At 54.6% G+C, this 57,671-nt stretch carries 48 protein-coding genes and 1 pseudogene (1 of these 49 running past the window's edge); 18 read left to right on the forward strand and 31 right to left on the reverse strand.

Annotated elements, in window-relative coordinates; translation table 11 throughout:
* Positions 1-291 precede the first annotated feature (291 nt).
* Positions 292-1,242, forward strand: coding sequence for an integron integrase (locus ACXJJY_RS00320; RefSeq protein WP_456384479.1), 951 nt, complete (start codon positions 292-294; stop codon positions 1,240-1,242).
* 261 nt (positions 1,243-1,503) lie between these two features.
* Positions 1,504-2,787, forward strand: coding sequence for a UDP-N-acetylglucosamine 1-carboxyvinyltransferase (gene murA, locus ACXJJY_RS00325; protein ID WP_456384481.1), 1,284 nt, complete (start codon positions 1,504-1,506; stop codon positions 2,785-2,787).
* Here murA and ACXJJY_RS00330 read toward each other — a convergent pair.
* Both ACXJJY_RS00330 and ACXJJY_RS00335 read right to left on the reverse strand, forming a co-directional pair.
* Positions 2,768-4,480 (reverse strand): two-component system sensor histidine kinase NtrB, encoded by a 1,713-nt coding sequence (locus tag ACXJJY_RS00330; RefSeq protein WP_456384483.1) that lies wholly within the window; start codon positions 4,478-4,480, stop codon positions 2,768-2,770. The two genes, murA and ACXJJY_RS00330, sit on opposite strands and share 20 nt — an antisense overlap.
* A gap of 17 nt (positions 4,481-4,497) precedes the next feature.
* A complete protein-coding gene (locus tag ACXJJY_RS00335; protein ID WP_456384485.1) occupies positions 4,498-5,865 on the reverse strand; it encodes a sigma-54-dependent transcriptional regulator in 1,368 nt (455 codons plus the stop codon).
* A gap of 208 nt (positions 5,866-6,073) precedes the next feature.
* Here ACXJJY_RS00335 and tatC point away from each other — a divergent pair.
* From tatC to ACXJJY_RS00350, 3 genes and pseudogenes are all read left to right on the forward strand, one after another.
* Positions 6,074-6,855: pseudogene (gene tatC, locus ACXJJY_RS00340) on the forward strand (twin-arginine translocase subunit TatC).
* Between the two features lie 12 nt (positions 6,856-6,867).
* On the forward strand, positions 6,868-8,148 hold the full coding sequence (locus ACXJJY_RS00345) for a class II fructose-bisphosphate aldolase (RefSeq protein WP_456384487.1): 1,281 nt from the start codon (positions 6,868-6,870) through the stop codon (positions 8,146-8,148).
* A 156-nt stretch (positions 8,149-8,304) separates the two neighbouring features.
* Positions 8,305-9,315 carry an NAD-dependent epimerase gene (locus ACXJJY_RS00350; protein ID WP_456384489.1) on the forward strand — a complete coding sequence of 337 codons (1,011 nt, stop codon included), beginning with the start codon at positions 8,305-8,307 and terminating at the stop codon, positions 9,313-9,315.
* 51 nt (positions 9,316-9,366) lie between these two features.
* Here the strand turns inward: ACXJJY_RS00350 and ACXJJY_RS00355 are convergent, their stop codons facing one another.
* The 3 genes from ACXJJY_RS00355 to ACXJJY_RS00365 form a co-directional block, all read right to left on the reverse strand.
* Positions 9,367-9,909 carry a phosphatase PAP2 family protein gene (locus tag ACXJJY_RS00355; RefSeq protein WP_456384491.1) on the reverse strand — a complete coding sequence of 181 codons (543 nt, stop codon included), beginning with the start codon at positions 9,907-9,909 and terminating at the stop codon, positions 9,367-9,369.
* A 135-nt stretch (positions 9,910-10,044) separates the two neighbouring features.
* Positions 10,045-11,958 carry a 1-deoxy-D-xylulose-5-phosphate synthase gene (gene dxs / locus ACXJJY_RS00360; RefSeq protein WP_456384493.1) on the reverse strand — a complete coding sequence of 638 codons (1,914 nt, stop codon included), beginning with the start codon at positions 11,956-11,958 and terminating at the stop codon, positions 10,045-10,047.
* 45 nt (positions 11,959-12,003) lie between these two features.
* Positions 12,004-12,246 carry an exodeoxyribonuclease VII small subunit gene (locus tag ACXJJY_RS00365; protein ID WP_456384495.1) on the reverse strand — a complete coding sequence of 81 codons (243 nt, stop codon included), beginning with the start codon at positions 12,244-12,246 and terminating at the stop codon, positions 12,004-12,006.
* 199 nt (positions 12,247-12,445) lie between these two features.
* Between ACXJJY_RS00365 and xerA the strand changes: the two genes are divergently transcribed.
* From xerA to ACXJJY_RS00385, 4 genes are all read left to right on the forward strand, one after another.
* Positions 12,446-13,366 carry a site-specific tyrosine recombinase/integron integrase gene (xerA, locus tag ACXJJY_RS00370; protein ID WP_456384497.1) on the forward strand — a complete coding sequence of 307 codons (921 nt, stop codon included), beginning with the start codon at positions 12,446-12,448 and terminating at the stop codon, positions 13,364-13,366.
* A gap of 62 nt (positions 13,367-13,428) precedes the next feature.
* A complete protein-coding gene (hslV, locus tag ACXJJY_RS00375) occupies positions 13,429-13,962 on the forward strand; it encodes an ATP-dependent protease subunit HslV (protein WP_456384499.1) in 534 nt (177 codons plus the stop codon).
* Positions 13,959-15,401: an ATP-dependent protease ATPase subunit HslU gene (gene hslU, locus ACXJJY_RS00380; protein WP_456384501.1), complete on the forward strand. Its 1,443-nt coding sequence runs from the start codon at positions 13,959-13,961 to the stop codon at positions 15,399-15,401. Before hslV ends, hslU begins: the two co-directional genes overlap by 4 nt.
* A gap of 49 nt (positions 15,402-15,450) precedes the next feature.
* Positions 15,451-15,981: a zinc ribbon-containing (seleno)protein DG gene (locus ACXJJY_RS00385; RefSeq protein WP_456384503.1), complete on the forward strand. Its 531-nt coding sequence runs from the start codon at positions 15,451-15,453 to the stop codon at positions 15,979-15,981.
* A gap of 54 nt (positions 15,982-16,035) precedes the next feature.
* Here the strand turns inward: ACXJJY_RS00385 and ACXJJY_RS00390 are convergent, their stop codons facing one another.
* Complete coding sequence (locus tag ACXJJY_RS00390; RefSeq protein WP_456384504.1) at positions 16,036-16,545, reverse strand: PaaI family thioesterase; 510 nt, start codon at positions 16,543-16,545, stop codon at positions 16,036-16,038.
* 227 nt (positions 16,546-16,772) lie between these two features.
* Between ACXJJY_RS00390 and ACXJJY_RS00395 the strand changes: the two genes are divergently transcribed.
* The gene (locus tag ACXJJY_RS00395) at positions 16,773-17,702 is read left to right on the forward strand and encodes an AEC family transporter (RefSeq protein ID WP_456384505.1); all 930 of its coding nucleotides are present in this window, start codon (positions 16,773-16,775) and stop codon (positions 17,700-17,702) included.
* Between the two features lie 38 nt (positions 17,703-17,740).
* Here the strand turns inward: ACXJJY_RS00395 and dnaE are convergent, their stop codons facing one another.
* From dnaE to ACXJJY_RS00430, 7 genes are all read right to left on the reverse strand, one after another.
* A complete protein-coding gene (gene dnaE / locus ACXJJY_RS00400) occupies positions 17,741-21,253 on the reverse strand; it encodes a DNA polymerase III subunit alpha (protein ID WP_456384507.1) in 3,513 nt (1,170 codons plus the stop codon).
* A gap of 2 nt (positions 21,254-21,255) precedes the next feature.
* Positions 21,256-22,179 (reverse strand): pentapeptide repeat-containing protein, encoded by a 924-nt coding sequence (locus ACXJJY_RS00405; RefSeq protein WP_456384509.1) that lies wholly within the window; start codon positions 22,177-22,179, stop codon positions 21,256-21,258.
* A 188-nt stretch (positions 22,180-22,367) separates the two neighbouring features.
* Entirely contained in the window at positions 22,368-23,219 is an 852-nt protein-coding gene (locus tag ACXJJY_RS00410; RefSeq protein ID WP_456384511.1) for a sugar phosphate isomerase/epimerase family protein, read from the reverse strand.
* Positions 23,206-23,379, reverse strand: a complete 174-nt coding sequence (locus ACXJJY_RS00415) for a hypothetical protein (protein ID WP_456384513.1) — start codon at positions 23,377-23,379, stop codon at positions 23,206-23,208. Before ACXJJY_RS00415 ends, ACXJJY_RS00410 begins: the two co-directional genes overlap by 14 nt.
* A gap of 405 nt (positions 23,380-23,784) precedes the next feature.
* Positions 23,785-24,591, reverse strand: a complete 807-nt coding sequence (locus ACXJJY_RS00420) for a 4Fe-4S dicluster domain-containing protein (RefSeq protein ID WP_456384515.1) — start codon at positions 24,589-24,591, stop codon at positions 23,785-23,787.
* Positions 24,592-24,651: 60 nt separating this feature from the next.
* Complete coding sequence (locus tag ACXJJY_RS00425) at positions 24,652-26,865, reverse strand: molybdopterin-containing oxidoreductase family protein (protein ID WP_456384517.1); 2,214 nt, start codon at positions 26,863-26,865, stop codon at positions 24,652-24,654.
* Positions 26,866-27,465, reverse strand: a complete 600-nt coding sequence (locus ACXJJY_RS00430) for a TorD/DmsD family molecular chaperone (RefSeq protein WP_456384519.1) — start codon at positions 27,463-27,465, stop codon at positions 26,866-26,868.
* Positions 27,466-27,762: 297 nt separating this feature from the next.
* Here ACXJJY_RS00430 and ACXJJY_RS00435 point away from each other — a divergent pair, with 297 nt between their 5' ends.
* Positions 27,763-28,191 (forward strand): 4Fe-4S dicluster domain-containing protein, encoded by a 429-nt coding sequence (locus tag ACXJJY_RS00435; RefSeq protein ID WP_456384521.1) that lies wholly within the window; start codon positions 27,763-27,765, stop codon positions 28,189-28,191.
* Complete coding sequence (locus tag ACXJJY_RS00440) at positions 28,188-29,936, forward strand: aldehyde ferredoxin oxidoreductase N-terminal domain-containing protein (RefSeq protein ID WP_456384523.1); 1,749 nt, start codon at positions 28,188-28,190, stop codon at positions 29,934-29,936. The genes ACXJJY_RS00435 and ACXJJY_RS00440 overlap by 4 nt, the downstream gene beginning before the upstream one ends.
* Here the strand turns inward: ACXJJY_RS00440 and arfB are convergent.
* Both arfB and dusB read right to left on the reverse strand, forming a co-directional pair.
* Positions 29,933-30,358 (reverse strand): alternative ribosome rescue aminoacyl-tRNA hydrolase ArfB, encoded by a 426-nt coding sequence (gene arfB / locus ACXJJY_RS00445; RefSeq protein WP_456384525.1) that lies wholly within the window; start codon positions 30,356-30,358, stop codon positions 29,933-29,935. The two genes, ACXJJY_RS00440 and arfB, sit on opposite strands and share 4 nt — an antisense overlap.
* A 2-nt stretch (positions 30,359-30,360) precedes the next feature.
* Entirely contained in the window at positions 30,361-31,302 is a 942-nt protein-coding gene (gene dusB / locus ACXJJY_RS00450; protein ID WP_456384527.1) for a tRNA dihydrouridine synthase DusB, read from the reverse strand.
* 336 nt (positions 31,303-31,638) lie between these two features.
* On the opposite strand from dusB, the gene ACXJJY_RS00455 reads away from it, so the two are divergent.
* Positions 31,639-33,570 (forward strand): transketolase, encoded by a 1,932-nt coding sequence (locus ACXJJY_RS00455; RefSeq protein WP_456384529.1) that lies wholly within the window; start codon positions 31,639-31,641, stop codon positions 33,568-33,570.
* A gap of 188 nt (positions 33,571-33,758) precedes the next feature.
* Here the strand turns inward: ACXJJY_RS00455 and lptE are convergent, their stop codons facing one another.
* The 15 genes from lptE to ACXJJY_RS00530 form a co-directional block, all read right to left on the reverse strand.
* A complete protein-coding gene (lptE, locus tag ACXJJY_RS00460) occupies positions 33,759-34,301 on the reverse strand; it encodes an LPS assembly lipoprotein LptE (RefSeq protein ID WP_456384531.1) in 543 nt (180 codons plus the stop codon).
* A 41-nt stretch (positions 34,302-34,342) separates the two neighbouring features.
* Complete coding sequence (leuS, locus tag ACXJJY_RS00465) at positions 34,343-36,832, reverse strand: leucine--tRNA ligase (protein WP_456384533.1); 2,490 nt, start codon at positions 36,830-36,832, stop codon at positions 34,343-34,345.
* 79 nt (positions 36,833-36,911) lie between these two features.
* On the reverse strand, positions 36,912-38,303 hold the full coding sequence (gene dnaB / locus ACXJJY_RS00470) for a replicative DNA helicase (protein ID WP_456384535.1): 1,392 nt from the start codon (positions 38,301-38,303) through the stop codon (positions 36,912-36,914).
* A 181-nt stretch (positions 38,304-38,484) separates the two neighbouring features.
* A complete protein-coding gene (gene rplI / locus ACXJJY_RS00475) occupies positions 38,485-38,946 on the reverse strand; it encodes a 50S ribosomal protein L9 (protein ID WP_456384537.1) in 462 nt (153 codons plus the stop codon).
* Between the two features lie 266 nt (positions 38,947-39,212).
* Positions 39,213-40,136: a DUF2232 domain-containing protein gene (locus ACXJJY_RS00480; RefSeq protein WP_456384539.1), complete on the reverse strand. Its 924-nt coding sequence runs from the start codon at positions 40,134-40,136 to the stop codon at positions 39,213-39,215.
* Between the two features lie 73 nt (positions 40,137-40,209).
* Complete coding sequence (rpsR, locus tag ACXJJY_RS00485; protein ID WP_456384541.1) at positions 40,210-40,449, reverse strand: 30S ribosomal protein S18; 240 nt, start codon at positions 40,447-40,449, stop codon at positions 40,210-40,212.
* A gap of 36 nt (positions 40,450-40,485) precedes the next feature.
* Complete coding sequence (rpsF, locus tag ACXJJY_RS00490; protein WP_456384543.1) at positions 40,486-40,896, reverse strand: 30S ribosomal protein S6; 411 nt, start codon at positions 40,894-40,896, stop codon at positions 40,486-40,488.
* Between the two features lie 154 nt (positions 40,897-41,050).
* Entirely contained in the window at positions 41,051-41,485 is a 435-nt protein-coding gene (locus ACXJJY_RS00495; RefSeq protein ID WP_456384545.1) for a MazG nucleotide pyrophosphohydrolase domain-containing protein, read from the reverse strand.
* Between the two features lie 11 nt (positions 41,486-41,496).
* Positions 41,497-42,066, reverse strand: a complete 570-nt coding sequence (locus ACXJJY_RS00500) for a response regulator (RefSeq protein WP_456384547.1) — start codon at positions 42,064-42,066, stop codon at positions 41,497-41,499.
* Positions 42,067-42,118: 52 nt separating this feature from the next.
* Positions 42,119-42,955, reverse strand: a complete 837-nt coding sequence (locus ACXJJY_RS00505) for a CheR family methyltransferase (RefSeq protein ID WP_456384548.1) — start codon at positions 42,953-42,955, stop codon at positions 42,119-42,121.
* Between the two features lie 64 nt (positions 42,956-43,019).
* Positions 43,020-44,183: a protein-glutamate methylesterase/protein-glutamine glutaminase gene (locus ACXJJY_RS00510; RefSeq protein ID WP_456384550.1), complete on the reverse strand. Its 1,164-nt coding sequence runs from the start codon at positions 44,181-44,183 to the stop codon at positions 43,020-43,022.
* Positions 44,184-44,485: 302 nt separating this feature from the next.
* A complete protein-coding gene (locus tag ACXJJY_RS00515; RefSeq protein ID WP_456384563.1) occupies positions 44,486-44,965 on the reverse strand; it encodes a chemotaxis protein CheW in 480 nt (159 codons plus the stop codon).
* 43 nt (positions 44,966-45,008) lie between these two features.
* Complete coding sequence (locus ACXJJY_RS00520; RefSeq protein WP_456384604.1) at positions 45,009-47,165, reverse strand: methyl-accepting chemotaxis protein; 2,157 nt, start codon at positions 47,163-47,165, stop codon at positions 45,009-45,011.
* A 128-nt stretch (positions 47,166-47,293) separates the two neighbouring features.
* Positions 47,294-50,176: a hybrid sensor histidine kinase/response regulator gene (locus ACXJJY_RS00525; protein WP_456384606.1), complete on the reverse strand. Its 2,883-nt coding sequence runs from the start codon at positions 50,174-50,176 to the stop codon at positions 47,294-47,296.
* Between the two features lie 325 nt (positions 50,177-50,501).
* The gene (locus tag ACXJJY_RS00530) at positions 50,502-50,942 is read right to left on the reverse strand and encodes an FKBP-type peptidyl-prolyl cis-trans isomerase (RefSeq protein ID WP_456384608.1); all 441 of its coding nucleotides are present in this window, start codon (positions 50,940-50,942) and stop codon (positions 50,502-50,504) included.
* 272 nt (positions 50,943-51,214) lie between these two features.
* Here ACXJJY_RS00530 and hisI point away from each other — a divergent pair, with 272 nt between their 5' ends.
* The 3 genes from hisI (at position 51,215) to yihA (ending at position 53,273) form a co-directional block, all read left to right on the forward strand.
* Complete coding sequence (gene hisI / locus ACXJJY_RS00535) at positions 51,215-51,673, forward strand: phosphoribosyl-AMP cyclohydrolase (protein WP_456384709.1); 459 nt, start codon at positions 51,215-51,217, stop codon at positions 51,671-51,673.
* A 110-nt stretch (positions 51,674-51,783) separates the two neighbouring features.
* Entirely contained in the window at positions 51,784-52,656 is an 873-nt protein-coding gene (hisG, locus tag ACXJJY_RS00540; protein WP_456384610.1) for an ATP phosphoribosyltransferase, read from the forward strand.
* A 29-nt stretch (positions 52,657-52,685) separates the two neighbouring features.
* Entirely contained in the window at positions 52,686-53,273 is a 588-nt protein-coding gene (gene yihA, locus ACXJJY_RS00545) for a ribosome biogenesis GTP-binding protein YihA/YsxC (protein ID WP_456384612.1), read from the forward strand.
* A 712-nt stretch (positions 53,274-53,985) separates the two neighbouring features.
* Here yihA and lepA read toward each other — a convergent pair.
* On the reverse strand, positions 53,986-55,776 hold the full coding sequence (lepA, locus tag ACXJJY_RS00550) for a translation elongation factor 4 (RefSeq protein ID WP_456384614.1): 1,791 nt from the start codon (positions 55,774-55,776) through the stop codon (positions 53,986-53,988).
* A gap of 284 nt (positions 55,777-56,060) precedes the next feature.
* On the opposite strand from lepA, the gene ACXJJY_RS00555 reads away from it, so the two are divergent.
* Positions 56,061-57,059 carry a sigma-70 family RNA polymerase sigma factor gene (locus ACXJJY_RS00555; RefSeq protein WP_456384616.1) on the forward strand — a complete coding sequence of 333 codons (999 nt, stop codon included), beginning with the start codon at positions 56,061-56,063 and terminating at the stop codon, positions 57,057-57,059.
* Between the two features lie 47 nt (positions 57,060-57,106).
* Positions 57,107-57,671, forward strand: the 5' end (the start) of a protein-coding gene (locus tag ACXJJY_RS00560; RefSeq protein WP_456384618.1) for a DegT/DnrJ/EryC1/StrS family aminotransferase. 620 nt of this gene lie beyond the right edge of the window; only the first 565 of its 1,185 coding nucleotides appear in the window; the start codon lies at positions 57,107-57,109; its stop codon lies beyond the right edge, outside the window.

A 57,671-nucleotide genomic window follows, 5' to 3' on the forward strand; every position in this document is an offset into this window, starting at 1 on the left:
ATCTTCAAGAATGGGTCCGTCGATTTTAAAAAAATACTCTGCACTCATGCTTTCCTCATTTGTATTTCATTTAGCCATAACAGTGTTAATATATGGACTTTTTCCATCATATTGGACGCAATAGGCGCCCTTTCTTTCCATGTATGATCTATATCAAGAGCAAAAAGGGGAAAAATCGAATTTCTTTTATCTGCTTATTACGATTTTCTTGCTGTTTTCCATGTGTCGTGATATTAAACACATATTATGGAAAACCAACAAGGCTTCAGGCCAGATCCAAAGCTCCGTTTGATGGACCAGGTGCGTGAGGTTCTTCGATATTATCATTATTCCTATCGCACCGAGAGCACGTACTGCCAGTGGATCGTCCGATATATCAAGTTTCATGGCGGAAAGACCCATCCGCGGGAGCTTGGGGCTGAACACGTGGAGCGTTACCTTTCTCATCTCGCAGTCAAGGGCAAGGTTTCTGCTTCGACCCAGCGTCAGGCATTGAACGCTCTGGTCTTTCTTTATCGCCGGGTACTGTTCCAGCCTCTGGAGGGTATCGAGCCCACGAGAGCGAAACGGTCGAGGCAGCTACCAGTGGTCCTGACCCGGGAAGAGGTTCAGCGGCTTTTTCTGCACATGAACGGTATCCATCTGCTTATGGCGCGGCTCCTCTATGGTTCAGGTCTGCGCCTGATGGAGTGCATGCGGCTACGTATCAAGGATGTCGACTTCGGCCAGAGAAAGATTTATGTCCGTGGCGGTAAAGGTGGCAAAGACCGCGTGACGGTCCTGCCTCCCAATCTAGTCGAGGAATTGCAACAGCATATTGCTCGCGTGGTCGCGCTCCATCACCAGGACCTGGAAGATGGTTTTGGTGAAGTATACATTCCAGAGGCCCTGGCTCGGAAATATCCTAATGCGGCCAGAGAGACCGGCTGGCAGTATGTTTTTCCGTCCAAGAAGCGCTCCCTGGACCCTCGTTCAGGCGTGGAGCGCCGACATCACGTGCTTGAATCGGGGCTGCAAAAGGCGGTCAAGCGGGCGGCCCGTCGAGCCGGTCTCACCAAGAAAGCCAGTTGCCACACTCTGCGTCACAGTTTTGCCACCCATATGCTGGAAAAAGGGGTCAATATCCGCAGATTACAGGAGCTTCTCGGTCATTCCGATGTCAAAACCACCGAGATTTATACCCACGTGATGAAGAAAGATCTCGATTCGCTTCCTGATCTGCTTGACGAACTTGATTGCTGAGTGGTAAGCGCTTACGCGACAAGCCTTCCCTTGCTCCAATCTGCCGAAGCTCCTGTGAGCAGTTACGCTGAGTGTTGTTTGGTGTCATTTGAAGTCAAGGCTATAATATTTTTTTTCTTGTTTCAATGAGGTTTTTTTGAATTATCCTGTAACCGTTGGGCTGCAACAAGTTTTTTTGAGAGCAGGGGGTGATGCAATTGGGTGTTTGCAAAGTTTCACAGGAGTTCCGGCAGTCAGCCACTCCGTACAGGTTACTTGTCAATGGATAAAATAGTGATTCGCGGCGGCAGGACGCTCCATGGCCAGGTTGCTGTGAGCGGGGCCAAGAACGCCGCTCTGCCTCTCATGGCAGCAACTCTTCTTGCTCCAGGTGAACATGTACTGCACAATGTTCCTGATCTGCGTGATACCAGGACCATGCTCAAGGTGCTGGAGACACTGGGTGCCCGCTGGCGGCGGGAAGGGCGATCCGTACTGATTGATACCTCGTCCCTGACCGGGGCCGAGGCCCCCTATGACCTGGTGAAGACCATGCGGGCATCGGTACTGGTCCTTGGCCCGCTGCTGGCCCGATCCGGCCATGCCCGGGTTTCCCTGCCCGGCGGCTGCGCCATCGGTCTGCGTCCCATAACCCTGCATCTCCAGGGCTTTGAGCATCTGGGAGCCACCGCCCGCATAGCAGAAGGTTACGTGGAGGCCACTGCCGGCGGACGACTTGAGGGAGGCACTGTCTATTTTGACACTCCCACGGTGACCGGAACAGAAAACGTGCTTATGGCGGCCGTGCTTGCCAGGGGGACGACAACGATCAAGAATGCTGCCCGGGAGCCGGAGGTCGGTAATCTGATCGATATGCTGACCGCAATGGGAGCGCAAATCGAGGGCAGGGATTCGGATCGGCTGATCATCCACGGAGTGGATAACCTCTGTCCGGCCGAGACCCGTATCATTCCGGACCGGATTGAAGCCGGAACCTGGCTCATCGCCGTGGCCGCCACTGGTGGCGAAGTGACGGTGACCGACTGTATCCCCGGCCACCTGCCGGCTTTGACCGAAAAGTTACGCGGTGCAGGCGTGGAGATCGAGGAAGGGGAGACAACCATCACGGTCCGTTTCCCTGAAAGAAACGGTGTTTGCGAGAAGAGATTGCGTAGCGTCGACATACGGACCATGCCCTATCCAGGGTTTCCCACCGATCTTCAGGCCCAGTTTATGGCCCTGATGATCCTGGCTGACGGGGTTTCGATCATCCATGAAACGATTTTTGAAAACCGGTTCATGCACGTGGCCGAACTTCAACGGCTTGGGGCTGATATTGCCATTGACGGTTCTAGTGCGGTGGTAAAAGGATGTCACGGCCATGCGCTGTGCGGAGCGCCGGTCATGGCCACGGACCTGAGGGCCTCGGCCTCACTGGTCATCGCCGGCCTGGCCGCGACCGGAGTCACAGAGATCACCAGGATATATCATCTTGAGCGCGGGTATGAACGAATGGTGGAAAAACTCCAGGGGCTGGGTGCCGATGTCATGAAGGTTCCGGCATAGACGATTCCGGCAGGGGGAGAATGATCCGCACCGTGCATCCCTGGCCAGGGCTGCTGATGATTTCCACACTGCCGCCATGGTTTTTGGCTATGTGCTGGACAATGGCAAGGCCAAGGCCGGTCCCGTTTTCCCTGGTGGTGAAAAAAGGCTCGAAAATCCGTTCGCGAATTTCCGGATCCATCCCGCTTCCCTGGTCCACCACCTCTAACCAGATCTTTTTTCCTTCTTCTTTTTCTTCTCCGGCCCGGACAACAATGGGGTTACGGGTTTCACTGGAGGCTGCGCAGCTGTTTTCCATCAGGTGCATGAGGATACACTGGATCTGCTGCCGGTCACCCCAGCCATCCAGGTGTTCTGGTATGTCCAGCTCAATAAGCCAGGCAGACTGTTCCTCTCTGTTCTGCTGCAGTTGATGTACGCACTCCCGGACCAGGTTGCCCAGATTGAACCACTCGTACTGCAGGGGGGCCGGTCGGGCAAACTGGAGAAACTCGTTGATCGTCCTGGCCATTCGGGCAGACTCACGCTCGATGATTGTGGCCAGGGTCTGGATGGTGGTATTGCAGTTCTCATTGGCTTCCATGGCGAGAATCTGGGCCGAACCGGAAATAGCGGCCAGGGGATTTCTGAAGTCATGGGCGATAGAGGCGCTGAGCTCACCGATGGCGGCCATCTTTTCCGCTTCCCGCATCTGCCTTTCCATCTCCTCTATCTTGCTGATATCCTGCAATGTGATGACCTTGCAGTCGGTACAGGGTGAATCTCCTGTGTCAGCGGGCATGTGCAGGCTGGAGAAGTTGTATCCCACCCGGATCATGTTTCCGTCCTTGCGACGCAGGTCTGCAACGTGTCGGCCGCTGCTTTCAAGCTGAAGGGCGGGGAAGACGGTTGCAAAGGGCAGGCCGATAATTTCTTTTGGCTCAAAGCCGGTGATACGCCGGGCCGCCCGGTTGGCAGAGGTGATACGGTCGCGGCTGTCCACGGTTATGATTCCGGTGTTGATGTCATCGAAAATCTGCTTGTAGAGCAGAGAAAGGCGGTCGAGCTGGAGCGAGGTTTCCGACAGGGCTTCCTGGGCGGTCCGCAGCCGCGTGGCCAACATGGAGCTTAACAGGGCGGTTACAAAGAAAGTGGTACCGTAGACCGCGAAGATGTTGGCACTGATAATCGGTGAGGAAACCGGCTGGTAGACGGTATTATGGTAATAAAAGGGCAGGTGGCCGAAATATTCAGCCAGCAGGATGATACCAAAGAGCAGGGTGGCGGCTGCTGCAGTGACCAGGCTTGATATGCGGTAGAGGATGAGCCCGCCGGCAATGATGGGCAGGATAAAGACCGGGGCGAAAATAGACTGGCTGCAACCGGTGCCATAAATCACCAGGGCGGCGAAAAAGGTATCTGAAAGCAGTTGGATGGTTCCGAACCGGACCAGGGAGAGCTCGCTGCGCTGCAGAATGGCGGCTGAACCGACAGTGTAGATAAAGACAATGGAGATGAATGCCAGAATATATCTGGTTGGGGGCATGATGAGTTCATGGCCCTGGGATTGCATTATCAGGGTTGTGCTCAGCAGCAGGGTGAAAAGAACGATACGTATGAGCAGAAACCAGAGGATGTGCTGGCGCAGTTGTTCACGGGTTTCCCGGATCGGTGAGGGTGCCAGAGACTTGAAAAAATTGCAGCGCATGGGCATGGGGCCGTTCCTGGAGATCAGTCGATCTCGTATTTTTTGATTTTGTAGCGCAGGGAACGGAAACTGATCTTCAGAAGTTCCGCCGCCTTCATCTTGGAACCGCCGGCCCGATCAAGGGCGTGACGGATCATTTTTTTCTCCAGGCTGACGAGGATGTTTTCCATGCCCAGGGAAAAGAGTTCCTCCTCGTCGCGGGCCGCAACAAAGAGGGATTCGGAAGGCGGAGTGCTCGTTGTCCTGCCGCCCTGGGAGAGCACCAGGCTCTCGGGCAGGATGATGTTGGAGGATTCCAGAGCCACTCCGCGTTCGATGATATTTTCCAGTTCGCGGACGTTGCCCGGGAAATCATACTGCATCAATACCTCCAGACCATAAGAGGAAATTGTCTGGACCTCCTTGTCCAGGAGACGGGAATATTTTTTCAGGAAATGATCCACCAGCAGGGGGACATCACCTTTCCGTTCGCGCAGAGGCGGTACCCGGATGGGAACCACCGAAAGCCGGTAGAACAGATCTTCGCGGAACCGGCCGGCGAGGATCTCTTTTTCCAGGTCCCTGTTGGTGGCGGCAATGATACGGACATTCACACGCTTTGTGGTGGTGGAGCCCACCGGCATGATCTCCCGCTCCTGGAGAACACGGAGCAGCTTTGTCTGGACGATGAGCGGCAGCTCGCCGATCTCGTCAAGAAACACTGTCCCGCCGTCGGCCTGCTGAAAAAGGCCGGCCTTGTCGGCAATAGCTCCGGTGAAGGCCCCCTTCTTGTGCCCGAAGAGCTCGCTTTCCATCAGGGTTTCCGGGATGGCGCTGCATGTGATCGGCACAAAGGGCTGGTCGGCGACCTTGGAGTGTTTGTGGATGGCCTTGGCAACCAGTTCCTTGCCGGTGCCAGATTCGCCGAGGATAAGGACATTGGCCGGTGTAGGGGCGATACGTCTGATCAGGTCGAAGATCTTGAGCATTTCCGGGCTGTCGCCCACTATTTCCGGAAAGGCCCCGGAGAGGTCGTCGTTACTCCGGTTTCCTTTCCGGTTCAGGGCCGCCTTGATGACCTTCTGGATCTCTCCCACGTTGAACGGCTTGGTGATGTAATCAAACGCCCCGTTCTTCATGGCGGTGACCGCGTCGTCGGGGGAGGCAAAGGCGGTGATCATAATCACGGGCAGGTCATTTTTTTCTTCCTTGAGCGCGGCCAGGAGTTCCAGGCCGCTCATTTGCGGCATGCGGATGTCGGAGACAACCAGGTCGAAATTCTGTTTGCGGGCAAGTTCCAGGGCGGTCTTGCCATCGGCCGCGGTGGTGGTGTTGTAGCCTTCCTTTTTCAGCAGGATCCCGAGGAATTCCCGCATGGATCGTTCATCGTCGACAATCAGTATGGAGGTCATTTTTTATTTTTTGAAGGAAAAAGAGAACGTTGTGCTGCATGCAGTGTAGCGTCAAGCCACGGGCCAAGTCAAAGCAAAAACAGGGCAGGGTGTGGTCGGCTCTCAAGGGTGTCTTTGCTATAACAGGTTTACATCGTTGAGTAAACAGAGTATGATAGCGCCAGGATCAGAACAGTATCTCACCTGAAATCAAACCCTTCCCTGGATAATGACCAGTCAGGACAAACTCGATAAACAGACATTGACCGAGCATCTTGCGGACCTGCGATCCTGCCTGCTTATTTCTCTTGCAGCGGTTGCAGCCGGATTTGCCGGGGCCTACAGTGTGATTCGCCCCATATCAGACTGGTTCTTTCTTCCCCTTGTCCGGGTGTTGCCCGAGGGCAAAACCCTGATCTTCACCTCGTACCAGGAAGGGTTTTTTTTTATCTGAAGCTCGCCCTTGTCTGCGGCATTCTGATCGGAAGTCCTGTTATATTTTACCAGATATGGCGTTTTGTTGCCCCGGGTCTCTACGAGCATGAGAAAAGGCTGCTCATACCCTTTACCCTTGTTTCCACGTTCTGTTTTCTGGGTGGAGCCGCCTTTGGCTATTTTGTCGTCTTTCCGCCCGCGTTCCGTTTCCTTATCGGATATTCCAGTGATATTCTCGACCCCCTGCCGGCGGTAAGCGAGTACTTTTCCCTCTCGCTCAGGTTGCTGCTGGCCTTTGGCGCGGTTTTCGAGCTCCCGGTACTTATGGTTTTTCTGGCCAAAATTGGTCTGGTGACGCCGGAGTTGCTTCGTAAAAACCGCAAGTATGCCGTACTGATCGCCTTTGTTATCGCCGCCATCCTGACCCCGACACCGGATGTGGTGAACCAGCTGCTCATGGCCGGACCGCTGCTTGTCCTGTATGAGATCAGTGTGGTTGCGGTGGCTGTTTTCGGGAAAAGGAAATTTTTCGGGTTTGCCGAACAGGCCAGTGACAGTGAAGATAAAGACGTTTAACAGGAGGTAACCATGCCCTACAGTGTTGATTTCGAAAAGGCCCTGGAGATAGGCCGCCCGCCGAATATCCGGTCCCTGTTTCCCAACTCACGCGCCCTGATAGTCAGCGGCAAGGTCATCGACCGGGCTCTTCTTGCCAAGGGCAAGGCCATGACCATGGCGGCCAACGGTCGCAACCATATCATCATCCGCGGCGTCCTGCGAGCCGCCCAGCGGGCCCGGGCAGCGATCATCATTGAAATTGCCCGTTCCGAAGGAGGGGCCAATGCCTACTGCGCGGTCAACTACTGGAATATCGCCCGCCAGGTGGATGCTGTGTGCAATGAACTGGGGATAACGGTTCCTGTGGCCATCCACGCCGACCATTACGGCATAAAGAGCCCTGATGACCTGCCCTATGCCCGTCAGGAGATTCCTTCCCTGTTCGACGCCGGAATTACCTCCATCGCCATCGATGCTTCCCATATGCCCGACGACGACAACCTGCTGGCATCCATCGATTTGGCCCGGCTGGTGCCCAGTTGGGCAGGCCATGAAACCGAGGTCGGCGAGATCAAGGGCAAGTATGGCCTTTCATCGGTTGACGAGGCCCTGTTTCTGGTCCAGGGGCTCAACGCTCACGACATCTTCCCGGACTGGATAGCTCTCAACAACGGCACCACCCATGGCCTTGAGGCAAGCGACGCCGGTATCCAGGTGGAGTTGACCGCGGAGATCCACGAGGCTCTGGCCGGATACGGAATATCCGGCGCCCAGCACGGTACCTCCGGCAACAACTCGGAACGTCTCCGGGACATTGCCTCCAGGACCCGGACCACCAAGGCCAACGTGGCCACCGCTCTGCAGATGATCTCCTGGGGTGTGATGGTCAACGATTACGGCAACGCTATCCTCGACGACAATGGCCGCTTCATAAAAATCAAGGGCGAGGGCGTGAGTGAAGAACTTTGGCAGAAGATGGTGGCCTATGCCGACAGCCAGGGCTGGAAAGGTGGAAATTACAAGAAGCTCAACGCCATCTTTGAAAACAGAATTCTTGGTCAGCCAGGCAGCATCCGCGAGCGCATGGCCCGGAGAGTGGAAGACTTTGTCTACACCATGCTCGTCGAGGTCTTCAATGCTGATGATACGGCCCGTTATGCAGTGGAAACCATCCTCGAGGCCGGTTCTTTTGATCCGGGACCCAAAACAGGCCGGATCGAATCACCGGAAGAATGGACCGAGGAAAAGATACGCGAGAAGGCAGCCCAACTGTCCACCGACAAGGGACCCGAGGGCGATTTCGACGACTGACGCCGTTAAATAAAAAAAATAAAAAAATAAAAAAATAAAAAAAGACCAATGCGGAGTCCTGCCTCCGGTGCGTGCGGCCGGACTCCGCTTTACCCCGCCAGACCTGCCAGGCGCACTCTGTCTGGCCGTCAATCCGAAGCACATAAAGGAACCAGCATGCAAAAGATTCTGATTACCGGCGCAGCCGGATTTATTGGCTACCATCTGTCCAGGCGCCTGCTCGAGGACGGGAGGACCGTGGTTGGGCTGGATAACCTCAACGACTATTATGATCCGTCTCTGAAGAGGGACAGGCTGGCTTTGCTCGAGGGGTTTGATAGGTTTTCCCACGTCGGTTTCGATATGGCCGACCGGGAGAAGATGGTCGATCTCTTCAACGATGAGTGTTTCGATTGTGTGGTCAACCTGGCGGCTCAAGCCGGGGTCCGTTATTCGCTGGAAAACCCGCATTCTTACGTAGACACCAACCTGGTGGGATTCGTCAATATCCTGGAAGGTTGCCGGCACAACAAGGTCAAACACCTTGTCTATGCCTCGTCGAGTTCGGTTTATGGCGCCAATACGTCCATGCCTTTTTCAGTGCATGACAATGTGGACCATCCTGTTTCCCTCTACGCGGCCTCCAAGAAAGCCAACGAGCTCATGGCTCACACCTACAGCCACCTCTTTGGCCTCCCCACCACCGGTCTGCGCTTTTTCACGGTTTACGGCCCATGGGGTCGGCCAGACATGGCCCTTTTTCTCTTCACCAGGGCTATCCTCGAAGACCAGCCCATCAATGTGTTCAACAATGGCAACATGGAACGTGATTTCACCTATATCGACGACATCGTCGAAGGAGTGTTTCGCCTGATCGACCATCTGCCCAAGCCCAATCCAGACTGGAGCGGCGACGCGCCTGACCCGGCCACCAGCTACTGTCCCTGGCGGGTCTACAACATCGGCAACAACAACAAGGAAAAGCTGATGCGCTATATCGAGGTTCTTGAAGACTGCCTTGGAAAAAAGGCGAAAAAGAATTTCCTGCCTATGCAGGACGGAGATGTCCCTGCCACCTACGCCGATGTCAGCGACCTGGTCCGGGAGATAGACTTCAAGCCCGATACCTCCATCGAGGACGGTATTCAGAAGTTTGTCGACTGGTACCGGGAATATTACGGTGTCTGAAAACGTCCCTGCTGGTCAAAACCGGCTGTGGACGGCTACACGGCGCCGGAATCAGAACCTTGCGCTCAAAGACACACCAAAGCTTTTCTTTCCGGCATAAGGAGTTATGACAACCCCTTCCCTCCAGGCATCGGCAAAAATGCGGGAGCTTGCAATTCCTATGACTGCTCCTGCCAGCACATCGTGAAGATAATGCTCATCGGCTTCGATGCGGCTCAGGCCAACAAATGATGCCGCCATGTAGGCCGGAGCGCCGTATCGCCATCCATAACGGGTCTGGAGAAATGAAGCCCCTGCAAAGGATATCGATGTATGCAGGGACGGAAATGAACGGGAATCTCCGTTGGGACGCTCTTCGTCGATGGAGTATTTCAAAGCGTAGGTGGCGCCCAGGGTCGAGATAAATGCTTTGGCAAACTGCGCTGTTCCCTTTCGGTCTTCTTTATACAGAGTCATCCCCCCGGCCGTGAGCGGGAGAAGTACCTGCAGGATGTCTCCAGCAAGCTCAATTTCATCACCTGCGGACGCGGGGATGACAGACAGAAGCCATGCCATTGATGCTGCGGTCAAGATGAGTGCTTTTTTTTTGCGCATGGTTTTTGACTCTGGTTGAGCTGCAGGCCAGGCATGCTTCCGGCTGGCAGGGGTTGAATTGTGTATTCCGCAAGGCATTGAGGGGGCCTTCGATGCCACCTGAGCTTGACGACAAGGCTGCTGTGCGCAGGGCGGTTATTTTTTTTTCTGTTGCAGTACTTCCAGGGCACCCTTGATGATACCGGGCGCGTCGATGCCGGAGTTTTTCCACAGGACAGGCTGAGGCGCATGTTCGATGAACTTGTTGCCGTAGCCGAGAACTCTGGTCGGCACCAGGAGGTGGATTTCGCTGAAGAGCTGGAGGACCGCTGAACCAAATCCGCCTTTTTTGACATTATCCTCGATGGTCACCACGTGGCCGGTCTTCTCTGCCCAGTGGCTGATCAGCTCCCTGTCCAGCGGCTTGACAAACCGGGGATTGATCACCGCGGCACTGACGCCGATCTTTTCCAGACCCTCTGCGGCTTCCAGGGCCGGATAGACGCGGTTACCGATAGGAAGCAGCAGAACATCGCTGCCCTCGCGAAGCAATTCCCCCCGTCCAGTCTCAATTGTTTTGAACTCGGAATCAAGCTCCACTCCTTCACCACTGCCACGGGGATAGCGGATGGCCATGGGGCTTTCGGCCTTGACGGCCGTATGGAGCATGTGCTGGAGTTCGTTCTCATCCTTGGGCGCCATGAGGGTGAGGTTGGGGATGTAGCGCAGAAAGGAGAGGTCGAATACGCCGTGATGGGTCGGGCCGTCATCGCCCACCACGCCGCCCCGGTCCAGGGCAAAGATGACCGGCAGATTCGGCAGGCATACGTCGTGGATAACCTGGTCCAGGGCCCGCTGCATGAAGGTGGAGTAAACCGCCACCACAGGCCTGAGCCCTTCCATAGCCAGTCCGGCGGCAAAGGTTATCGCGTGCTGCTCGGCAATGCCGACGTCAAAGAAACGGTCGGGAAACTGTTTGCTAAACGGTGCAAGGCCTGTTCCAGCCGGCATGGCGGCGGTAATCGCCGTGACTCGCTCATCTTCCCGGGCCAGGCGGCAGATGGTGTTGCCAAAGACCTTGGTGTAGGAGATGGGTCCGGATGAAGGTTTGGGTTTGCCGGTGGTGATATCAAAGGGGCCAACCCCGTGATAATTGCCGGGCTTTTCCTCGGCAGGTTTGTATCCCTTGCCCTTGGTGGTCAGCACGTGAATCAGGATCGGCCCTTGACCATGCTCGCGCACATTTTCAAGGGTTTCTATAAGGGCGTCGAGTTCATGGCCGGGGATGGGGCCGATGTATTCGAATTTCAGAGCCTCAAACAGCATGCCCGGGGTGAAGAATCCCTTGAGGCTCTCCTCACTCTTTTTCAGGACCGCGAGAATGTTTTCGCCCACCGAGGACAGCGACTTGAGCCGTTCTTCAAGATGCTGCTTGAGCCTGGTCATGGTCTTGCCGGTGAGCTTGCGGCTCAGAAAACTGGACATGGCCCCGACATTTGGGGAGATGGACATCTCGTTGTCATTGAGAATGACGACGAGATCCTTGTCCAGGTGGCCGGCCTGGTTGAGTCCTTCAAAGGCCAGCCCGGCGGTCATGGAGCCGTCGCCGATCACGGCAATGACCCGGGACCGGTCCTGCTTGAGATCCTTGGCCGTGGCCAGGCCGAGACCATAGGAAATGGAGGTGGAGCTGTGACCGGTTTCCACCACGTCGTATTCACTCTCGCTTCGCTTGGGAAATCCGGAGATACCGTGCTGCTGGCGTAAGGTGTGGAATCGGTCCCGTCGGCCGGTGATCAGCTTGTGGGCATAGGCCTGGTGGCCCACATCCCAGATCAGCTTGTCTCTGGGCGTGTCGAAGACATAGTGCAGGGCCAGGGTAAGCTCGACAACGCCAAGGCAGGGGGCCAGGTGGCCGCCGGTGGTGGCCACGGTCTGGATGATGGTTTTGCGGATTTCCCGGGCCAGTTCAGTGAGTTCTTCCAGGTCGAGGCGGCGCAGGTCGTCCGGTGAATCTATGGTATCCAGCAGCCGGGACTGCTGTTTTCCTGGTGCGTTCATAATAAGCATAATCCTGCCGGATCAAAGCTGGTTTTGTCCGGTAAAGGCAGCGCGCTATGCCCTGTCCCCGTTGTCCACTTCGTCCTCAAAAGGAACAGTGGTCAGGTTGTTGTCTTTTTTGAGGAGAAGGTCCACCCGTAATCTGGCTTCTTCAAGTTTTTCACTGCAGAAGCTGACAAGGGAGATGCCTTCGTCGAATTTTTTCAGACTCTTCTCCAGCGGCAGTTCACCTTGTTCGAGTTCTGTGGTGATCTGTTCCAGGCGCCGCAGAGCGCTTTCAAAGGTTTTTTGAGCCATATGCAGACAGCCTTGCAACCCGGGGTTGCAGGAGCGGTGTATCGCGTTTAGTATGGATGTCGGAAATGTGTTGTCTTCCCGATACGTATCGGGGAAGAGGCGGACAACAGAGCCCTTGTTCCGGCGTGTTCACGTACATGTTAGCAAAAGATACATACTAAACAGTAACTACAAGGTTTTCAACTCCTGTTTTATGTGTATGGACGAGTTAACTGCTTTCATCAACTGGTTGACGGTCGAAAAGGGGTATTCACCCCATACCGTTTCCGGATATCAGCGTGATGTTTTGGAGTTTCTCGAGACCGTTGGTCCGGTGTCCGATCTGGGACAGATAGGCCACCGGGAGGTGCAGCGCTTTGTGGCGTCATTGTACGGGACCAACGCCAGTGCCTCGGTGGCCAGAAAACTCTCTGCCCTGCGCACATTTTTCCGTTTTCTTTCCCGGATTGGTATTCTCGACCACGATCCCCTGGCCGGCATTGCTAATCCCAGGCAGGCAAGGTATATTCCCAGCTTCCTCACTGTGGATGAAGTTTTCACCCTGCTTGAGGAACCTGGACCCCAGGACAGGTTCGGTGACCGGGATCGGGCCCTCATGGAACTAATGTATTCCACCGGTATGCGAGTGTCTGAAATTGTTTCCCGCAACATGGCAGACCTTGATTTTGAGTCCATGGTGGTTACTGTGCGCGGAAAGGGCAACAAGGAGCGGATCGTACCTTTTGGCAACCCTGCGGCCGAGGCTCTCGAGAGGTGGTTTAAACAGCGGGAAGGGCTGATCATGGGGCGGCTTTCCCGGGGCCAGACGGCCGAAAAAAAAGCCCTGTTCCTGAACAGCCGCGGTACCCGGCTCACGGCCCGCAGTGTGGAGCGTATTATCCGCGGATATGGTGAACGGGCCGGTATCGCCACGACGGTGACCCCGCATGCCCTGCGACACTCCTTTGCCACCCATCTGCTGGAGATGGGTGCCGACCTGCGGGTTGTCCAGGAGCTGCTTGGGCATGTTTCCCTCTCCACAACCCAGAAATACACTCATATAAACATGGATCACCTCAACCGGGTTTACGACCAGGCCCATCCCCTGGCCAGCCGGAAAAATGTCAACAAGCATTCCTGAGTGGAAAAGCAAGTGGTTCGACCACATTACGAACCGCCAGGAAGGAGATAAAGAAACAGGATATGAAAAAAATACGTTCGACAACCATCCTTGCCATCCGTCATAAAGGCGAAGTGGTGGTGGCCGGTGACGGTCAGGTCAGTCTCGGGGCCACGGTTATCAAGCATCAGGCCAGGAAAGTGCGGCGGCTCTACCATGACCGGGTCATCACCGGCTTTGCCGGGGCCACGGCCGATGCCTTCACCCTCTATGACCGGCTGGAACAGAAGCTGGAACAGTTTAACGGCAACCTGATGCGGGCCTCGGTGGAGCTGGCCAAGGACTGGCGCACCGACCGGATGCTCAGGCGGCTGGAAGCGATGATGGTGGCCGTGGATGCCAAAACCTCGCTCTTGTTGTCCGGGACCGGGGATGTCATCGAGCCGGACAACGGTATCCTGGCCATTGGCTCCGGCGGACCCTATGTCCAGGCCGCAGCCACGGCACTGATCGATCACAGCGACATGGATGCCGAGTCCATAGCCAGGGCCGCCATGGAGATTGCGGCCTCGATTTGTGTCTACACCAATTCAAACATTGTTATCGAAAAGATATGAAAGAACTGTCTGAACAGGAAATAAGAAATTCCCTGACCCCAAGGCAGACCGTCAGGGAGCTGGATCGCTATATCATTGGTCAGGCCGAGGCCAAGCGCTCGGTGGCCATTGCACTGCGCAACCGGTGGCGGCGGCAGCAGGTGGATCCGCCACTGCGTGAGGAGATAGCGCCCAAAAATATTATCATGATCGGCCCCACCGGCGTGGGCAAGACCGAGATTGCCCGCCGTCTGGCCAACCTGGCCCAGTCTCCCTTTATCAAGGTGGAGGCATCCAAGTTCACCGAGGTGGGGTATGTTGGCCGTGATGTGGAATCAATGATCCGTGACCTGACCCAGCTGGCCATCAACATGGTTCGCAGGGAAGAGCAGGAAAGGGTGGCGGAAAAGGCCACGGTTATGGCCGAGGAGCGGATTCTCGACCTGCTGCTTCCTGCCGGCCCGGTGGCTAAATCCCCTCCGTCCCGGGCTGACAACAATATCTTTGCTCTGGGCTCGGGAGAACCTGCGGTCCAGGATACGGCCGGTGACACCGGTCAGACTGGCCCCATGTATTCGACCCGGGAAAAGTTTCGCCAGATGCTGCGCGAGGGCAAACTTGACGATCGGACCGTGGAAATGGCGGTCTCCGCCACTTCGTCCATGCCCATGGTGGAGGTCTTTTCCTCCTCCGGCATGGAAGATATGCAGTCGTCCCTGCAGGAAGCATTTTCAAAGATTTTTCCGAAAAAGCAGCAGCGCCGCAAGGTCAAGGTGCCCGAAGCCCTGGAACTCCTGAAAAAGGAAGAGGCCGAGCGGCTCATCGACATGGAAACCGTGGTCGAAAAGGCCATTCGGCGGACCGAGCAGTCTGGTATCATTTTTCTGGACGAGATCGACAAGATCGCCTCCCGCGGCGGAGGAGGGTCAAGTTCGCCCGAGGTTTCGAGGGAGGGAGTACAGCGGGACCTTCTGCCCATTGTCGAAGGGGCCACGGTGACCACCAAGTATGGGCCGGTTCGGACCGATCATATTCTTTTCATCGCCTCCGGGGCCTTTCATCTGGCCAAGCCGTCCGACCTGGTGCCGGAGCTGCAGGGGCGCTTTCCAATCCGGGTGGAACTGCACGCCTTGGGGGAGGATGAATTTTTCCGTATCCTGACCGAGCCGCAGAATGCTCTGGTCAAACAGTACATCGCCCTGATGGCCACCGAGGGGATCAAGCTGGTTTTTGAGGAAGAGGCAATCAGGGAAATGGCCCGTATAGCCGTGGATGTCAATGAAAAAACCGAGGACATCGGGGCCCGGCGGCTGCATACCATCATGGAGCGGGTTCTCGACGAAGTCTCCTTTGACGCCCCGGATCGTGGTGAGGATGAGTTTGTCATCACCCGTGAATATGTACGCCGGCAGCTGTCCGACATCTCGGAAAATGAAGATCTGAGCCGCTATATCCTGTAGGGGTTGACAGCAGATAAATTACGATAACACAACAAGATAAAGAAAAAATATGAAGTTTGTTGTAGATCCTGAGCTGAAGTATTGTCCCAAGTGCCACGATGAATACCGGGCCGAGATCAGCACCTGCGCCAGTTGTCATGTGGAGCTGCTCACAGGCGAGCAGATGCAGGCCATGCAGGAGCAGAAAAACCGGAAGCGGTCGAACAGGTCCAGGAAAATCGGGCCGGATGACGAGATTGTGCCGGTTCGCAAGGCTTCAGTGATTGAAATAAAACAGCTCCAGGTGCGACTGGAGCGGGAAGGAATTCCCTCCCTGGCCTTGCAGGACAACGCGGGTTCCTGTGGCAAGGGGTGCTGCACCACTGACCTTGTTCTCCATGTCCGGTCGGAAGACAGGCAGGAAGTGATGGAATTTCTGGCCCATGATTACGTGGAATCCACTGGTCTTGAGGAACATGACACCAGCCATGTGGACGCGGTCTTCAATGTGGGCGCGGAAAAGGCCACCTGTCCGGCCTGCGGCTGTAACTTCCCGACAACTACCAACACATGTCCCGACTGCGGCCTCTGTTTCGGATAGGCAGGGACACTTTTTCCATCCGTAACTCTTTACCAGGGTAATCCAGGTTGCCGGTTACAGCACAATGGTGTCAGGGTCATCGGGCATGGGGATAACCCGCCAGTCGTCTTCCTCCATCTCGAGGTCGGTAATTCTGTTGATGTCTATCTTCAGATAGCGGCCCTTGCCTTCGACCGCGATCGTGCCGTCGGCAAGCAAAATTTCTCCGCTGCCTTCAAAAAACCGTTTGGAATCTTTTGTTATTCTGGCCAGGATCCGGACTTCCGAATCCAGGGGGACCGGTTTCCGGAGCCGCATGGAAAAATCCACAGTGACGCCCCATATATTATCGGCATGGGAGATCATGACGGCCCGGCCGATGGTCTCATCCAGAATGGTGGCCGCAAGGCCTCCATGCAGACGGCCGGGATAGCCCTGATGTTCTATGGCCGGACAAAAGATGGCCATAAGTTCCCCGGTTTCCAGTTCAAAAAAACGGCTTTTCAGGCCAGAGTTGTTTTCCTGGCCACAGGCGAAACACATTCTTGAATTGGGTTGCTTGCGGGTGATCTTTATCTCTTTCATGGCAGTACTCCAGCTGTCAGGCCGTTGAAAAACGATTGCCCTTGCTTTTTCGCCTCATCTTCGCTCGTTACGTTTTTCAACTGCCTGCTGTGATGTCAGATATGGCAGATATGATAAAACCGGGAGAAAAATGAACGTTAATAGATTCTTACAGGTAGCGCTACTGGTTTTATCTGCCATGATTTAAGGCTGGCAACCATTCTTTTTTTCAGGTAGAACCAGCGACCATGGGACAGGTTGCTGAAATCGTTTTACCGGTTTTTCTGGTCATCGCTCTGGGGTATGGCATCCGCCGCTTCGGGCTGGTGGATGATCTTTTCATCTCCCAGGTCAATGGACTGGTTTTTTACATATGCCTGCCGCTGATGCTTTTCTACAAGATCGGCCAGTCGGATTTTTCCGTCAACTTCAATCCGCAGCTGGTACTGGCCACCAGTGTGGCCACCGGCTGCTGTTTTGTCCTTGCCTATCTGTACGGGAAATGGAGGGGATTTTCTCCTGAGGTTCACGGGGCGTTCTGTCAGGGATCGTTCAGGGGAAACCTGGCCTATATCGGGTTGGCTATTGTTTATAATGGCTATGGTGACGAGGGTTTGACCAGGGCGGGAATACTGCTTGGCTTTCTGGTGCCTGTTCTGAACTTTTTTGCCATCCTGGCCATTATTCTGCCCCAGCGGCGTCAGCGGACAGGTTTTCCGGAAATTCTAAAACTGATCCTTGTCAATCCACTCATTCTTGCCTCCCTGGCTGGAATTTTCTGGAGTTTTTTCAAACTGCCCATCCCTGCCATCCTGGACCGGTCTCTCAACATTGTCAGCGGAATGACCCTGCCCCTGGCACTTCTTTCAATCGGTGGTGGTTTTTCTCTGAAAAACCTGAGAGGAGATTTCTGCAAGGCTGCCCTTGCCACTACCATGAAGTTGGTTCTGTTGCCGTTGATAACAGCGGCGTTGATGCTGCTCTCTGGTGTTACCGGGCTGGATTTTGCCGTTGGTCTGCTCATGGCCGGTGCACCGACTGCGGTGGCCACCTATATCATGGCGTCCAAAATGGGAGCTGACCGGGAACTTGCAGGAACAATCGTGATGATGGCCACCGGATTTTCAGCACTCAGCTTCACCCTGCTGTTGCTCAGCCTGCATGCATTTGGAATGTAGGATGCCGCCTGGAATGGACCAGGGGCCTGGCTATTTTCTTATTTTCGGTAACCGTTGTTGCGGCGCCGGCCCCGTTCCCGAATCTCAGGGGGTTTCATGCTCATGGACAGGGCAGGGTAGCCAAGGGTCTGTTCCAGCTCCTGAAAAAATTCGCGGCACGGGCGGACAGTGAGGTCTTTGAGGATTTCGATGTCCACTTCGCCGCGGCCATCGAAATGAAGGGTCAGGTGCACCGGAGTGGTGCCGTGGAAACGGTACAGCATGTCTTTGAGACGTTCCAGGTGGCCGCGCGTGGTCCGGTCTGCCCGCAGCTTTATCGAGGCCTTTTCTGTATACTTTTCCAGGGCGTCTGGTAGTGTATGCACCGTCTGGGCGATAATTTTTGCGCCCCGCTCCTCCTGTTGCACCTTGCCAAGAACGATTACCGGCTCGTCACCGCCGAGCAGGTGGGAGCAATGCTCGAAGGTGGAAGGAAAGATCACGACCTCCACCGAGGAGGACATGTCTTCGAGAACGGCAAAGGCCATGCGGTCGCCCTTTCTTGACTTATGTTCCTTGTAATTCTGAATCAACCCACCCAGGCGAACAGCCTGACCGTCTCGGTAGTTTTTCAGGCCTTCGATGCTGGTATCCGCCACCATGCGAATGTCCTCGACAACCCCTTCCAGCGGATGACCGGTGAGAAAGAAGCCGATGGTCTCCTTTTCAAAGGCCAGTTTTTTCATCTTCGGCCATTTTTCCACATCCGGAAGTTGAATTTCAGCGCTCTTCCGGGTTTTTGAGCTGCTGCCCAGGCTGAACAGGTTCATCTGCCCGCTCAACCGGTCGCGTTGTACGGCCCTGGCCTGTTCAAGGGCCTGTTCAAGGGCCTCCATGAGCTGGGCCCGGTGTCCTTCCATGGTATCAAAGGCCCCGGCCTTGATCAGGCTTTCGATCACCTTGCGGTTCACTTTGCTGGAGTCGATTCGGGAGCAGAAATCACCAAGCGATTTGTAGGGACCGTTTTCCTCACGTTCGGCAATGATGGATTCCAGAGCTGCACCGCCGACGTTTTTCACCGCTGCCAGGCCAAAGCGGATGCGGTCATTGATAACAGTGAAGTCCTGGAACGACTCGTTTATGTCCGGTGGCAGAACATCGATGTCGTGCTGGTGGCATTCGTTGATGTACTTGACCACCTTATCCGTGTTGTCCACGTCGCAGGAGAGCAGGGCGGCAAGGAACTGGGCCGGGTAGTGCGCCTTGAGGTAGGCGGTCTGGTAGGCGATCAGGGCATAGGCCGCCGAATGGGACTTGTTGAAACCGTAGCCTGCAAACTTGGCCATGAGGTCGAAGATATACTTGGCCTTGTCTTCGGGCACGTTGAGTTTGCGGGCCCCGGCCATGAATTTTTCCCTTTCCTCCTCCATGACTTCGGGAATTTTTTTGCCCATGGCCCGGCGCAGAATATCTGCGTCACCCAGGGAGTAGCCGGCCAGAATATTGGCGATTTTCATGACCTGTTCCTGGTACACGATGACGCCATAGGTCTCTTCGAGCACCTCCTTGATCTGGGGCAGCGGGTATTCGGGCGGACGGCGGCCATGTTTGGTTTCGACAAAGGTATCCACCATGCCGGAGTCAAGGGGTCCGGGACGATAAAGGGCCACCAGTGCGATGAGGTCGGAAAACTGCTCCGGCTTCATTTTGATCAGGAGTTCACGCATGCCGTCACTCTCAAGCTGGAACACGCCAAGACTGTCGCCCCGACACAGCAGCTCGTAGGTCCTGGGATCGTCCATGGGGATCTTTTTCAGTTCCACATCGGTCCCGATATCGAGCCTGATGAGCTTGAGCGCCCGGTCGATGACGGTCAGGGTCTTGAGGCCGAGGAAGTCGAACTTTATCAGTCCGGTCATCTCGGTGTACTTCATGTCGTACTGGGTCAGGACTTCCTTGTTGGGACCCACGCAGACAGGCAGAAACTCCACCATGGGTCGGGGGGAGATCACCACCCCGGCGGCGTGGATGGTCTTGTGCCGTGACAAACCCTCCAGGGTCCGGGCCACGGTCAGAAGTTCACGTACCGCATCGTCCTTCATGGCCTCCCGCAGGCGCGGTTCCTTGTCAATGGCCTTGTCCAGAGTGATCTTTAGCTCTTCGGGGATGAGTTTGGCGATCCGGTCCACTACAGGCAGGGGGATTTCCAGGACTCGGCCCACGTCGCGGATTACGGCCCGGGCCTTCATGGATCCATAGGCCACGATTTGGGCCACATGTTTGTCGCCGCCGTATTTTTTCCGCACATAGGCGATCACCTCATCCCGCCGATCCTTGCAGAAATCCACGTCAAAGTCAGGCATGGATTTTCGCTCCACATTGAGAAAGCGCTCAAAGATCAGTCCGTAGGGAATGGGGTCGATGTCGGTGATGTGCATGCAGAAGGCGGCCAGAGACCCGGCACCGGAACCGCGGCCCGGTCCCACCGGAATCTTCTGAGACTTGGCCCAGGTGATGAAGTCGGCCACTATGAGGAAGTAGCCGGAAAAGCCCATTTCCTGGATAACCCCTATCTCCATGGCCAGCCGGTCCCGGTACTGCTTCTCAAGCTCCGGGGAGACCTCCTTGAGTTCGCGCAGATCGGTGAGCCGTTCTTCCAGTCCGTCCCAGCACTCCTTTTCAAAGAGCGTCTCCAGGGTTTCGTTTTCCGGCACCTGGAAGATGGGAAAATGATGATCGCCGAACTCGAGTTCCAGGTTGCACCGCCCGGCCACCTCCATGGTATTGGTCACCGCCTCGGGACAGTAACTGAACTGGGCCGCCATCTCTTCGGGTGATTTGAAATAGAGCTGGTCGGTGGAGAACCGGAACCGTTTGGGATCATTTATGGTTCGGCTGGTCTGGATGCAAAGCAGTACTTCATGGGCATACGATTCTTCGCGGTCCAGGTAATGACAGTCGTTGGTGGCCACCAGCTTGATACCCAGCTCGCCGGCAAGCTCCATCAATCCCTGGTTGGCAATGGTTTGCTCTGGAATTCCATTTTCCTGGATTTCGAAGTAGAGCCGATCCCCAAAGACTTTCTGTAACTCCAGAGCGCTTTTTCTGGCACCGTCAGGGTCGTTATGGGTGATACGCCAGGCAATTTCGCCGTGGAGGCAGGCGGAAAGGGCAATGAGTCCCTCCTGGTGGGCAAAGAGCACTTCTTTGTCAATGCGCGGCTTGTAGTAAAACCCTTCGGTCTGGGCTATGGAGGCCAGCTTCATCAGGTTACGATAGCCGGTTTCGTTCATTGCCAGCAGGACCAGGTGAAAGTTGTGGCCCGCGTTCTGATTTTTTTTCAGTCTCGATGTCTCGGCTATATAGAATTCGCAGCCGATGATTGGTTTGAGGTTGGCTTTCCTTGCCTTGGTATAGAATTCCAGGGCCCCGTACATGGCGCCGTGGTCGGTGATGGCCACGGCTTCCATTTCATACTCTCTGGCCTTGCTGATAAGGTCGTCCAGGCGGATAGCGCCATCCAGCATTGAATACTGGGTATGAACGTGCAGATGGACAAAATGAGCAGACATGTTTATTTCAACCCCTTTACACCTTCAAGCAGGGCGTCGGTGAGGTCAGCCCCGGTGAGGTCGGCCCCGGTGAGGTCGGCCCGGATCAGGTTGGCTCCCCGGAGAATGGCCCCACGCAGGTTGGCATCCCTCAGATTGGCTCCGGGCAGGTTGGCGTAGATCAGGTTGGCTTTTTCCAGTTTGGCGCCCTGGAGATTGGCCCGGCGGAGGTTTGCCATACGCAGGTTGGCATAACTCAGATCGGCGCCTGGCAGGTTAGCCTGCACCAGGTCGGCTTTCTGCAGGTCGCTGCCGGCAAGCCTGCAGTCGGGGCAGTCGCGGGCCATCCATTTGACGGTCGCCTCAAGCTCACGCTTGTCAACCATTGGCCGGGAAGGGACATTGTCCTGTACACCGGCGGTCTCTTCTTCCCGGAGGATCTTTTTTTCCGGCCTGGCAGTGGATTCGGCAGTCCTGGTACGGATGGACGAACGATAGCTTTTTCTCTTCTTCGTCTTTGTTTCATGGTAGAGGTTCTGACTGTCGCCTTGCTGCAGTTCAGCGGTGTATTGCCGGACTCCGCTGCCGTTTACCAGGAAATAGTATTTTTTGCCGGGATCTGTGAAGACTTCGAAGCAGCGCAGGTCCCCATACCACCAGCTGCGCATGCGAATACAGAGCTCGCCAAGGTCACTGACATCCCAGCGCCCTGTATCACTGTTGTTATAGATATCCCTGGCAAAGGCCGTGCTTGAGGGATCGAAATAATAGTAACTTTCTTCTTCAAGCGAATGGAGAAAGAGGGTGTTGCCCTCCACGAGGGAAAGTACATCCTCGGGGGAAAGCCTGGAGTATCCTGTTTTATTATCGAGCTGGTTCTGGGTGGCCGGCCCGCAACCGACCGCCAGTAGAAGGACGAGCACCAGGGACCAGACTGTATACTTCATAGCAAGCTCCATGCAACGTTAATGTATTGAAATAAAATGTTAAATTATGATTTTAGCGACGAATTGTTCAGCCGGTATAGTACACGGTCGTCGGGGATTTGGCATTAAATTTTGCCAGGAGCAGGTCCTGGTCTCTGTGAAAGTCCATCGGGTGCTGAAACGGGTCCCGGCGTCGTGTCGCGCCAGTATCATGCTGCAAGTCCGGTAAAGAGGCCCTGTTCTTCGATGGCGGCCAGGGAATGCCACAGATCTTCCTCGGTGTGGGGTTCCAGGGTGATAATCGGCGTCCTGGACGATGCCTTCAGGTGGTCGAACAGACCCTGGAAGTCGAAGCACCCCCTGCCGATGGCCAGATGGTCATCACCAGTGGTATCGTTGTCATGCAGGTGGATCTGGCCCAGCCAGGGGCCAAGTTCGTCTATCCATGGTTGCCACGGGGTATGGGCAAAGGCCTGGGTGTGACCGGTATCGAGACAGAATCCCAGGTGACTGCAGTTCAGTCGTTCAAAAAGTTTTCTGTGCACCTCCGGGCTCTTTTCATAGGTGTTTTCAAACATGACCCGGGTGCCGTTTTTCACCGCAATGGTAAGGAGCGCCTCCCAGGTATGGAGGGCGTTGTCGAGCCAGGTGGTAAATTTTCCCTGGTGCTTGTTGTCCTCGTAGCCCAGGTGGCAGACAATCGATTCCGGTGAAAATATACCGGTAAGATCGAAGGCCCGGCGGAGTTTCTCCTGGGAAACCTCGCGGATTTTCGGGTCAAAAGCACCTGGGGAAAGATCAAGGAACGGGGCGTGCAGAGTACAGCGAAGATCAGCCCTGCCAAGGGCCTCAGCGAGGGAGGCAAAGTGTTTTTGCCCCTTATCCCAAAGACAGCACCCCTCAAGACCGATTTCCGGCTGTAATCGGTGGAGCAAAAACAGGTTCAGCAGTCCGGTACTTAAAAGATCAAAAGGTGCATTGATGAAACAGCGGCGCTTGATCAGCTGGAAAGAGGCGGGATCATGCCAGGTGACATCCTGATTATTATCAGTCTCGTGCAATGGTTTCAATTTTCTTTACCGGAAGAAGGTTTCTGTCCAGCGCTGTTTTCATATCGGTTATCTGTACTTTATCATCGTTATAGGTGACCAGGGCCGTGTGTTCACCGATATCAGTATGGACCTTTATGACACCATTCAGCTTTTTCAGGGTAGCCCGCACCCTGTAGGCAGCCCCGCCTCAGGTAATACCTGGCACAAAAAGTCTGACCGACTGGGTCGCGGCAACGGTGAAAGAGAGGGGCATGACAGAAAGAATCAGCGTGAAGGTGAGTATGGCAAGGTGTTTTCTGTCCATATATCGCTACCTTGTGATTTGTATAACGAGGATTGAGAAAATGACCAGCCCGGAGACCGTGAATTTTTTCCAGGCACTGTTCATGATAACGATCCCGGAGAGTTCCAGGAAATGACGATTGTACAGGTTTCAGGGGTTGTAAACAAGAAAACAGAGGCGGGACAGAGCGTTTTTCTTCACTCCGTCCCGGCCTCTGTTTGGTGTTTACCGTACGGTATTGCGGCTGCCCGGCGGGCAACCGAGGTATTGTCCTGCCGGGCTTTGGCTTTTTTACTTTTTGTCTTCTTCCTGCATGGCCTTTACCAAAAGGGAGCCGGCAATGCCCAGCACTCCGAGATCGCGGACCTGTTTCATGGCCGGCTGCATCATCTTGGCCAGCATGATCCGGCGGGTGGATGCTTCGGGCATCTCTTGCGGCGCCTGGGCTTTAAGCAGCTCTATGTCTCTCTTTTTGGAGCCATAGTACCGGCTGTTTGGTCCGATCTGTACATTTTTGGAGGACAGGCCAAATGCGCCTTTTTTGACGTATTTGGACACCTCTGAGTTGGGGTCGGTCAGGTCTCCGAAGATACGGGCCCCGGCCAGGCAGGTCTGGACGCATGCAGGCTGCAGCCCTTCAGCAACCCGGGGCATGCAATAGGTGCACTTGTCGGCCTTGCCTTCGGACTCGTCGTCGGCCAGATCCGGATTGACGTAACGGGCACCATAGGGGCAGGCGTCTGCACAGGCTCCGCAACCCATGCAGCGACCCTTGTCGATCTGGACTGTGCCGTTGAAAGGATCTTTCCAGGTGGCGGCGATTTCCATTGTTTTGGTTTCACCGGTCTTGACGTTTTTGAAAGTGGCTTTGACCGGATCAGCCGGGCAGACGTCCACGCAGGCGGGCTTGTCACAGTGATTGCACAGGCCTGGATAAAAAGTGAACGCCAGCTCGCCGGTAGATGTTTTTGCCGGACCAAGGCGGTAGACCCAGTTCCGGCCAAACTGCGCCGGAACCTCCCACTCAGCCTTGCAGGCAATGGTGCAGGCATGACAGCCCACACATTTGTCTATATCGATAATCATGCCATACTGCATTTGGATATACCTCCTGAATTTTTCGTCGTGTCATCTCCTGCCGCGTTTTCTGCCGCAGGATCAACTTGCCTTGACAAGCCGGACAAAGTTATTGCGCATACCGCTGCAACCGGTTTCCGGATCAACCGTAATCCTGGTGATCAGGCTCTGGTCATCAACTCCCTGGTTGTAGCCTACCGTGAGAGCCGGGTTCATGGACCCGTAACCATGGTACATGTAGACTGCGTCTTCACGGATACCGGGAGTGACTTTGACTGTGGTTGATGTGCGGGATTTGACTCCGTCCTGATTGACAAACCTGACCCGGTCGCCATCACGCAATCCCAGTCTCCTGGCAACTTTATCGTTGATCCAGACTGGGTTTTCAGGCATGGCCGCATGGAGCCAGACGTTATTCTGCGTCCGGTTGAAGGTGTGAACCGGAGCCCGTCCGTACAGGAGGCGCATGTAGCCGGCCGGCGGCTCTTCCACCGGTATATAGGTGGGGATGGCAGGGAATCCTTCGTCGAGGAGGTCTTCGTTTGCGAAGTTGACAGTGAAATCCTCTGAGATTCCGTAGGGATCCTTGCCAGGCTGGATGTGGATACCGTCTTCAGCCTTCAATTTGGCAATGGACAGACCGGCGCCGGCCAGAATCTTGTCGACCATCTCTTCCTGGCTCTGGACCGGAATTTTGTCACCATAGCCCATTCTCCGGGCGATTTCGTTGGTGATCCAGACACCGTCCTTGCGTTCGAAACCAGGATCGACCAGTGGCATACGGGCAGAGACGAACTGCTGGTGTTTTTCTGCAAAGTTCCACTGGGTGCCTTTCTTGATATAGTCGTAACGCTCGAGATAAGAGCATTCGGGCAGCAGGATGTCGGCGTACATGGTGATGTCTGTGGGCATCACATCAACACACATGACAAAGTCCATCTGTTTGAGCATCCTGATGGTCCGCTGCTGGTTGGGAATCGTCTGGATCGGATTCTGTCCCCAGATCACACAGCCCTTGATCGGATAGGGCTCTCCGGACAGGGCAGCGTCCCGGATCAACTCGGTCGGGGTGCCGGGAGGAGCAAAAGGATATTTCTCGGCAATTTCCCTGAGGTTTTTACCCTCGTGCTCACCATGGGGCCAGCTTACCTTGGCAAACCCTTTGGGACCCTTTGGTTTGACAAAACCACCCTTGACGCCGTAGGCACCAAGAATGCCGGTCAGGCAGGCCAGAGCACGTTCACGCTGAAAGTCGTTGCCATACCAGGATACGTGGCGTCCCGGATGGATTGATACGCTGGGCGCACTGGCGGCCAGCAGTTCAGCCACTTCCTTGATCTGGGTGGCCGGGACGTCACAGGTGGCGGCTGCTTTCTCCAGGGTCCATTCGCTGATACCCTCGGCCATGGTCTCAAAACCCTCACCGTGGTTTTCGACAAATTTTTTGTCATATTTGTCGTTTTGGATCAGGTAATTCATGATGGCAAGCAGGAACGCGGTGTCGGTGCCGGGCTTGATTTTGACCCAGATATCGGCCTTGCCGGCAGAGGCGGAAAAACGCGGGTCCACTACGATTAATTTTGCGCCGTTTTCAAGGCCTTTGAGATACCGTTTCAGATGTGAAACGTGGACATTTTCGCCAAAATGTCCACCGATAAGCATGATGGCCTTGGCGTTGGGCATGTCAACATGTTCCCCTGGAGGAGTACCGATCGTGGCCATGTAGGCCATGTCGCGGATACCACGGCACTGAAAAAAGGAGGCCTCGGAAACATTGGGTGTGCCTACGGTTTTTTCAAGGAAAAGCATGGGATACTTGGCCGAGGCTCCATGGGGGAACATGGCCAGTCCGTGAGGGCCGTACTTGTCGACGATCCCTTTGAGTTTGCCGGCACACTCGTCCAGGGCTTCTTCCCAGGAAATTCTTTTCCACTTAGGTGCCCCGCGTTTTCCAACATTTTTCAGCGGGTACTTGAGGCGGTCGGGATCGTAGAGCAGCTTGATGCCGGCGTTACCGCGGGCACAGATGGCTGTCCCGTTGTCAATGGACTTGGGGTTACCCTCAAGTTTGACCAGCCGTCCGTCGCGGATCTTGCCTACAAGCTGGCAGCGCCAGAAGCACATCTCGCAGATTCCACCGACTGCGGTCCTGGTTTTCTTGAAGCTTCCCGGCGGGATCAGCGGTGTCTTGACCACACCGGTCTCAGCTTTGGCCACCACTTTGGAAAGTGGCACGCTTGCCGCGGCAAGAGAGGCGGTTTTCAAAAAATTCCGCCTGGTCAGATTAATTGCCATTTACGGTTCCTCCTTGGTGAAAAAATCTATTAATTCAACAGACACCCTGTAGAACAGGTGTCCTGCCTCGTTATGAACTCGCTGGTAAAAACGCTCAAACCAGGGGCGGAAAAACCGGTGCAGAAACTCTTCAGCCTCCTCCAGCCGTCCTTCCCGGGTCAGCTGAGCAAGAAATTCAAGTTCATGCATGATGTGGTCGGCCGGTTCTGTTTCATCGGTCAGATCAAAGCCGCACTGCCGGTAAAAATCCCTGGTTTCTTCTGTTATCTTTCCCTGGAGACTGCCGGCACCGCCAATATAAATTGATGCATAGGGCGGAGCTATGGCATGGGGTATGGCGTTTATAAAGAGCCTGGTGTATTCGATCTGCAGGGTTTCAAGCGGGTTGCTATCCTGCTCAAGCCAAGTGCCTGTCTCCCTGGCTTGAGAGTCACGGCCAAGGGAGTGGAGAAGGTCCTGAAAGGTGGTAAGGAATTTCTGATCGAGAAAAGCGGGGTCCGGGTAACGCATGCACAATGCAAAAAATCCGTACAGGTCGGCAAGAGCATTTGCGTCATCGTTGCCCGGAGTTGATTCTGTGGCAGGATCTTTTAGTATCATGGTCGAATTCTACAACAGATAAAATTTGGTGTCAATGAATATGCATTCATTTGCTGTTTTGGTAATTCTTTTGTGATTAAGCTCGGTTAAGGGGTGTTTGATTTGACACAATGTGGTGAAATTTTCCTTTCCCAAACCACGTAATCCATAACCTCCACTTGTCAGCAGGAAACGGAGGGTATATCATTTTTCTGACCTGCAGTACCGTTTTGTCAACAGGCCTGAAAACCGATCATGGCACTCTGGAGAATTCTCTTTCACAGACAGCTGGACCTGAAGTGGAAGCATGGAGGATATATGAAGATACTTACAGCGCCGCACATGGAACGATGCATAGGCTGCCATTCCTGCTCACTGGCCTGTGCCAGGCTGGTGCATAAGAAACTTTCCTGGGAAAGCGCCGGAATTCGTGTCCGCTCGGCTGGGGGGTTGTCCACCGGATTTTATGCCATCCGCTGCCTTGGCTGCGCAGATCCTGCCTGCGTTGCGGTCTGTCCCACCGGTGCCCTGGTGAAGAGGCGGGGTGGCGGGGTGCTGCTTCGCAAAAATAAATGTATCCGGTGTGGTGATTGCGTCCATGCCTGTCCCGTGGAGGGAATTGTTCAGGACAGGGATGGGGAGATTTATGTCTGTCTGCAGTGCGGGCAATGTGTGAGCTACTGCCCCCATGACTGCCTGGAGATGCGTGAAGCCGGGAGTGTGGAGCCCGGGGAGGTGATTACATGAACAGGGATCATTTCAGGGTACTTGTCGTTGACCTGGGCACCGGCCAGAGCCGGGTGGAGGAACTCGATGGCCGGGATCAGGTCATCGGCGGATCCGGGCTTGCCGCCCTCCTGTTTGAAAAATACGGCTTGAAGGACAGACCGTGGAGTCACGCAGCCCAGCCCTTTATCCTGGCCATTGGCCCACTTACCGGAGCCTTTCCTCTGATGAGCAAGGTGGTGGCCGCTTTCAAGAGTCCCTATCATGACCAGTACACAGAAAGCCATGCCGGTGGCCGCCTGGCTCTGGCTCTCAGGTTCGCCGGATACGATGGTCTGGTCGTCTGCGGATGCGCCTCCGGGCTATCCATTCTGGAACTTGGATCACGTCATATCCGGATCCGGGATGCCGGTTATCTTTGCGGTCTGGATGCGTACGCCACCGGTAAACTTCTCAGGAGAATACACTCCGGCGGCGCCGGACATCGCTCAATCCTCCGCATCGGCCCGGCCGGAGAATGTGGCCTGGCAATGGCTTGTATCAATGTGGATACCTACCGTCATTTTGGTCGCCTGGGAGGCGGGACGGTGCTGGGAAACAAAAATATCAAAGGTATTATCATTCAGGGCGACGAAGGTATATCTCTGCCCGGGGACAGGGAGTACCGGAAACTCTTTGCCTCTGTCTATAAACAGGTTACTGCCACCAACATGATGCAGAAGTATCACAACCTGGGTACAGCGGTCAACCTCCAGGTCCTGGATGATCTTAAATCCCTGCCCTGGCGCAACCTGCAACAGACAAGCGATCCCGAGACAATAACCCGGATCAACGGTGAGACGTTTGCCGACAAGACGCTGCTGCGCAACGGAGCCTGCTCAGGGTGTCCGGTGGGCTGCGTACACATCGGGTATGTCAGGGAAAAATTTCACCAGGACAATCGCTACTTCTATCGTCAGGTGGCTTACGACTATGAACCCATCTTTGCCTGCGGCACCATGCTGGGCCTGGGTAATCCGTTTGAGATTCTCGGGGTTATGGATGAAATGGAAAAGATGGGCCTTGATGCCATGTCCGGCGGGGTCGCCCTGGCCTGGGCCACCGAGGCCCTGGAGCAGGGACTGATTTCGATCCGGGAAACCGGGGTCGAGCTGCGTTTCGGCGATGCGGCGGGTTATCGGCAGGCAGCCCGGATGCTGGGGACCGGGGCCAATGATTTCTATACTCTGCTTGGCCAGGGCACCCTGAAGGCGGCAGAGGCCTATGGAGGCCGGGACTTTGCCTGTGTACTGGGCCAGGAGATGGCAGGCTATGCCACCGGTGAACTTTTTTTCGCTTCCCAGTCCCTGGGGTTCCGTCATTCCCACCTGGATACCGGCGGCTACTCCTATGATCAGAAGCATGCGGAAAAGGATGTCGACCGGGCGGTGCAGTTTCTGCTCGATGACGAGCCGGGCCGGGTCCTGTTGACCTCCATGGTGGCTTGCCTCTTTGCCCGGTCTGTCTATACGGAGGAGACACTTGCCCGCTGTCTTGATGTTCTGGGCTACGAAACCCTGGCTGGAAATCTTTCGGAGCTGGGTGAGCAGATCCGGTGTCGACGTTGGCGACTGCGGTTTGCCACCGGTTTCAATCCTGAAGATGTCACCATTCCAAAACGATTCTACCGGGTGGAGACCTGGAAAGGACCGGTGGATCCAGCCTATCTGGAATTGTTGCGGGCCAGGTATGTGGAGGCTCTGCGGGCGAGAGTCGAACCTGATTAATGGTCCACCTTGCGGCGCATCTTTTTTATCTTCCCACGGTGGGTCTTGCGATCTATTCGCCGTTTCTGAGATGCCCTGGTCGCCCTGGTCGGACGCCGAACTTTATGGGAGATCCGGGCCCGAAGGATAATTGCTCGGAGCCTGGCCAGGGCGGCTTCCCTGTTTTTTTCCAGGCTTCGGAACTCCCTGGCTTTGATGATGATCTGACCTTCTGAGGTGATGTGATGGTCGTTAAGCTTGAGGAGGCGTTCCTTGAGAGGCTCGGGCAAAGAGGAGGCACGGATGTCAAAGCGCAGATGAACGGCAGTAGACGCCTTGTTGACATGCTGGCCTCCCGGTCCGGAAGCACGGATGGCCGTCAGGCGGATCTCCTCGGCCGGGATAGTCAGTGAGGCGGAAATAGTACAACCTGGGGAAGCCAAGGTTATCTGTTCTCCCTGAGTGCAGGCTCCCTGAACAGAGCCATGAGTTCATCAAGGGACCTGCAGTCGGTTATCTGCCGGCGCAATCTGCTGGCCCCTGGCAGGCCGGTCAGGTAGCGGGCAGCGTGATTTTTCAGTCTGAAGAGAATACGGTTCACCGGAAGAAACTCCCGGGCCAGCTCCAGGTGGCGCAGTACCACCGGGAAACGCCTGGCCAAAGTATCGGGCCGGCCGCCGGGTTGAAAAACCCATGGATTTCCCAGGGCGCCGCGACCGACCATGACCCCGTCGCAGCCGGTTTCCTCCAGCATGCGCATACCGTCTTCAAAAGTGAGAATATCGCCGTTACCGATCACCGGAACAGTCACGCTTTCTTTCACCTTTTTGATCATACTCCAGTCCGCCAAACCGGAAAACCCCTGGGACCAGGTCCGGGCATGGATGGTGACCGCGGCCACCCCGGATTCCTGGGCCATCCGGGCAAATTCAGGAGCCACGAGATGATCATTGGTCCAGCCGGAACGAAACTTGACCGTCACTGGTAAGCTGGTGCTGCGAACCACGGCCCTGATTATGGATGCGGCGCGGTCAAAGTCCTTCATCAGTGCGGCCCCGGAACCCTTCTTGATTACCTTGCGAACCGGACAGCCCATGTTGATGTCAATGAGATCAATGGGTAACTTGTCAAGCTCTGCCGCGGCCCGGCCCATGATCTCAGGTTCGTTGCCGAAAAGCTGAAAGCCCACCGGTCGTTCCCGGTGAGTGGTGGCCAGCATCTCCAGTGTCTTTGGCTGACCATGGGTCAGGCCGTGACAGCTTATCATCTCTGAAATGCAAAGGGCGGCCCCCATTTCGCGGCACAGGAGGCGAAATGCCAGGTCCGTGTAGCCGGCAAGGGGAGCCAGGATGAAGGGGGTTTTGAGGGTAACTGTTTCTATCTGCATTATTCTTGAACGATTGGTGCCTGTCCGTGGGCCTGGATTTTTCCGGTTGTCTTTCTGGGGCATTGTATTATAACGATTTGATCATTTTGTACACGAAAGAGCGACACCACGCTGTTTCCCTTTTCCTGGTCCTGCGCAGGAGACCGCCTGAAGGTACTCTGTCCTCAGGGCCAGTAACTGGAAAACAGTTTCATGGATGTCAGCCGCCCTCAGCCGCGGTACCGCCGCTGCAGGTTTTTCAATTTTAATATGTTAATACATATTGCTCTTCCCGGCCCTGTAAACGGGAAGACAATGTTATTGATTTTGTTACAGGAGTTAGGGAGAAAAAAGACCATGGTTCTGAAGTTGGATGTCAGTAAATCAGAATTAAGCAGCGAAGAAATTCAAGAACTCCAGGCAATGCGCAAACGGTGCGCCCGGCGTATCCTGCTCTCCACCACGCTCGCGGCCTCCGGTCACCCTGGCGGCTCGCTCTCCTCTCTGGACATGCTGCTGGTCATGTATGCCCTGATGAAACATGATCCGGCAAATCCCCGCATGCCCGAGCGGGACCGGGCCGTGATGTCCATCGGTCACATTTCTCCGGGTGTGTACTCTGTTCTTGCGGAAAACGGTTATTTTTCCGAAGAGGACTTTCTCCAGGGATTCCGCCGCACGGGTTCCGGTTTCCCGGGCCATGTGGAGTCCATTGTCCCCGGGGTCGAGTGGGACACAGGTAACCTGGGGCAGGGACTTTCCACCGCTGTCGGCATGGCCCAGGCACACAAGGTGAAAGGGGAGCCCAACCGGGTTTTCTGTCTCATGGGTGATGGTGAACACCAGAAAGGACAACTGGTGGAAGCCATGCGTTATGCCCGCAAATACAGACTGGATAACCTTATCGGCCTTGTGGACCGTAATCATCTGCAGATCTGCGGCTCCACCGAAGAGGTGATGCCCCAGTCGATCCGCAGGCTGTACAGTGACATGGGCTGGGATGTGATCTATCTGGAAGACGGTCATGACTGCAATGCGCTCTTCCAGGCATTTTCCCGGGCCTACCACAACACCAGCGGCGTACCGGTGGTGATCATTGCCCGCACCATCATGGGTAAGGGCATTTCGTTTATGGAAAACCAGGCCAGGTACCACGGTTCACCCCTCAAGCCGGAACAGTTGGCCGAGGCCCTGGTTGAACTGGGGGTGGAAAATGATTTTGAAAAATGGCAGGAACTTCGCCGGGAGCCGGTACGGACCCACACGATCATGGCGCCGCGCACAGATTACCCCGAGGTTTCATCGGGTGAGCCCATCCTTTACGATGCAAAGAACATGACCGATAACCGTTCCGCTTACGGGAATGCCTTACTCGGATTGGCTGAGGCCAACAACAAAGAAACTCCGGTAATCACCGGTATTTCGTGCGACCTGGAAGGCTCGGTCAAGATGGGAGGATTCCATAAGCATTCGCCCGGGGCCTATTTTGAGGCCGGTATCCAGGAACACCATGCCGCTGCCATGGCCGGTGCCATGAGCTGCGAAAACCTGGTCACCTTTTTCTCTACCTTTGGTGTTTTTGCCGTTTCCGAGGTCTATAATCAGAATCGGCTCAGTGATTTCAACCACGCCAACATGAAGATTGTCGCCACCCATCTCGGGCTCGACGTGGGCGAAGACGGACCTACGCATCAGGGTATCGATTACCTGGGACTTTTCAAAAATCTGTTCCGGTTTTCGGTCTACATGCCGGCTGATCCCAACCAGACCGACCGCATTGTCCGCTATATTGCCACCAGCCCCGGGAACCATTTCGTGGGTATGGGGCGTTCCAAAACTCCGGTGATCACCCGGGAAGACGGCTCGGTGTTTTTTGACACCGACTATACCTTTACACCAGGTCGGGCGGACTGGCTGCGGCGGGGCAGCGACGCGACCATCATCACCTACGGCGCGGTAACCCCCAGTTGTGTCGAGGCCTGGAATTTGCTGCAGGAGACCGGTATCTCGGTGTCGGTGCTCAACATGGCTTCGCTCATTCCGCTCGATCGCGACAGCGTGATCGAGGCGGGCAAGGCCGGCCCTCTGGTCACGGTGGAAGACCACCACGTGGAGAGCGGTCTCGGTGTCAGTGTGGCGACCGAGCTGGTCGAGGCCGGCGTTTCGACACCACTGGTTCGTCTCGGGGTTCGACGCTATGGTGGCTCAGGCAAACCGGCCGAGCTCTATCAGCAGCAGGGACTGGATGCCCGATCCATTGCCGCGACGGTCCGTGATCTGCTGAAATAAGTCTTGCAGCCGGACAGAGCCCACAGAAAGAACAAAAAAAGCGCGACAGTGTCGCGCTTTTTTTTATGTCCTCTTTTGCCCAATCCCCAGAGAACCCTGGAGCTGTCGGGACTCAAAAAAGGAAAAAGGCTGTCGCTACCTCTGGGGAATTGCCTGAGTTTTTTATCTTTTCTGTTGACAGACGGCCCCTACTCTGTCTCTTTGCTTTGCTGTTCCTGGCGCAATCTTTCCAGGGTTCCAAGATAGATCCGTTCCGAAAGATCGGCAATAATCTGCTCCACCGCCTCCTGTTCGTTGATGCTGGTGGTGTTGTCGCTGAGCTGGTATTCCTCGCTCCACTCTTCCCTTGGAACCTCCCAAAGCAGGGTGCCATTTTTCAGGTCCTTGAGCACGTAGCGGACCTGGAGCCTGACCTTGACCTCTTTTGTCTTGGCATTGCCATCCCAGGAAATGCTGGGCAGATCGATAGAGATGATTTCGCCGGCCAGAATCAGATCGGCCCGTTTTCGATCCCGGATCAGCTTGATACTGGGTGATTTCTGGAACCAGCGGGCCAGAGAGTGATAGATTCTGGCGTCCAGATCCAGCTGGTTGGTGCGGTTTTTCCATTGGGGCATGTACACGGTCTTTTCCGGTCCATCATAGATGTGGGGAAAATAATAACCGCAGCCGCCGAAAAAAAGTGTAAGGAGCAGGACGATCAGGAGTTGCCCCCTCTTGTGCAGTTTCACGTGGTACCCCCTGTTGTGCAATGGTCAATCAGGCCGTTGATTCAAACGACGATATTGACCAGTTTACCCTGGACGACAATAATTTTTCTGGGTTCTTTGTCATCTGTGAATTTCTGGACCCGTTTGTCAGCCAGGGCCTGTTTCTTCAAGTCTTCCTCCTGGATAGCCGCCGGAACCAGCAGCCGGGCCCGGACTTTACCGTTCACCTGGACCACAATGGTTATCTCATCTTCCTTCAAAGCCTCGGGATCACAGGTGGGCCAGGGCTCCTGATCCAGAAATGTGGAATGTCCTGTCTGTTCCCAGAGTTCGGCGCAGAAATGGGGAACCATGGGAGAGAGAAGCCGCAGGATTGCCTCCAGGGCCTGGCGCAAAACCGAGCGGTTGATTCCGGCGGCCTCTTCAGCGCTGAGCCGGGAAATATGGTTGCTCAGTTCCATGATCGCGGAAATGGCGGTGTTGAAATGGAAGTTGGTTTCAATGGAATCAGTTACCCGCTGGATCGTCTGGTGCGTCTTGCGGTAGAGAGTTCGGTCGGTTTCGTTCAGGTTACTGATCCGGATATCTTGCGGGTCACCCTGAAAGCAGTCCAGGCTTGAATTGACCAGTCGGTATACCCGGTTAAGAAAACGAGACGCCCCGTCCACCCCCTGAGCGTTCCATTCCAGATCTTTTTCCGGCGGAGCAGCGAACAGGGAAAAGAGACGGGTGGTGTCGGCCCCGTACTGGTCGATGAGGTCCGAGGGATCCACTACGTTACCCTTGGATTTGGACATTTTGGCCCCGTCTTTGATCACCATGCCCTGGGTCAGAAGGTTGGTGAATGGTTCGTCGATGTTGAGGTAACCAAGATCCCGCAGCACTTTGGTAAAGAACCTGGAATAGAGCAGGTGGAGGATGGCATGTTCGACCCCGCCGATGTACTGGTCGACAGGCAGCCAGTAGCTGGCCTTTGCCGGATCCAGGGGCTTCTGATCGTCAGCAGGGCAGGTGTACCTGGCAAAATACCATGACGACTCGACAAAGGTGTCCATGGTGTCGGTCTCTCGCCTGGCCGGTCCACCGCAAGCGGGACAGCTGGTGGCGTAGAACTCCTCCTGCTGGTGAAGCGGGGCATGGCTTCCGTCTGGATCGTTTGTGCCCGGAAGGGTTACAGGCAGCTCTTCGACAGGTACCGGGACCACGCCGCACGCGGGACAGTGAATGATCGGAATAGGGGCGCCCCAGTATCTCTGGCGGGAGATCCCCCAGTCCCGAAGCCGGTAGGTGATGTGTGGCCGGCCAAAACCCTTGTCGGCAGCATAATCTATGATGGCCTTTTTGGCCTCCTGCCAGTCCATCCCGGTGAACTCGGCGGAATCGACCAGTTTTCCCGGACCGGTCCAGGCCTCCTCCATGGTCTCTCCAGTCAGTGGATTTCCTTCCGGCTGGATTACCGGGCGGATGGGAAGGCCATATTTTCTCGCAAACTCGAAATCCCGCTGATCATGGGCCGGAACGGCCATGACAGCACCGGTTCCGTATTCCATGAGGACAAAATTGGCCACATAGATGGGCACCCGGTCGCCGTTAAAGGGGTTGATGCAGTAAGCACCGGTGAAGACGCCATGCTTTTCCGATTCCTCGTCCACAGCCAGGCGCTGTTTCTCTACCAGGGTCTTTTCTATGAATTCCCGAACCCTGGTTTTCTCCTCGCGGCCCTGGATAAGTGTGTCGATGAGTGGATGTTCCACGGCCAGTGACATGAAGGTCACTCCGAAGATGGTGTCGGGCCGGGTGGTAAAGATGGTGATCTTTTCCTGGCTGTCCTCTACCGGAAAATCGCAGGCCAATCCTTCACTGCGGCCGATCCAGTTGCGCTGCATGGTGACAACCTTTTCCGGCCAGCCGGTGAGCTGATCCAGGTCTTCCAGCAGTTCATCGGCATAATCGGTGATCTTGAAAAACCAGCCGTACATGGTCTTTGGCAGGACATGCTCGTCGCAGCGCCAGCAGCAGCCATCGATGACCTGTTCCCGTGCCAGCACTGTCTGGCAGCTCTCACACCAGTTGACCGTGGTCTCCTTGCGATACACCAGCCCTTTTTCAAGCATCTGCAGAAAGATGAGCTGTTCCCAACGGTAATAGGAGGGATCACAGGTGGCCAGTTCCCGGTCCCAGTCGTAACTCAACCCCATGGCCTTGAGCTGGTCCCGCATGTAGGCGATATTATCGTAGGTCCAGGACGCTGGGTGGACACCGCGCTTCAGGGCGGCGTTTTCCGCCGGCAGGCCAAAGGCGTCCCAGCCCATGGGATGAAGGACATTGAAACCCTGCATCCGTTTGTAGCGGGCAATGACATCTCCGATGGAATAGTTGCGGACATGCCCCATGTGAATCCGGCCGGAAGGGTAGGGAAACATCTCCAGGACATAATATTTTTTGCGGGAGGGATCTTCGTTCACGTTGTACGGTTTCTCTTTGGCCCAGCGTTGCTGCCACTTGGCCTCTATGGTCTTGAAATCGTACCTGTCGTTCGACTGTCTATCCATGATTCTCTGTGGTTAGATTTTTTGCATGAAATCTTTCAGTTTGCCGGATTGCAGACCCGGTCGGGCAGGAGAGTGTCTCTTAACCGTATTCTTCTCCGGGAGGCTGCATGGGGGTGTAGTTTTCAAATGCAGTGTACTGGGAGAGGAAGGTCAACTTGACCGTACCGATAGGTCCGTTACGCTGTTTACCGATGATCACCTCGGCAATGCCCCGGTTGGGATTGTCCTCTGCGGTGTTATACACCTCGTCGCGGTAGATGAAAAGGATAAGGTCGGCATCCTGCTCAATGGCGCCGGACTCGCGCAGGTCCGAGAGCTGGGGCCGCTTGTCGTTACGGGATTCCAGGCTTCGGTTGAGCTGAGAGAGTGCCAATACCGGGACATCAAGTTCCTTGGCCATGGCTTTGAGCGAGCGGGAGATGTCACTGATCTCCTGGGTACGGTTTTCGATATTGGACTTACCCTTCATCAGCTGAAGATAGTCGACCACAATCAGGCCAAGGTTGTGTTCGGCCTTGAGTCGCCGGGCCTTGGCCCGCATGTCAAGCACACTCATGGCCGCTGTATCGTCGATGAAGATGGGCGCGTCAGTGAGCATGCCGGTGGCCCGGGTCAGTTTGGGCCAGTCGCTCTCCAGCAGTCTGCCGGTCCGGATTCGCTGGGAATCGACGCGGCCCACCGAGCAGAGCAGACGCAGGGCCAGTTGCTCCATGGACATCTCCAGGCTGAAGACACCCACAGGTACCTTACCCAGAAGAGCGGCATGCTGGACCATGTTCATGGCCAGGGCGGTTTTGCCCATACTGGGACGGCCGGCGAGAATGATCAGGTCCGAAGGCTGCAGCCCGGCAGTCATCCGGTCGAGCTCTTCATAGCCCGTGGCCACACCGGTGATGTGTTCCTTACGTTCAAAAAGTTTGGTTACCCGCTCAAAGGCCTGGGGTACGATCTTGGCCATGGGCTGAAACCCCTGACCCTTTTTGGCCTGGGCGATCTCAAAAATGGCCTGTTCGGCGTCGTCGACCAGGGAGTCGATATCGTCTTGTTCCTGGTAACAGCGGGCAGCCACTTCTGTGGCACTGCGGATGAGGCGACGGAGAATGGATTTCTGGCGGATTATTTTCGCGTGGTGGACCAGGGTCCCGGAAAAGGGAATGATGTTGGTCAGTGAGGCCAGGTAGGCGGGTCCGCCGACCTGATCGAGTTTGTTCTGGTCGCTCAGAAGGTTGGTGACCGTGATCAGGTCATGGGGTTCTCTTTTTTCAAAGAGTTGCACCATGGCCTGGTAGATCAGCTTATGGGCATTGCGGTAAAAGTCTTCCGGTTCGAGGATCTCGATAATTTTGATCAGGGATCCGTCCTGAACCAGGACGGTGCCAAGTACGTCCTGTTCCGCCTCCACATTCTGGGGCGGCAGGGTACCGGCATGGTGCTGTTCCTGTGGCAAGGGTGACGATGGTTGCACAGCCATATCAGTTCACCTGGAAAAATCTCTGAGCCATGCAGGATCCAGAGAGAAAAAGAGGCGGTTTTGTCAACGGTCAGAAACGACGAATGGTTTTTCCCGCATACTATGCAGGAAAAACCATTCGTCAGGCAAGCAACTGATTTACGGCTGCCGGCAGAACCGGCAGCTTCGTGCTCCTGGCAGCCTAAGCCGCGTCAGCCGCAGTTTCCGGTACGACCTGCACGATGATATCCGTGGTCATCTGGTAGCCCACCTTGACAGCAACTTTGACTTCGCCAATGGCCTTGATTGGTTCTGCCAGCAGAATGGCTTTGCGATCAACAGCAAGACCGGCTTCTTCGAGTTTCTCTGCAATGTCACTGGTGGTAACGGAGCCAAAGAGACGGTTCTCTTCGCCAACCCTGCGGAAGATCTCAATAGTTTTGCCTTCCAGTTTTTCGGCCATGGACCGGGCAGCTTTTTTCTGCTCTTCGAGTCGGGCGGCGATGGCAGCCTTCTCGCGTTCGAGCCGGGCCTTGTTTTCCTTGTTCGCGGGTACGGCAAAACCTTTGGGAAAGAGATAGTTTCTGGCATAACCAGGCTTGACTTTTACAATGTCTCCTTCCAGCCCGAGATTGTCAATTGTCTTTTTCAGTATGATTTCCATCGGTTGGATCCTCTTTTGTCATATTCGCAGGAATTATCGAAAAATGAAGCAGTACAGTACCCGCCTGGATTAGTTTGTTTGGCTCTAAACGGTCTGTGAACGTCTTCAGCTCCTTTCTGAATAACTATCTAATGGCTCCTGCTACGGGTGTTTGCCGGTACAGATTTTCTCTCCGGTAAAGGTATCCCGGAGACTCTGTTTCAAAGACGAACTTCTTTTTACGGCATCTGGACAAAAAAACCGGTATTATCGAATGGTTCGTCATGTCATGTGTTCTGGTGTTCATCCTCCGGCGGGATCCGGAATTTTCTGAAATCCAGCCAGACATCGGCAAGCCCGAGCATGGCCACCAGCAGCAACCCGTAACTCTGGACAATAAGGATAATATACAGGACCATCCTCAGATATCCAGGTACTTTCCACCGCTCAAGCAGAAACACAACCACTGCCAGGCCCTGAAAAAAGTAGAGCAGCCCCATGATCAGGGCGAGACTGGTACCCAGGTCACGAATGAATCCCCGGCCAACCAGGATGAGCACTCCGGCCCCGATTATTCCCAATACCAGGCGGTCGGGCAGCTGCCACTGGCTATATGGAGGCCAGGGAGCTGATTCCGGTTGCAGGCGTCTGAGTATTCTGGCACCTGCAACCAGATTGAGCCAGACGGTCAGCACCAGAGAACAGGCAAGCACTCCGGGCAACACCCGGGGAATCAACATCCTTATGTCGTCAACCACTTCTTTCAGGGCCAGGAGCATTTCGGGAGAAAGCTCGGTGCTTTGACGATAGGCCTCGTAGGTCTGGGCAAATCCGGCATCCAGCATCTCCACGAGATGGCGGTAGGGATTGACCCCCTGGGTTATTCCGTAGATGGCCCAGAGAATAAACCAGGTAAGGCCGAGAACAAAAACTCCGCGCCTGCCGGCCGCAGCCGGTGATTCGCCCTGCACGCTGCTTCGGTACAGACTGTAGCCCAGCGGTACCAGGCTCAGAACAAGAAGCCCCATGCCGAACTCGCCGGTACCTATCGCCACCATGAAAGAAACGACAAGACCGTTTCGCAGATAGATGCTCCCCTGACGCAGGCCATGAACCCGGAGGGTGTAGAGGACCGGGATAGCCAGCAGTCCTGCCCCCCAGCTGAAAAGGGAGGGTATCAGGATTGGCAGGGAAAATACAGCGGCCAGCAAGACCGCAGGACCAGATAGTGGCGAATTGTTCGCGGGTCTGGCGCTGTCATGCTCCGCCACAGTCAGTAATTGCTCAGAACTGTGTTGGACCTGTATACGGCAGAAGGGCCAGCTGGCGGGCACGTTTTACCGCCTCTGTAAGCTGTCGCTGGTGCCTGGCACAGGTGCCATAGATGCGTCTGGGAATTATCTTGCCCCGTTCCGTGACAAAATTACGTAGTGTTTTTGCATCCTTGTAGTCTATGACCAGTTCTTTGTCAGTGCAGAACCGGCACACCCGGCGACGGGTAAATATTCTTTTGCGTGGAGCCATTGTGCTTCTCCTTGTGTTTTTGTTCCGGTTCAGAAATTACTCGGTTTTCTCTTCGGCTGGGGAAGTCTCGGCAGCAGGGCCGACCTCTTCGGTGCTTTCTTCGGGTTCTGCCTTGGCGGCAATCAGTTCCCTTTCCCTGGCGATCTCCTCGGCATCAATGGAATCGGCCAGTTTAATGGTGAGGTAGCGCAGAACCCGGTCATCGATGCGGAAAATACGCTCCATTTCCTCAACAGCGGTAGCCGGGGCGGCATAGTTGATGTAGACGTAGTAGCCCTGCACCTCTTTCCTGATCTCGTAGGCCAGTCGTTTCATGCCCCAGCGATCAAGATCGATGATCGTACCGCCATCATCGGTAATGATGGCATTGGTACGCTCGATGATTTCCGTGAATTGGTCTTCGCCCAGGTTTGGACGCAGAATGTAGGTGGTTTCGTAGTGACGCATGGTTCCTCCTCTTGGTCAAAACGGCCCTCGCTTCAATCCCTGGGGTGAGAGCGAGAAGGTAATTGTTGGTGAATTTATCAGTTAACACTGATGAATGGACAGTGTCAATAGAAAACTGGCAGGAAAAAAGGACTTCCGAGGCAGAAAAAGTGGTTCAGAGGGATTTATTTTCCTTTTTCTTGATAGCTTCCCATTGCCTGCGAAGGGCTGCGTCGTCACCGGTGGGTGAATCGCCAAAGACATGGGGGTGCCGCCGGATCATTTTTTTACAGATAGAGGACAGTGCCTCGGAAGCAGTGAAATCGCCGCGGTCAGCGTACATGGCGTTGAGCATGCCCAGGATGTAAAAAAGATCGCCAATTTCCTCGCAGACGTGTGCGGGATCATCCTCCTCGATGGCGTCCGCAAGCTCTGCCGCCTCCTCCAAGAGGTATTTTTTCAAGCTCTGCGGTGTCTGTCGCCGATCCCAGGGACAGCCATCTGCAGACCTGAGCCTGGCGATGATGTCCTTCAGTCGGAGAAATCCTTGTACATCCCCGGCGTCACTCAGGGACAGTTGTTTTATCGACTTGCGTGAATTGTCCGGCACGGTGTAATTGGTCAGTGGTTGCCGATAATTGTAAGAGCTTCTGTTATCCGCAGTCCCTCATCTTTTTCCGGATCCGAGAGAATAGCCTGGATTCTGTCGAGCTTGAGCTGGAGGTCAGCAGCGGTAATTTCCAGGTTCTGTATGGTTTGGGCAGCCGAGGATTCAGTGACGGTCATGGCCTCCCGAAGATCGTCGGCATTACGGATCAGTGATTTGACCTCGCTGATTTTTTCCAGGCGAATAAAGAGTTCATCGAAATTAACTGGTTTCTCCAGGTAATCCACAGCTCCTTTTTTCATTGCCTCCACCGCGGTGTCGATCGATGAATGAGCTGTAATGACGATAACTTCTGTATCTATACTCTTTTCCTTAACCACCTGGAGAAGTTCGATTCCACCGATATCTCCGGGCATTACCAGGTCGGTGATGACCACATCGAATCGCTGATTGACGAGCTTGCGGGCGGCCTCGACACCATCTTCGGCAACCGAGACCCTGTAACCGGCATCCTCTAACCTTTTTTCCAGCAGACGGCGGACAACCGGATCATCGTCTGCGACGAGAATGGACATATGGTTCATGGCAACTCCTTGGATCGGGTGCGCTGCATTTTTCTGAAATCTGAATCTAATATTACTTGAGTTGATAGTAAAGAGCCTTGAGATGCCTCCTGGGAACAAAACGGGGGCATATTCCAGTCAAAGACTCTGTGGCGCCGATTATAAGGTATCCGTCAGGTTCAAGGGCGTCCGCCAGGCGGTTAAAGAGTTTTTTCCGGTCTTCGATGGTGAAATAAATAGCTACATTGCGGCAGAAAATAATATCGAACTTGCCAAGGCCGGTGAAGGGCAGCATCAGGTTGAGCTTGCGAAAGGTGGCCATTACTCTGAGTTCATCTTTAACCTGCCAGTAGCCTCCCGCCGGAGTGAAATATTTTTGCAGCTTGTCCCTGGCCAATCCTCTTTCAATTTCAAACTTGTTGTATCTTCCCCGGGAGGCCTGGGCGATTGCGGTGTCAGAGATATCTGTCCCGAGTAGTTTTATGTTGTATTTCGAGGTATCTCCCAGGAGCTCTTTGAGGACAATGGCGATGGAGTAGACCTCCTGGCCGGTGGAGCAGGCTGCGCTCCAGATGCGGATTCTCGGTTTGGTGAATTTTGATTTTGGAATCCGCCGGTCGAGCAGATCGGGCAGGATTTTGTGCTGCAGGAGCTGAAACGGGCCGGCATCGCGAAAAAACAGGGTCTCATTGGTTGAGATTGCATCGATAATTTTGCGCTCGATCAGTTTACGAGAATCAGAGCGTGCCTTCTGATAAAGCTCCTTGAAGCTTCTGCAGCCAAGTTCTTCGGCAACTTGCGACAGCCTGGTCTCTATGAGATATTTCTTGCTGGCGTCAAGATATATCCCGGAAATATCGTGAATATACCGGGTTATGATGGAGAGTTCTTCAGGGGTTATTTTCAGCATGCAGCAGACCGGAAATTTTGCTTTGGGAAAGAGATGTATGTAAAGGGTTTACTGGTCATCTGCTTTAGCGGCATTGAACGGTTTTCACAATTTCGCCGGCAATTTTGTCAAGGGGCGCAACAACGTCAACAAGGCCTTTTTCAGCCGGTGCCTTGGGCATCCCGTAGACAACACAGCTGGCCTTGTCCTGTCCGATAACCCAGGCACCCTTGCGCTTGAGAACTTCAAGTCCTCTGGTCCCGTCCGACCCCATTCCGGTCATGATCACCGCAGTGGCCCTGCCGACATAATAGTCTGCCACGGAACGGAACAGATAATCCACCGATGGTTTGCAACTGTTCTCCGGGGGATCGTCTGTTATCCGTATAAGCCTGCTCCGGCCGTCGGTCGACGCCACAAGTTTCATCTGTTTGCCGCCTGGGGCAATATAGGCGATGTTGGGAAGAATCGGCTCTCCATCTTCAGCTTCCTTGACAGTGAGGGCACACTTGGCATTCAGGCTGTTGGCCAGGGATTTTGTGAAAACCGGGGGCATATGCTGGACAATAACCAGGGGCACGCCAATATCTCCGGGCAACATGGGCATCATCCGGGCAAGAGCATTTGGTCCGCCGGTGGAAATTCCGATGGTGACGATTTCAGATTTGCTCTGGCGGTCAGAAGTCTTACTGAGCCTGGAGGCCGGGGCGCAGGGTTTGCCGGTTTTGCCTGCACCTGAAGCGTCTTTGCACCGTCCGCGCAACGATGTACCCAGGGGTTTGCCGGGTGGCAGTTTTCTGCCGCCGATCCGGTTGCCAATGGCGCCAACGGTTGTTCGTCCGCTCTGAAAGGCTTTGATGAGGGGTGCAAGCAGATCACGGAGTTCTTGTTTGCTCTGCAGTATATTGTTTGTATTTGGCTTGAGAATGAAATCAAATGCTCCAAGCTCAAGGGCTTTCATGGTCATCTCGCCGCCTTCAGTGGTCAAGGTAGACACCATGATGGCGGCAGTTTCCGGGGCCTCCCTGCGGAGGGCTTCCAGCACTTCGATACCGTTCATTTCCGGCATTTCGATATCCAGGGTCAAGAGGTCCGGCTTAAGGGTCCGCACCTTGGACATGGCTATCTTGCCGTTATGAGCCACCCCGACAACCTCGACGCCGGGCATTTCAGAAAGAATGTCGCTGACAGCCTTGCGGTAAACCACTGTATCGTCAACGACCAGGACTTTTATTTTTTTGTTGAACATTTGTGTGAGAGCTTGAGTTTTGAAGTTGAGTGGTCCTTCCTGCTCTCGGCTCTGGCCTGACCGGAATGGTCGGATGGCGTGCCGGGAAAAGTGCGGGCGGACAAGTGAGAACCGTTGCACCTGGTTTACCAGGCCTTGCCGATTCCGAGCTCAAAAAAATCAGGATACCTGTGCCGAAATCGGTTTTCTCCTTTTATCCGTCCCTGTCTTTAACCTTCTCGGTGCACGAACAGGCAGGCGATTTGACCTCATGACGACAGCAGTTCAGGTATAAAGAGAAGCACGTGCTCTATTTGGATAGATCAGCTCACACGATGACTCGTGCGGCTTTCACTTTCCATCTTGAGTACCTCTTCTACATCAAGGATGCCGATAAGTTTGTCCTTGGTTTTGTAAACACCGGTGAAAAAATTACCCTGTATCCCCGACATGTTTGCCGGTGCAGGCTCGATTTTGTCAGGATTCGCCATGACCACATCACTGATGCGGCGAACCAGCAAGCCAATATGCTCGCCCGGGGCATTGACAATTATATTTCGGGGGTCGTCTCCAAGGCTTGTTTCGTCCAGCCCAAGTTTTTTGCCCAGATCGATAATAGTGACAATCTGTCCTCTGAGGTTCAGAATGCCGGTCACATAGCTTGGAGCCTGGGGCACTCTTGTCATTTCCATTAGCTTGTTGATTTCCTGCACCTTGAGAATGTCCATGCCGCACAGGGCATCGCCAACATAAAATGTTGCCAGCTCGATGATATTTTTTTCAGTGGCAATGGTTGCTGTCATATCTGCTCCAAAGATGTGGATTTGATTGGATACGGATTATATTTCAGCCGAGTCGGAAACGGCTGATCATCGATTTAAGCTCCTCGGCCAGTCGCTGCAGGTCTGCCGCCCGGTCATGAACCTCACGGCTATCCTTGGAAATACTCATCGCCGCTGCATTGACCTGGGCCACATCACTGGATATTTCCTGGGAAACACTGGAACTCTGGGCCACGTTTTCAGCCACTTCGCCAATACCTTCACCGGCCTGGAGGATGTTGCTCGTCAGCTCGTGCATGGTGCCGGACTGTTCGTCAAGAGCGGTGGAAATAGAGGAGACAATGGAGTCGATCTCCTTGATGACATTTGTGATGTTGCGGATGCCCTCCACAGTGACACCGGTTGAGCTCTGAATATCTTCGATCTGCTTCTTGATTTCGCCAGTGGCTTCAGCGGTCTGCTTGGCCAGGTCCTTGATCTCGTTTGCGACCACGGCAAATCCTTTGCCTGCTTCACCGGCCCTGGCTGCCTCGATGGTTGCGTTGAGGGCCAGGAGATTGGTCTGGGATGATATCTCGGTAATGGTCTCGGTAACCTTGCCGATATCCTGGGCAGCCACACCAAGTTTATCCACTTTGCTTGAAATATCCCCTGCCTCGCGAACCGCGTTGCCGGTGATCCCCTTGGCCTTGGAGGTGTTTTCCTGGATTTCCTGGATAGTAGAGGTTATCTCTTCAGTGGCAGTTGTCATTACATTGAGATTTGCGGCAGCCTCTTCGGTTGCAGCTGCCACACTGGCCATATTGGAACTCATTTCTTCAGCAGCCGCGGCCACATTTTCCGAGCGCTGGGCTGTATCTCCGGAAGATTCATCCAGGTTATTGGATACTGTTACCAGGGAGCCGGCGGCATCGTTCAGGTTGAGAGCATTGTTTCTGATTTCTTCAACCATCCTGGCCACGTTTTTCAGAAAACCGTTATAATAGACGGTGAGCTCGGAAAATTCATCGTGAACCACGGCTGAAAAAACCTTTTTGCATTCACTGCACGATTCGTACTCGCCGTTTGTTATCTTGGGACACTGGGGGTTATCGGACAGGGAGCCTGCCGATTCCCAACAGTAGCCGGTTTTGCCATACATCCTGCATTCGCTCTGACCACATTCAGACAATGATGAACAGTTGACCTCGTCAATGCAACTGGAGTCCAGGTGCTGGGTCAGGTCACCACTGGAAGCCTTTTCGAAACGGTTAGTGAGCTCACGGATCGGTTTGTTTATGGTCGAGTTGAACAAAAACCAGACGACACCCTGCACCATGAGAATGGCGGCCAGGCCAAGTCCGACAATAGCACTCGTGTTCCTGCGGGCTTCGGCCAGGGGGGCGGAGATATCCATCGACACCTCAATAATACCGGCGGCCTTGCCGGAATAGTCACGAAGGGCCTGGAAGGCGGTCATTATGGTCCGGCCGTTGTCGTTTCTGACTATGGAGTGATAACCATCGCCCTGCATCGCTTTGCGGAGCACATCTTTTTCTGTCTCGATCTCCTGGCCATCCATGGTCGAGGCCTGATAACGAAACGAAGCTCCATCGGGAACCACCAGTGCGACATCGTTACCGATGACCTTTTTGATTTCGGAAAACAACCCGTTGTTCAGCGGGGCCCCGAATTCCACAGAACCATAATGTTTTCCGTTGTAATCTACAGGGACCACGGCCCGGATGGAAAGACCTGCTTTTCCCTTTTCTATTGCAGAAATCGCTCGGTGGCTGTTGTTGGCATCGACAACTGTTTTTCTGAAACCAGACAGGTCATCACCATATTTTTCCGGTTTCTGCAGCCTGAGAAACGATATTGCCGGCGGGAGATGAAAGTGGAAGACATTGAGGGATGTGTGCAACTGCAATTCCTTGTACAGGGGCAGGCAAAGCTTCAGCATGGATGCCCGGTCCCGGTTGGCAAGATACTCCTGGACAGAAGGAATGTGGGCCACGGTCTCGGCGAGCAGCAGGGTTTTTTCTTTTTCAGTTTCGATATAGATTTGTGCTCGCTGAAGGTGTTCCTCCAGCTGCAGTCGGCTTTTGTCCAGGGTCTGGCTGGTGGTGGTTTTGTAAAAAACAGCCACCGGGATGATAACCAGGGTAGCGATGAGCAACCCAAGGGCGACGAGAAAACGGGTTCGTATTTTGCGCGGACGAAGCTTTTGCAGGATCACCATCTTTCTTCTTCTCCTGTTGAGACTGGGCAGAGAGCGGTTGACGCCGCTACCCTTTCCTGGCCGCCAGTTGCTTTTGGAATGTGCGGGCCGGGAGCATATACCAGTATTGCTTCACAACGTAGCCGGTGTCAGGCTGCCATGGCTTGACGGGCATACTTATGGACACTTTCCATGAGCCGTTCCTTATCGAGCTTGATGTGATATTCATCAAAACCAACCGCCTTGCCCTTTGCTATGTCCTCATCAGCAGCCAGGGTCGTAAGGGCGATGACCGGCAGATGGGCAAACCGGGAATCACCCCTTATCTTTTCGGTCAGTTCAAAGCCGTCCATGTTGGGCATTTCGATGTCTGTCACCACCAGCGTAATTTCGTCGGCCCGTTCTTCCAGGGTCTGGAAAGCTTCGACCCCGTCTTCAGCCTCGATGACATGATAACCGGCCTCTTCCATGTATCCTTTGACCTGGTTACGGAAGAAGTTCGAGTCTTCGACCACGAGAATGGTTGCGGCCTCCTCTTCCTCCACAATTTCACTGAGGGCGAGATCGGCGAACCATTCAGGATGAACGGCCTGGACAAGTTCAAAGATGTCCACCAGCATGGTGGTCTGGCCATCAATAATGGCAGAACCCATGATGCCGGTCTGCTTGAGGGTGACATCGTCAATGTCTGCCGCCACTTCGATGGCGTCAACCGGTCCTATGGCGAGCAGACCGATATCCTTGTTGGCCAGGTGGAAGACGATGACCAGCAGGTCGTCTTGCTCCTTGATCGGCTGGACCATGGCCACGTCGTCGATACAGAGAAGGGGCAGGCTGCCCCCGCGGTACTGCATCACCCGGCGGCCACCCACATCCTCGATGTCGGTAATCTTGATTTTCTCAACCCGCTCGACCATGTTGAGCGGAACACCGAACTGCTCCTCTTCTGAACTGCGAAAAATCAGCAGAGCCTGTTTGTCGCGACGGGCAATGATGGCCTCTTTGGCTGCTTCCGCGAGCTCCTGAGCCCTGTCCGAGCCTTCCATTGATGTCAGGCCGGCCATTTGGGCCAGGTTGCTGACATCGAGGATCAAGGCAATACGCCCGTCTCCCATGATGGTTGCTCCAGCATAGCCGCGGCATTGCTGCAGGTGACGGCCAAGCGGTTTGATGACAATTTCCTCGGAGTCATGCAGCCGGTCGACTATCACTCCGTACTTCATGGTTCCGGTGGAAACCACGACAATGTTGAGCGCCGAAGCCGGGCCCTGTCTCCGTTCTTTGGCTTTCCGTTCCCTGGCCGCTTTTTCTTCTTCGCCTGTGAGGCGTTCCTGGTCTTCCGTGTCGTTACGAAACAGGGGACTCTTTTTGGATCTCCGGTCGGCGATATTGACCCTCCGGTCCGGTTTGGTTTGTCCGTCCTTTGGATCATAATAGGTCCGTTCTATTTCCAGAACATCCGAAAGGCGGATCAGGGGCAGCAGGTTTCCGCGCAATCGTACCACCTCGGCATCTCCGACCCGTTCCACCCTGTCCTTGACCTGGGATGCCGGGATACGCAGCAGTTCTTCCAGGTTGACCTGCGGGATAGCATACCTCTCTCCTCCGGTCATGACTATCTGGCAGGGGATGATGGCCAGGGTCAGGGGAAGCTTGATCGAAATGGTCGTGCCTTTGCCAACCTCGGACTCGATTTCGATGGAACCGCCGAGCTTGTCCAGGTTGGTTTTGACCACATCCATTCCAACACCACGACCGGAGACATCGGTCACCTTCTTGGCGGTCGAAAAACCGGGCAGGAGGATGAGGTTGATCTTTTCCTTCTCCGACATGGTTTTGGCCTGTTCCGCTGTGATCAACCCTTTGTTGACCGCAGCCTGGGCAATCATTTCACCGTCAAGCCCTTTTCCGTCGTCGGAGATTTCGATAACTACCTGGCCTGCCTCATGGTAGGCTTTCAGAACGATAAGGCCTTTGGGGTCCTTACCTTTTTTGACCCGCTCGTCAGGATGTTCGATTCCATGGTCCACCGAGTTACGAATCAGGTGGGTCAGTGGATCGTTGATCGCTTCGATTATGGTCCGGTCCAGTTCAACTTCCTTGCCGACAATAGTGAGCTCTATTTGTCGACCGAGTTTTTTGGCCAGATCGCGGACAACCCGGGGGAACTTGTTGAACACGTTACCGATGGGCTGCATTCGGGTGAGCATGATGGCTTCCTGGAGCTCGGAGGTCACCAGGTCGATTCGCTGGCCAACTGCCTCGGCATTGCGGACATCACCGGAGGTTATGGTCTGCAGAAGCTGGTTTCTCGACAGGACCAGTTCGCCGGCAAGGTTCATCAACTGGTCGAGCAGGCTCACATTGACACGGATGGTTGCGTCCGGCTTGTGCGAAGTGGAGGACGGTTTTTTCTTGGGCGTTTTGGAAGGAGCCGGAGCGCTCTGTGTCGACGCCGGCTCTGGTGGTTCCGGTGACGGTGTTGAGGCTGTTTCAGTGGTTTGAACGGGTTCTGGCTCTGGTTCAGAAACCGGAGTGGCTGCCGTGGGCTCCACCTCTTCTTCTGCGACAGTTTCTTCAGGCTTTTCTTCAGCAGCCGGCTCTGGTGCCGGCTCACTGGCCTTGGCTGCGGGTGCCGGAGCCTCGCCACCTTCATAGATGGCATTGAGCGCGGTCAGGTGCTCGGAAATATCCACATCGTTGCTGTCCTGGATATTTTCGATCAGTTGCTGCAACTCGTCCGAGGCCTGCAGCAGGACGTTGATGATTTCCGGAGTCGGAATCAGTTTCCGGCTTCGGATAAGTCCCAGCACGTTTTCGGCCGCATGGGCCAGCTCCTGGATGACTGTCAGACCCATGAAACCCGCCCCGCCTTTGATGGAATGGGCGGCTCGAAAAACCTTGTTGACCAGGTCATCGTCAATGTCCGCCCCGGCATCCTCAATGGCCAGGAGGTCGTTTTCTATATCTGCCAGATGCTCAAGTGATTCTTCTATGAAACCCTGTAGAATTTCATCATCTTCGATAGGCATACCTTAAGCTCCCTTACAATGCTGGACAGCGATGCTGTCCTATCTCGTCTTGAATAGCGCCGGACATCACGGCGTCAAACGGGACTTTTCCGTTTTTCGGCAGCGGACCGGTTCATGCCGGGTAGTCCTGCAAAGGTCGCAGGGCAACCATATTTCGTATTTTACGGGTATCCTTGCAGGGTTGTACAGATTTTTTTTTATCTGTCTGAAAAAAAAAGATGGTGTATGGTCCGGTACCCGGCCGGGAAAGAGAAATAAATGAGCTCGAAAGGGGCCAGGCCTTCTGGTTGATCCTGCCGGGGATGGCGATGGAATTTACGGGACGTTACTTGTTGATGCCCACCAGGTTGATGGTATAAATGATGGGTTTGCCGGCCAGGGGATGGTTGTAGTCCACGGTGACTGTGTCGTTGTTTGCCGACAGAACCGTTGCCGGGACTTGTTCTTCACGGCCATCCTTTTCCAGGGCCAGAGAGAGTATCATGCCGGGCTTGGGCTCGATTTTGCCTTCGAAAAGGGAACGGGGCAGGGTATGAACCAGTTCCTTGTAGTATGGACCATAGGCATCTTCCGGCGCAATTGTCACCGTTCGGGTCTGTCCAGGTTCCATGCCCAGGAGGGAAACCTCCACTGCCGGGAAAATCTTGCCATCACCGATGGACAATGTGAGAGGCCTGTTTTTTGGAGTCGCGTCGATAACCTCGCCGGACTCGAGGGTGGCCTTGTAGGTGATGGTGACGGTGTCGGTCAGGGCTACTGGAGACATAATTGTTTTCTCTGCTTTTCTCTGGTTGATGTTTGTTGTTCACCATCATTGTAAAGAATTCCTCCCTGTTTGACAATAGGCTCGAGAAAAGAAAGACCGCCTCTTGACAAAGCAGGGTTAAGTGCATAAATGTGCTATTTCTTTGCATGGAAGGAGAGAAACAGATGGAACTGGAATGTGCAAAATACAGGGAGAAAATGGCCTCGGAAGAGGCCGGTTGCCGTCACCCGGGTGATTACTGCACCTATCGGACATCGTGCATCATCCACTTTATGGGTAGAGAGAAAAAATCAGACGGTGACACGAACCATCCCGATCCGGCGAGCTCTTCAAAAAAACAACCAACTGCTATGATATCACTTGATTTTTCCAAATCTGACAACGGTCTTTTGCCAGCGATCGTTCAAGACCATGCCAGCGGCGAGGTACTGATGCTGGCCTACATCAACGAGAAGTCCTGGAAAAAAACCATGGAAACCGGCAAGGCCCATTATTGGAGTCGCTCGCGAAAAGCCCTGTGGCTTAAAGGTGAATCATCGGGCCATGTGCAGGTGATCAGGGAGATTCTGGTGGACTGCGACGCCGATACCGTGGTTTTCAAGGTGGAACAGCTTGGAGGCGCAGCCTGTCATAAGGGGTACCGAAGCTGCTTCTTTCGCCGGGTGAAAGATGGAAAGCTGGTGATCGACCAGGAGCCGGTATTTAATCCCAAGACCGTTTACGGGTCATGAATGGATTCCGGAATCCAGACAGAGCAGGTGGACAGATGAGAGATGCAGGCCTGTTCCCGGCCATTGCCGGGACAGTCTTTACCCGCTAACCGCTTCAACCTTTTAGGATTATGAAACAACTGAAACTGGGAATCCCCAAAGGCAGCCTGGAAAAGGCTACCATCGACCTGTTTGCCAAATCCGGCTGGCAGGTCAAAATGATGTCGCGAAATTACTTCCCCTCCATCGATGATCCGGAGCTCTCCTGCTCCATCTGCCGGCCTCAGGAGATGTCCCGCTATGTGGAGTCGGGCATGCTTGATGCCGGGATCACCGGCAAGGACTGGACCCTGGAAAACGGCTCGGATATTGAGGTTGTTGCCGATCTTGTCTATTCCAAGGTCAGCAAAAAACCGACCCGTTGGGTGGTTGCAGTGCCCGGAGATTCTGATATCCATACCATAGAGGATCTTGAGGGTAAAAAGATCGCTACCGAACTTGTCAATGTGACCCGGAAGTTTTTCGAGAGCCGTGGCGTCAATGTGGAAATCTTTTTTTCATGGGGTGCCACTGAGGCCAAAGCAGTCTCCGGGCTGGCAGACGCCATTGTCGAGGTAACCGAAACCGAGACAACCATTCGGGCCCATGGTCTGCGGGTTATTCATGAGCTCATGGAGTCCAACACCCAGCTCATTGCCAACAAAGATTCCTGGCAGGATTCCTGGAAGAGAGAGAAGATCGAAAATCTCTCCCTTCTGCTCCAGGGTGCTCTGCGTGCAGACCGGATCGTCGGACTCAAAATGAATGTTCCGCAGGAAAACTTTGACGAGATTCTCAAGATCCTTCCCAGCGTCACCGCCCCCACCGTGGCCCAGCTCTACAAACAGCCCTGGTTTTCCGTAGAGACTGTTATCTCCAGGCACCAGGTCCGCGATCTGGTGCCCAGGCTGAAAAAGCTCGGGGCCGAAGGCATCATCGAGTATTCGCTCAACAAGGTCATCTGAATGCAGTTGCCTGCAGGAAACAGTTTGTAATGGATTTTTACCGGGTTGAGTTTATCAAGGGAGTCTACTCGTTCAAAGAGTTGCCTGAACCGATATGGCCGGAGATCGCTTTTGCCGGCCGGTCGAACGTCGGCAAGTCCAGCCTGATCAATCGCCTGATAAAAAGACGGAACCTGGTCAAGACCAGCTCCCGGCCAGGCAAGACCCAGGCGCTCAACTATTTTGCCGTGGACGAGCGAATGTACCTGGTCGATCTGCCAGGCTATGGTTTTGCCCGGGTTCCCAAACAGATGCGCTCCTCCTGGGAGCAGCTCATAACCGGCTATCTCGAAAGGCGGGAGACCCTGGTCTGTGTGGTCGTGATCATTGACCTGCGTCACGAATTAAAAAACCAGGACAGGGAACTTGTGGACTGGCTCAGGCACCATCAAAAGCCCTTTCTCCCGGTCTATACCAAGGCAGATAAACTTTCTAAAAACAAGCAGATGAAGAATGCGGCCGCGCTGGACTCCGCTTTGACGATAACCCCGGACAAACGGGTCCTTTTCTCGGCCAGAACCGGACAGGGACGGGAAGATCTGGAAAGCAGGCTTGCAAACTATGTGGAAAATTGGTAGGTATTTTTGTGGCAACAGGCGGAGGAAAGATTTTACGGCTTAATGTGTAATAATTATTACGCAAAACCGCAAAAATCAAGGGGCAATGGAACAAAGGAGGAGATAAATGTCGCTGAGATCAGATTGGCCGTGCTGGGAAATTATGCAGTGCAAACCCGAACATGCAGCCCAGTGTCCTGCATATCAGTCCTCGCGTCCCTGCTGGGAGGTCATGCAGGAACTTGACGTCTTCTCGTTTAACATCTGCAAGGATTGCCTGGTTTATGTGATCAAACAGAAAAATCCCATCTTCAGCAAGGAAGAGATCTTAAGCATTATGTGTCAGAAAGGGGTGGACGTCACTGGCAGATGTTGTGTGGCAGACTGTCATTCAACGCGCTGAAGCCTATCCCTTTTTTCATGTAAAGCCCTGCTTGCCGGAGGCACCCTGGACAAGGACCAGGTTTTGGACCTTATTGTCCGCCCCGGTCTGCCTCGCCTGGCTTGGAAAAATCGGTCCGGCATATTCTGACTGGAAAGTCTGCAGGTCATCCGCCGGATGACCTGCGAATTCCTTCTGGAAGAGTGAGGATGAGCCCGGCTGTCTGGATATTGCCAGCCGCGCAGACAGTCCGGGATACGTTCCCGAACTCCTGCATATCAGGGCCGCATTACGTTTGCAATTCGCCCTGGAAGTACTTCAGTTGATCGTTACGGGCACCCGCATCCCGGCTCAGTCCGATTTGAGCACAGCCAGAAAGGCCCGCTGTGGTATTTCCACATTGCCCACGGTTTTCATCCGTTTCTTGCCCGCCTTCTGTTTTTCCAGAAGTTTTCTTTTACGGGAAATATCACCCCCATAACATTTTGCCGTTACATCCTTTCGCAGGGCCGATATGGTTGTCCGGGCAATGATGTTTCCGCCGATGGCCGCCTGGATTGCGATCTTGAACATCTGCCGCGGAATCTCGTCCTTCAGCCGTTCACAGGCTTTCAGGCCCCGTTCCCTGGCCCGGGAACTGTGGACAAGCTGGGAGAGGGCGTCCACCTGTTCCCCGTTGACCAGGATATCGAGCTTGACCAGGTCGCTTGGGCGGTAATCGATCAGTTCGTAATCAAAGGAACCGTATCCCTGGGTCACAGATTTGAGTTTGTCGTAAAAATCATAAATTACTTCGGCAAGAGGCAGTTCGCAGGTGAACTCGATCCGCCCGGGCATGGGATAATGGTAGTTGGTGTTCTCCCCTCGCCGCTCCATGCAGAGCGTCATGACTGCGCCCATGTAGCGCTCGGGGATATGAATGGTCGCCTTGATGAACGGTTCTTCTATGCGGTCGATGGAGCCGGGGTCGGGAAAATAGGCCGGGTTGTCCACCTCGCGCATGGTGCCGTCCTTGAGGTAGAACTGGTACTTGACCGTGGGTACTGTAAGAATGAGCGAAATGCCAAACTCTCGCTCCAGACGCTCCTGGACCACTTCCAGGTGCAGGAGTCCTAAAAATCCGCAGCGGAAACCAAAACCAAGGGCTGCAGACGAGTCTTTCTGAAAAGTGAGGGCCGCATCGTTTAGCTTGAGCTTTTCCAGGGCCGCAGCCAGGTCTTCATAATCATCGGTGGAAATCGGATAGATCGATGAAAAGACAACCTGTTGCACTTCCCTGAATCCAGGCAGCGGAGCAGGGCAGGGGTTGTCTTTGAGGGTGATGGTATCACCGGGTCTGGTGTCGGACACGGTCTTGACCCCGGCAATGATATACCCCACCTGGCCGGCACAGAGTTCCTTTTGCGGCTCCCTGGTCAGATGAAACAAGCCCACCTCCTCCACCTTGTACTCGGCCCTGTTGGACATGAAGACGATCTGGTCGCCGGGCCGGAGGCGGCCGTTGATAATCCGGACCGAGATAACCGTTCCCCGATAGGGATCGTAGTTGGCATCAAAGATCAGAGCCTCGAGAGGTTTGTCCGCGTCGCCTTCGGGCGGGGGCAGGTGCCTTACTATGGCCTCAAGCAGCTCATCCACACCCTCGCCGGTCTTGGCTGAACATTTGCAGATCATGTCTGCGTCCAGTCCCAGATCCTCCTCGATGGACCGGGCCACCTTTTCAGGTTCGGCCGAAGGCAGGTCGATCTTGTTGATCACCGGAATGATCTCAAGGTCGTTCTCCATGGCCAGGTAGAGGTTGGCCAGGGTCTGGGCCTCGACTCCCTGGGCGGCGTCGATGAGGAGCAGGGCTCCCTCGCAGGAGGACAGGGCTCGCGAAACCTCGTAGCTGAAATCCACATGTCCCGGGGTGTCGATCAGGTTCAGGGTATAGGTCGTACCGTCCTTTGCCTTGTATGGAAGGCAGATGGTCTGACTTTTGATGGTGATGCCACGCTCCCGCTCGATGTCCATGGAGTCGAGCATCTGATCCTTGAACTCCCGGTCGGTGACCATGCCGCAAAGCTGGATCATCCGGTCGGAAAGTGTAGATTTTCCATGGTCTATATGAGCGATGATGCTGAAATTTCGAATATGCTGCATGGGCAGATAGAAACCTGTGTGAAATTTTTCCGCTTTTTCCGTCGCAGAATGCGATTGGCCAAACCGGGCAGAATTGATAGCATACTTCCGCTGAAAAAAAAACCATTCTGCGTTGTAAGCACGAGAAAACCGGTTGTCAGGGCAAAGGAATTTTGCGATTGACAGTGAATTTTTTTCTCCGATGTTATATTATGCACAAAGTCCCTCCCTGGTTGAGGGATATTTTTTATTGTTGCCTGCGGACAGGTTGCTGAAAATGAAAACATGATGGAACCGGGGACGGTATGGCTTTACAGGATTCTCAAGACTCCCAAGACACCTCGACGGAACTGTTGCCGCGGCAGGTCCACCCCCTGGTCGCCCTGCCGGACGAAGAGAACCTGCCTGCTGTCAGTAATCCTGCCCTGCACCGTTATCTTCAGGAAATCAGTCAATATCCTCTGCTTTCCAGGGAGGAGACCGATGAACTTGCCAGGAGGTTCAAAGAGACCGGCGATCCTGAAGCAGCTTATCGGCTGGTGTCCTCAAATCTGCGCCTGGTCGTCAAGGTTGCCATGGATTTCCAGAAGTACTGGATGCAGAACTTCATGGATCTCATCCAGGAAGGTAATGTCGGACTGGTTCAGGCAACCAAGAAGTTCGACCCTTACAGAGGAGTAAAATTTTCCTATTATGCCGCCTACTGGATCCGGGCCTATATCCTGAAGTTTATCATGGACAACTGGCGTCTGGTCAAGATCGGTACTACCCAGGCCCAGCGAAAGCTTTTTTTCGGCCTCAACAAGGAAAAGAAACTGCTGGAAGCTCAGGGGTTCAAGCCCGACGTCAAGCTGCTGGCTGACCGTCTCAACGTCAAGGAAAGCGAAGTTATAGAGATGAGCCAGCGTATGGACAACTGGGATGTCTCCCTGGAAAGTCCGGTACGTAATGACTCTGAAGACGAGCAGAAAAACTTTCTTCCCTTTGAGGGCCCAGGCATCGAAGAGATCGTTGCCGGCCGGGAAATGCAGGAAAAAATCCGGGCAATACTTTCCAGCCTGAACGACCGGCTCAATGACAAGGAAAAGATGATTCTGGAGTCACGGCTGTTGAGCGACGAGCCCCGGACTCTGCAGGCCATTGCCGATGAATTCGGGATCTCCCGGGAACGTGTGCGCCAGATTGAGGTCAATCTGCTGAAAAAACTCCGCCAGTACCTTGAGAAAGAGCTTCCTGACATCCAGAATTTTTTTGGCGACGACGACCAAGCCCCCACCCCGGATGTCCGAAAATCCGCATCCTGATATCCGTCACCGGCTCCCCCTTGTTTTTACTCGAAGGTCAGAGGAATATGAAAGTACCTCTTCTTGATTTGCAGCCGCAGATGCAGCCGCTGCGTGAAGAAATTCTGACAGCGGTCACCGCTGTCATCGATTCAACCCGCTATATCCTTGGCCCGGAAGTTGTCGGCCTGGAGAACGAGATTGCCGGTTACTGCGGAGCGCATAGTGGCGTTGGGGTGTCCAGCGGTACCGATGCCCTGCTTGTCAGCCTGATGGCGCTTGGAATCGGCCAGGGTGACCTGGTTTTGACCACGCCCTACACTTTTTTTGCCACCATGGGTTCGATCATTCGCACCGGCGCTTTACCGGTTTTTTGCGATATCGATCCTGTTTCCTTTAACCTCGACCCGGAGGCCGTGGCCGGGATCCTTGAAGAAGATTCCCGGAAGGGAAAGCGAATTCGGGCGATCATGCCGGTACATCTGTTTGGCCAGTGCGCCGCCATGGAGAAAATTCTCGACCTGGCCCGCAGCTACGAAGTACCGGTGATTGAAGATGCCGCCCAGGCAATAGGGGCCGAGTATCCGATGATGACCGAGCAGGGTGTTGTCTGGAAACGGGCCGGCAGTATGG

The sequence above is a fragment of the Desulfolithobacter sp. genome (assembly GCF_054025815.1).

What these genes read in the sequence shown, in the direction of transcription:
- ACXJJY_RS00320 (WP_456384479.1), top strand. Translation starts at nt 292, where the DNA reads ATGGACCAGGTGCGTGAGGTTCTTCGATATTATCATTATTCCTATCGC.
- murA (WP_456384481.1), top strand. Translation starts at nt 1,504, where the DNA reads ATGGATAAAATAGTGATTCGCGGCGGCAGGACGCTCCATGGCCAGGTT.
- ACXJJY_RS00330 (WP_456384483.1), bottom strand. Translation starts at nt 4,480, where the DNA reads ATGCCCATGCGCTGCAATTTTTTCAAGTCTCTGGCACCCTCACCGATC.
- ACXJJY_RS00335 (WP_456384485.1), bottom strand. Translation starts at nt 5,865, where the DNA reads ATGACCTCCATACTGATTGTCGACGATGAACGATCCATGCGGGAATTC.
- ACXJJY_RS00345 (WP_456384487.1), top strand. Translation starts at nt 6,868, where the DNA reads ATGCCCTACAGTGTTGATTTCGAAAAGGCCCTGGAGATAGGCCGCCCG.
- ACXJJY_RS00350 (WP_456384489.1), top strand. Translation starts at nt 8,305, where the DNA reads ATGCAAAAGATTCTGATTACCGGCGCAGCCGGATTTATTGGCTACCAT.
- ACXJJY_RS00355 (WP_456384491.1), bottom strand. Translation starts at nt 9,909, where the DNA reads ATGCGCAAAAAAAAAGCACTCATCTTGACCGCAGCATCAATGGCATGG.
- dxs (WP_456384493.1), bottom strand. Translation starts at nt 11,958, where the DNA reads ATGCTTATTATGAACGCACCAGGAAAACAGCAGTCCCGGCTGCTGGAT.
- ACXJJY_RS00365 (WP_456384495.1), bottom strand. Translation starts at nt 12,246, where the DNA reads ATGGCTCAAAAAACCTTTGAAAGCGCTCTGCGGCGCCTGGAACAGATC.
- xerA (WP_456384497.1), top strand. Translation starts at nt 12,446, where the DNA reads ATGGACGAGTTAACTGCTTTCATCAACTGGTTGACGGTCGAAAAGGGG.
- hslV (WP_456384499.1), top strand. Translation starts at nt 13,429, where the DNA reads ATGAAAAAAATACGTTCGACAACCATCCTTGCCATCCGTCATAAAGGC.
- hslU (WP_456384501.1), top strand. Translation starts at nt 13,959, where the DNA reads ATGAAAGAACTGTCTGAACAGGAAATAAGAAATTCCCTGACCCCAAGG.
- ACXJJY_RS00385 (WP_456384503.1), top strand. Translation starts at nt 15,451, where the DNA reads ATGAAGTTTGTTGTAGATCCTGAGCTGAAGTATTGTCCCAAGTGCCAC.
- ACXJJY_RS00390 (WP_456384504.1), bottom strand. Translation starts at nt 16,545, where the DNA reads ATGAAAGAGATAAAGATCACCCGCAAGCAACCCAATTCAAGAATGTGT.
- ACXJJY_RS00395 (WP_456384505.1), top strand. Translation starts at nt 16,773, where the DNA reads ATGGGACAGGTTGCTGAAATCGTTTTACCGGTTTTTCTGGTCATCGCT.
- dnaE (WP_456384507.1), bottom strand. Translation starts at nt 21,253, where the DNA reads ATGTCTGCTCATTTTGTCCATCTGCACGTTCATACCCAGTATTCAATG.
- ACXJJY_RS00405 (WP_456384509.1), bottom strand. Translation starts at nt 22,179, where the DNA reads ATGAAGTATACAGTCTGGTCCCTGGTGCTCGTCCTTCTACTGGCGGTC.
- ACXJJY_RS00420 (WP_456384515.1), bottom strand. Translation starts at nt 24,591, where the DNA reads ATGCAGTATGGCATGATTATCGATATAGACAAATGTGTGGGCTGTCAT.
- ACXJJY_RS00425 (WP_456384517.1), bottom strand. Translation starts at nt 26,865, where the DNA reads ATGGCAATTAATCTGACCAGGCGGAATTTTTTGAAAACCGCCTCTCTT.
- ACXJJY_RS00430 (WP_456384519.1), bottom strand. Translation starts at nt 27,465, where the DNA reads ATGATACTAAAAGATCCTGCCACAGAATCAACTCCGGGCAACGATGAC.
- ACXJJY_RS00435 (WP_456384521.1), top strand. Translation starts at nt 27,763, where the DNA reads ATGAAGATACTTACAGCGCCGCACATGGAACGATGCATAGGCTGCCAT.
- ACXJJY_RS00440 (WP_456384523.1), top strand. Translation starts at nt 28,188, where the DNA reads ATGAACAGGGATCATTTCAGGGTACTTGTCGTTGACCTGGGCACCGGC.
- dusB (WP_456384527.1), bottom strand. Translation starts at nt 31,302, where the DNA reads ATGCAGATAGAAACAGTTACCCTCAAAACCCCCTTCATCCTGGCTCCC.
- ACXJJY_RS00455 (WP_456384529.1), top strand. Translation starts at nt 31,639, where the DNA reads ATGGTTCTGAAGTTGGATGTCAGTAAATCAGAATTAAGCAGCGAAGAA.
- leuS (WP_456384533.1), bottom strand. Translation starts at nt 36,832, where the DNA reads ATGGATAGACAGTCGAACGACAGGTACGATTTCAAGACCATAGAGGCC.
- dnaB (WP_456384535.1), bottom strand. Translation starts at nt 38,303, where the DNA reads ATGGCTGTGCAACCATCGTCACCCTTGCCACAGGAACAGCACCATGCC.
- rplI (WP_456384537.1), bottom strand. Translation starts at nt 38,946, where the DNA reads ATGGAAATCATACTGAAAAAGACAATTGACAATCTCGGGCTGGAAGGA.
- rpsR (WP_456384541.1), bottom strand. Translation starts at nt 40,449, where the DNA reads ATGGCTCCACGCAAAAGAATATTTACCCGTCGCCGGGTGTGCCGGTTC.
- rpsF (WP_456384543.1), bottom strand. Translation starts at nt 40,896, where the DNA reads ATGCGTCACTACGAAACCACCTACATTCTGCGTCCAAACCTGGGCGAA.
- ACXJJY_RS00500 (WP_456384547.1), bottom strand. Translation starts at nt 42,066, where the DNA reads ATGAACCATATGTCCATTCTCGTCGCAGACGATGATCCGGTTGTCCGC.
- ACXJJY_RS00505 (WP_456384548.1), bottom strand. Translation starts at nt 42,955, where the DNA reads ATGCTGAAAATAACCCCTGAAGAACTCTCCATCATAACCCGGTATATT.
- ACXJJY_RS00510 (WP_456384550.1), bottom strand. Translation starts at nt 44,183, where the DNA reads ATGTTCAACAAAAAAATAAAAGTCCTGGTCGTTGACGATACAGTGGTT.
- ACXJJY_RS00515 (WP_456384563.1), bottom strand. Translation starts at nt 44,965, where the DNA reads ATGACAGCAACCATTGCCACTGAAAAAAATATCATCGAGCTGGCAACA.
- ACXJJY_RS00520 (WP_456384604.1), bottom strand. Translation starts at nt 47,165, where the DNA reads ATGGTGATCCTGCAAAAGCTTCGTCCGCGCAAAATACGAACCCGTTTT.
- ACXJJY_RS00525 (WP_456384606.1), bottom strand. Translation starts at nt 50,176, where the DNA reads ATGCCTATCGAAGATGATGAAATTCTACAGGGTTTCATAGAAGAATCA.
- ACXJJY_RS00530 (WP_456384608.1), bottom strand. Translation starts at nt 50,942, where the DNA reads ATGTCTCCAGTAGCCCTGACCGACACCGTCACCATCACCTACAAGGCC.
- hisI (WP_456384709.1), top strand. Translation starts at nt 51,215, where the DNA reads ATGGGTAGAGAGAAAAAATCAGACGGTGACACGAACCATCCCGATCCG.
- hisG (WP_456384610.1), top strand. Translation starts at nt 51,784, where the DNA reads ATGAAACAACTGAAACTGGGAATCCCCAAAGGCAGCCTGGAAAAGGCT.
- yihA (WP_456384612.1), top strand. Translation starts at nt 52,686, where the DNA reads ATGGATTTTTACCGGGTTGAGTTTATCAAGGGAGTCTACTCGTTCAAA.
- lepA (WP_456384614.1), bottom strand. Translation starts at nt 55,776, where the DNA reads ATGCAGCATATTCGAAATTTCAGCATCATCGCTCATATAGACCATGGA.
- ACXJJY_RS00555 (WP_456384616.1), top strand. Translation starts at nt 56,061, where the DNA reads ATGGCTTTACAGGATTCTCAAGACTCCCAAGACACCTCGACGGAACTG.